Genomic DNA, 53864 nt, shown 5'->3' with positions numbered 1-53864 from the left:
GGCTCCGGCGCCCACCGCTCCCCAGGCCCGCCGCGCCGACGTGACCCGCGAGGTGGCCCAGGCGGCGGGCGTGCAGCCCCAGACGACCGAGACCGACGCCGTGAGCGCCCGGATGCACCACTACAGTCCCAAGCTCGCCGCCCGCCGGGAAGCGCTGAAGAAGTACGGCGTGACCGGCGAGCAGGTAGACGCCCGCCTGACCGAACTCGCCCCCTGGCGCGAGAGCGACGAGAATGCCGAGGCCGCCATGCGGAACCTCGAGGACTGGGGCGCGGCCCTCAAGGCCCAGCGCGAGCAGGCCGCTCAGCAGCCCCAGGAAGCAGCCCCCGTGCAGACCGCCGAGGCGGAAGTGCTCGCCAGCAGCGCCCAGCGTCAGGCCCTCGCACAGTGCGCTGCCCGCACCGGGGCGACCACCAGTGACGACCGGGCGGTGCTGTGGGGCTACCTGACCAGCAGCGACCGGCCCGTGGGCACCAAGGACCTCACCGACGAGCAGGCCCAGGGCCTCCTCGACATGTTCAGCGGCTGGGACAACCACGAGGCCGCTGCCGTCTTCGTCGAAGCCCAGAAGAAGATTCTGCCCTTCTGACCTGCCCGCCCGCTCCGCCGGGGCGGGCCTTCCCCTTCCGTCCCCCCGCCACCGAGGTTCCAGATGAAACAGACCCAGCACTACCCCGTCCGCGCCCACCGCACCGAGACCAAGTACAACCCCAAAGACGACCTGATCAGCCTGCTCGATGTCCAGGTGCCCGCCGAGGCGCTGGAGTTCCTGCGTGCTGCCCACGAGGCCCAGGGCAGCAAGGACGTGACCTTCACCGTGCAGGTCACGGACCGCGAGGACGGCGAGTTCCGGAAGCTGGCCTTCACCTCCAAGGGCAGCAAGATGAAGGACTTCGTGCCGGTCGCCTCGCTGGAGAAGTGGCACAACTCGCACGACAACCTCACCGAGCTGTTCGACCACGTCACCTACGAACTGGCCCTGATCGTGCAGGTGCGCGAGATGCAGGACGGCCCCGGCCTCTTCGAGGAACCTCAGCCCGAGCCAGTGGCGGCGGGCGTGCTGAACGCGCCGAAGGAAGTGCTCGCGCTGCCCGCGCCGGAGGTCGTGGAAGCCGAGTTTCAGGACTGGGAGACCACGGCCCGTGAGTTGCTGGCCGTCTGTGGTCCCGAGGTGCTGGCGGACCTGCTGGCGGCCCTGAACCTGCCTGCGCTGCCCGCAGCGGCGACCGACGTGGAGCAGGAGGAGGCACGCAGGAGGCTGCTCCCGGTCCTGCACGTCCTGAACGGGACGGACCTGCTGAAGCAGGTGCAGGACCGAGTCAAGGTGGTTACCACGTTCCTGGCCCGCTGCTCGATGGCGCAGCTCTCGGCCTTGCTGGAGGAGGCGGGGTACGACGCCAGCTCCTGGGATGACCCCAAGAGCACCGACGAGGAAGACGCCGCCGAGTGGCGACAGCTCATCGCGCGGCACTGGGATGAGCTTCAAGGCACTGAGGCGCTGGCGGACGTGTGGGCACAGGTGACGGGAGGCGAGGGCCATGCGCCCGCCGCGGACTGAGGCGGGGGGGCTGCGGCCCCCTCCCTCTCACATCCCGCCGGAGTTCACGCCCGACCTGCGGGTGTTCTGGATTGACCAACTGCGCGGACTGACCGATCACCACCGGGCGGTGATGCTGACGGCCCTCGCCAACCGTTACGGCGAAGCCGCGGCGGCCGAGGTCCGGCAGGCGGTGCCCGCATGACGGCCGCCAAGACCATCAAGTTCCCGGCGCCCACGGTGCCCCAGGAACAGCAGCCCGCCAAGCCCGCGTCGTTCACGCGCCTGGACAACGCCACCGACCTCGAAGTGCTCGCGGACCTGCCCAACGCGCTGCTCAAGCCCGCGCTGTGTCTGCTCAAGCACCGCCACATGCGCCCGGTCCACTGGGGCGAGGTGGCGACCTTCAGCCGCCGGGGAGCCACCCAGACCCGTGAGGCGCTGAGCCGCCTCGCCGACCTGGGGCTGGCCGCCCAGCAGGGGGACCTGTGGAGTTGGGCCGACTCGCCCGCCGCCCGGAAACCCGTTCGGGAATCCGCTCGGAAACCCGTTCGGAAATCCGAATTTTCGACCCTCGCCGAGGCCGTCCAGCACGGCGAATCTCCGACCCCTAAAGAAGGAACAGAAGGAAAGAAGAAAGAAGACACCACCAACACCTACGTCTCTGACCTGTATGGCGCGGCCACGCCGGGGACGGGTGTTGTTGCTGGGGGGAGCATCGCAGAGACGGCACCGCAAGCGCCTAACGGCGCGGCCCCTGGCGGGGCCAGGGCTGAGACGCCTTCCCCTTCACAGGAACAAACCGCTCACCAGCACGAGGAAACCGAAGACGTGACTGACTCTGAAACTGTTCCGCCCGCCGCCGCGCCGCTTGGCTACCGCGCCGCTCAGGACGCGCTCAGCAACGCCGGAGCCTGGGACGTGTGGGCGAACTGGCTGCGCGGCAATCCGGCCCTCAGCCGCAACCGCGCCGCCCAGGATGCGCAGATCGCCCAGTTCGCCGAGTGGGTGCGCGGGGGCCTCATCGAGGAACTGCGCCAGCACGCCCGCGAGATCGTCGTGGCGGGCAGTTTCGCGCACCCGTACCTCGCCCTGGAAGCCCGCATGGACCGCGCGAAGGTCGTGCAGGACGCGAAACAGCAGAACGTCGACGAGACCCGCCGCGCGTTCGGCGAGCCGACCTGCACCCCCGGCGAGCGCCGCCGCGCTCCGGATGGGCAGACCTGGACGGTGGAGGAGGTCGCCTACGGCCTGGTGATCTTCGAGGAGGCCGCCGCGCCGCTGGACGTGCCCGACGCTGTAGTTGCGGAGTGGGCGGTGGTGTCGTGACCGGCAGCCGCAAGACGTTCCGGGTGGCGCTGCCGCACAACGGCCCGGTGTTCTGGGTACGGGCCGAGAACGAGCGCATCGCCGCCGATCAGGTCGCGCACATCCTGGCCGGGCGCTTCCACTACGCCCGCCCCAATCCGAAGCGCGAGGGCGAGTGGCACGTCGAGAAGCATGAGCGGGGCGAGAACTGGGGCACCCGGCACCGCTTCCTGATGACCGAGGTGCAGCCCAAGGCCAAGGCGGGTGAGGGGCAGTGACCACCGACCTGCCCCCCCGCGTCCCGCCCCACAGCACCGAGGCCGAGGTCAGCGTGCTGGGCAGCCTGCTGCTGGACAACGACGCCTTCCTGGCCGACGCCGTGGCCGAGCTGACACCCGGCATGTTCTACCGGGAGGCGCACCGCAAGGCCTTCGCCGCGATGCAGGCCCTGCGCGACTCCGGCGAGCCGGTGGACCTCACCACCCTGACCACCGAACTCGCGCGGGTCGGCCACCTCGACGACGTGGGCGGCGTGACCTACCTGATCGGCCTGGGCGACCAGACGCCCACCGCCGCCTACGCCGAGCACTACGCCCGGATCGTGCAGGAGAAGTGGACCCTGCGGCAGATTATCGCCGAATCCGGGCAGCTCATGCGGGCCGCCTACGAGCAGCAAATCCCGCTCGAAGACCTGCTGACCCAGGCCGGGCAGATCGGCAGCAGCTTGGACGTGCAGGCGAACAAGGGGGCCTTCAGCATCGCCGACGTGGTGGGCGAAGTCGCCCGCGACGTGGCGAGCGGCACCGGCGAGCGCCCCCTCTCCACCGGCTTCTCCGACCTCGACGACCAGCTCAGCGGCGGGCTGTACCCGGCCACCCTCAACGTGCTGGCGGCCCGGCCCTCGATGGGGAAGAGCGCCCTGGCGCTGAACGTCGCCGAGAACGTGGCGGGGCAACTGGCGACCTCCGGCGCGGACGGGCAGGTCGCGGTGATCTCGCTGGAGATGCGCCGTCACCAGCTCGTTGTGCGCCTGCTCTCCGCCGCCTCACGCATCCCGGCGGGCACGGTGCAGGCGGCCATGTACGGGCGGCAGGGCCTCACGCCCGGCCAGAAGTTGCGCTTCGATCAGGCGGCCGGGCGGCTGGGGGGCCTCCCCATGACCTTCCTCGACGACGCGGCGCACGACAGCAGCCTGAAGGCGCTGCCCGCCAAGCTGCGGCGGCTGCACAAGGAAGCCCCGCTGCGCCTGGTCGTCATCGACTACCTGCAACTGATGACCGCCGGGGGCGAAAACCGCGTGCAGGAGGTCAGCACCATCAGCCGCACCCTCAAGCAGCTCGCCCGCGAGTTCGGCTGCCCCTTCCTGGTGCTCTCGCAGCTCTCCCGCGCGGTCGAGCAGCGGCCCAACCACCGGCCCATGCTCTCCGACCTGCGCGAATCGGGCGCTGTGGAACAGGACGCCGACACCGTCATGTTCATCTACCGCGACGAGTACTACGACAAGGAGACGACCGAGCGGGGCATCGCCGAGATCATCGTGGGCAAGCAGCGCGAGGGCGCGGTGGGCACGGTGCGCCTCCAGTTCATGGGCGACTACGTGCGGTTTGGGAACCTTTCACGAGGCCCGGAGTGCGGATGAGGCAAGCCGATATAGACGGTTTCCGGGGCCTTCAGGTGGGCGTCCTGTCATTGCGGCGGAACTGGTGGGGGGTCTCCACACAGCATGAAGCCATCCGGTTGCACATGGCATCCAGGCCCCGGCAAGGAAGGTCGGGTGCCCGAGCACGCACTCAAAAGCAAAGCCAAAAGGGCCAGCGGCAGCAAACGCTTCATGGCTGCATCGTAGGGGTCCCGCAAGGATCGCGGCGCACAAAGTTGCGTGGTTGGGTGGTCGGGCGGGGGATGACTCACCTGATTGAGGTGGCTGCGTGACCGGCCAGCAGCTCGAAGTCCGCGCCCCCACCCTGGAACAGCGGATGGCCGCCTGGGGCGAGTCCTACCGCGCCTCCCAGCGCAGCCTGAGCGACCGCGCCCGCGAAGCCTACGCCCTCTACCTGCGCTGGACCGCCGCCGGTCACTCGGGCGACTTCAGCACCACCCTGGCCAAGCACGCGGGCCTCTCGCGCACGACCGCGTGGCGTGCGTGGAGAGCCGGGTACGCCCTGCACCTCGGCAGCACCGCCACCACCGATCAGGGCGACCTCGTGGACGCGGCCCGCGCCCTCGACAACGGCGCCACGCTCGCCGAGGTCAACACCGCCCTCCAGCAGCACACCATCCGTGACCTGGCCCAGCAGCTCGACACGGGCAGCGTGGGCCGCCGCATGACCGCCGATGCTGCCCAGCTTCGCCAGCAGGTACAGCAGCGCCTCGGCGCCCTGGGCCTGGAACACCTGCCCCCCGCCGAGCGCGACGAGCTGGTGTTCCGGGCCTTCCTGACGGTTTCAGATGAAACGCTCGCCGGGATCGTGCAGGCGTACCGGAAGACGACGGAAGGGAGCGAGGCGTGAAGCAGTGCCGCTGCTGCGGGTTTCATGATGGTCGCCACTGGAACAGGTGCCAGCACTGGCGGCCTCCCGCTAAGTACCGCTGGCTCACTGAGGGTCAGACCTACCGCTACAGCGCCGCAATCGGTAAGGGCGACGATACCCGGCGCGGCACCACCTGCACTGTGGTGACCGTCCCGCGTGCTGGGGCGAAGCCCGCCAACGTGTTGGTGCGCTGGTTGGACGGTCACACGGCCATCGTGCCCAGCGGCGTGCTGCGCAAGGTGGCCCTGTGACCCGCCGCGCTCCCCGAGTCAGCAAGCAGGACGGCGAGCCCCTTGAATCCACCATCCAGGCCCAGATCGTGCAGGCTCTCAAGGGCCAGGGCTTCACGGTCTGGGAACTGTTCAAGGGCAGCAGCCGGGGCGGGCAGGTCTGGGCCACCAAGGGCATCCCCGACCTGTACGTCTTCGCCGGGGGCCGCGCCGTCTGGCTGGAGGTCAAGCGGCCCAAGACCGGCAAGCTCAGCGCCGCCCAACACGAGCGCCACCAGGAGCTGACCGTCTGCGGCCTCCCCGTCCACGTCGTCACCAGCCGGGAAGAAGCCCTCGCCGCCCTGGGCGTCCGGGTGGGTTATGCCCCGTGACCATCACTCCCCCTACCGCCACGTCCGCAAGCGCCTGTGGCAGCGCTACCGGGTCCGCATCACCGAGCACGAGTACGCCCGCCTCTGCCACGCCCTTGCCACCGGCCGCCACCCCTGCCGCCTCGTCCTCGGCTGGGCCGACGAGACCCGCGTGCTGATCGAGCTGCGCTACGCCCGCCGCCCCATCCTCGCCGTCTGGGACCAACGCGCCCGCGTCATCGTCACGGCTCTGCCCCTCACCGCCTACCACCGCCGTCAGATCGCGGTCGGCCCCCTCGCCTAGCCTGCGCCCCCGGAGGTTTCCCCCGTGTCCTACAAGCCCAAGGACCCCCACAACCAGCCCGCCGCCCGCGCCGCGCGGGCTTTTCTGCGGGGCAACCCCGGCAAGACCTTCACCAGCCCCGACGCTGCCATCCGCGCCGGGGTGCCGGAAGAAGAATGGCTCGCCATGCTCGAAGGCGAGAACGTCCGCTTCTGGACCCGCAACGGTCGCCGCGCCCGCCGGAGCAGCACGCGTCACCCCGTCCGGGTGTCAGAGGAGGCGGCAGATTGACCTTGGTGAAGAAGCGCGACTTGTTCCAAAGTGGAATTGACCCCGAAGGCCGCAAAGGTGCCCGCGTGACCGCCCAGGACATCGCGGCCCTGGAGCGCCGCGCCGCCGAGTTGCCCCGCGTCCCCGGTGTGGGCCGCGCCCGCGTCGTCGCCCTCTCCCGCGCCGCCTACGCCCTGCGCCTCGACTTCCTGCGCCACGGGCTGACCGGCGACTTCACCACCTGGCTCAGCGAGAAAAGCGGCCTCGCCCGTACCACCTGCTACCGCTACTGGAAGGCGGGCCGGGCACTGGCCGCCGGGAGCAAGCCCACCCGCAATCAGTCCGGCCTGCTGGCCGAGCAGCGCGAGCGCGAGACCACCCCCGTCCCTGACCTCGACTGGGATGACGACGAATGACCCGCCGCGCCGCCCTCCCCGTCCGCGTGCAGCGCTTCCGCGAGCAGCAGCGCCGCCCCGGCCGCCCCACCGAACTCACGCCCGAGGTCAGCTTCATGATCTGCGAGCTGGTCCGGCTGGGCTGCACTTACGAGGTGGCAGCGGTGGCGGCCGGGGTTGCTGGCAGCACCTTCCGCAGTTGGAAACAGCGCGGGCGCGAGGAACCCGGCAGCATCTACGCCGATTTTCTGGCGGACCTCGAAGAAGCTGAAGCCCAGGGCGAGGTCACGCACCTCCACACCATCAGCAAGGCGGGGCCGGACGGGGCGAAGTGGATCCTCGCGGCCCGCCACCCCGAACGCTACGGGCAGTCCACCAAGGTCAACGTCCTCGTGCGGCAGGAACTCGACACTGCCCTCGACGCCCTGGAAGCCGAGCTGAGTCCGGAGGAGTTTGAGAAGGTCCTCGCCGCCCTCGCCAAGCACGCGGGGGGCTGACCGTGCCCCGACGACACGCGCGGGCCTCGGTGTTCGCGGTGGCAGCCGAACGTGCCCAGGCCCGCGGCGTCAACCTCAGCGAGGTCACCGAACGGACCCAGCGGGAAACGCGCTCCGCCCGATCAGGCGACTTCGCCGCCGCTGCCGCCGAAGCTTTCGTCCCGCACCCCGGCCCCCAGCAGCAGTTCTTCGACGACCGCACCACCTTCGAGGTTCTGTACGGCGGCGCGGCCGGGGGTGGCAAGTCCCACGCGCTGATGGGCCTCGCGCTGACCCGGTCGGCCATCCCAGGGCACGAAGCCGTGCTCTTCCGCAAGACCTACAAGCAGATTGAGGGCGCGGACGGCCTGCTCTCCAAGGCGCTCGCCATGTACCTGCCCATCGGCATGAAGTACCGCGCCGACGAGTACAAGTTCACGGCCCCCACCGGGGCGAACGTCGTGCTGCGCCACCTCGCCGACCGCACCGCCTACCTCGACTACCAGGGGCAGGCCTTCCAGTTCGCGGGCTTCGACGAGCTGACCCAGTACACCGAAGAGGAATACCTCTACCTGATCTCCCGCCTCCGCAGCACCATCCCCGGCGTGGTGCCGATCATGCGGGCCAGCGCCAACCCCGGCGGCCCCGGTCACGAGTGGGTGCTGAAACGCTGGGCCGCCTGGCTGGACCCGAAGCACCCCAACCCCGCCCTGCCCGGTGAGGTCCGCTGGTACCTGCGCGGCGCGGACGGTGTGGAGCAGGAAGTGCCGGAGGGCACGCCCCTCGCCCGCTCGCGCAGCTTCATCCCTGCCCGCCTCAGCGACAACCCCAGCCTCACCCACGACGACGAGTACCTCGCCAACCTCAACAGCCTGCCCGAGCTGGAGCGCCTGCGCCTGCTGAACGGCGACTGGACGGCCACGCTGGGCGAGGGCATGTACTTCAAGCGGTCCATGTTCCGGGTGCTCACCGCCGCCATGTACGCGGAGCAGCTCGCCGCCGACCCCATCGTCACCCGCGTGCGGATGTGGGACCGGGCCGCAACCGAACCCGGCGAGGGGAACACGGACCCCGACTGGACGACGGGCACCCTGATCGGCAAGACCCGCTCCGGCCGCCTGATCGTCGAAGAGGTCATCCGCTTCCGGAAGGGGCCGCACTTCGTCGAGCACAAGATCAAGCAGACCTGCGCCGCCGACGTGATCCGCTATGGCACCGACCCCCGCAAGGGCGGCGTGATCACCGTGCTGACCCAGGACCCCGGACAGGCCGGGAAGTACGAGCGCATGAGCTACGCCCGGCAACTCGGCGGCCATGACGTGCGCTGGCTGCTGGAGCGGACCATCGGGGACAAGGAAACCCGCGCCCGGCCTGCCGCGGCTGAGGCCCAGTCTGGGAAGATCGACGTGGTGGAAGCGGAGTGGAACCGCGAGTGGTTCACCGAGTTGGAGGCGTTCCCGCTGGGCACCCACGACGACCAGGTGGACGGGCTGAGCATCGGCGTCATCTGCCTGAACGACAAGATGCCTGCGCGGAGCACGGGGTGGGTGGCGTAGGATTCGGCATGGCTTACCTGGTAATCACCGATGAGCGGGGTGAGAAGCACGAGTACCGTGATGTCCCGAATGACTTCGTCGCGGAGGCTATGGAAGCTATCGATAAGCGCGAGGGGACACACCTGCACTTGGCATACACCTACCCAGATGGCACGACACGTCACTCAGAGGTCGCCTGGGTGATGTTCAAAGTCGTCGATTTCGGCTACGACTGAGAAGAGGTTGTCGTAGCGTGAGGCATGAAAAAGCTGCTGCTCGCGCTGGCCCTTCTGCTTACCTCTCAGGCTGCCGCTGCTCGTTGGGAATACGCCATCCTCGTCTACGGCAACAACTTCGCTGAGTGGCAGTCTCCCTCCGGATACATCACCACCGACGACTTGAAGAAGACGATGGCGAAGATGAAATGCAAGCTGCCCAAGGGCTCGGCCAACTTTATTGACTTCCTCAACTGCGCGGGAGCGTCGGGCTGGGAGCTGGTACAGGTGGATGTCGAGAACAGCCAATGGATCTTCAAGCGCAGCAGATAACCTAACTTCGAGGAGAACCCCGCCCCGTGCGGGGTTTTCCCATTCCTGCCGGGTGTCACGCGCCCCAGCATCCTTGACTCACTGCCCGGTGCAGAGCGCCAGGTGCGCGACCAAGGAGACCCCCATGCCTGAGAAGACCGTGACCATCTTCGTCAACGACGACGGAACCGTCGACCTCTCCCGCTTTGCCAGCGACCCCGACCTGAACAAGGTCAAGGGCGTGATCGACGGGCTGCGCGGGGAAGCGGCCACCAACCGCAAGACGGCCACCGAGACCGCCGCGAAGCTGGAACAGGCTCAGGCCCGCATCACCGCCCTCGAAGGCAGCAGCAACCTCACCGAGGCCGAGCGCACCGAACTCCGCACCCTGCGCGAGTTCCGCGAGGCCGCCGGAGTCACCAGCGCCGACGACCTCAAGCGGCTGCGCGAGGATGCCACCTTCGGCCAGTCTCGCCGGGTGGACGACCGCCTGGGCGACCTGGCCCGCAGCCTCGGCGCAGACGCGGCGGCCCTCAAGCAGCTCTCTGGCATCCGCGATCTGGAGACCAAGGTGGAGCGCGAGAAGGTCATCGTCAACGACGCCGAGACCACCCGCGAAACCCCGATGGTCAAGGTGAACGGGGTCTGGGAACCGCTTCGCGGGTACGTCGAGCGCGAGTACGCCCCGTTCAAGAGCGTGCTGTGGCCCGAGGGCGAGAAGAAGCAGGACGCCACCACCTCCCTGCCGGGCGTGCCGGGTGCGCGTGGAACCGGGCAGGGCAAGCCGACCGAACAGCCCCAGGACGAACCCGACTTCTTCGCCGCCATGTTCGACACCGGCGGCGCCGCCAGGAGCTAATCCATGCCGAGACCCACCCTCGACGTCATCACCGCCCGCAGCGGGCAGGCTCGCCGCGCCCTCGTGCGCCGGTACCAGCAGCTCTCCCCGCTGATGCAGGTGCTGCCCTTCGACAACAGCGTCGTGCCCTCCCTCAGCGGCGGCGGCGGGCGCAGCCTCATCTACGGCTACGAGCGCGACAAGCAGCCCCGCGGTGCCCAATTCCGCGACTGGTACCAGGACTACCCCGCCGACTACCAGGAAACCGAACCCGTGGTCACGTACCTGCGCCCCCTGGGCGGAGCGTTCGAGATTGACCGCGTGTTCGTCCAGGCGGACGGCAGCATCAGCCCCAACACCCCCGGCTTGGGCAGCTTCGTCAACGAGAACGTTGACGCGCTGGCCCGTGCCACCGTAGGCCTGTTCGCCAACACCTCGGTCAACGGGGACAAGGTCGCCAACCCCCTCGCCTTCGACGGGCTGAGCAAGATCCTCGACGGCACCACCAGCGAGTTCAGCGGCACCGCCCTGAACGTCGGCGAGGGGGCGACCGTCGACGACTACACCAAGGCTGTCACGGCGATGAAGAAGTTCATCAACCGCATCAAGGCGCGGGGCCTTCAGCCCGTCATCTTCGGCAACGAGGAGAGCGCCCTGCGGCTGGAGATGGCCGCCATCAAGCTGGGCTACACCGACCGCAAGCCGGACGCCTTCGGCCAGGACATCGTGAACTTCGCCGGTGCGCCGATTCTCGACCTGGGCGCCCGCGTGGGCACCACGGGCGACGATGCGGCCGACAGCGTCATCCCCGTGACCCCGGACGGCCTGACCGACATCTACATCGTCGGCCTGGGCCTGAGCGGCTTCCACGGCGTGACCCTGACCGGCGACAGCGGCGTGACGTACTACTCCAACCTGGGCGACACCAAGCCCGGCGTCACCAAGCGCGTCGAGTGCGAGATGGTCGGCACCGTGGCCCTCAAGGACACCAAGGCCGCCTACGTCCTGCGCGACGTGCGCGTGCAGCCGCAGGTCTGATCATGGGCAAGGCGACCGAACTGGCGCGGCAGCGTGAGCGGGAGGCCTACGAGGCCACCCGCCTCGCGCAGCTCGCGCCCACCGACCCCATCCGGCGGGCGAAGGTGCTGGACGGGGTGCCCGCCCCGCAGGACGGCGGGGCACCGAACGGCACAGCGGGAAAAGCAGGTGGGGCGGACGGCGAACCCATCCAGGGCGGGGCGTCTGAGGGCACCCCCACCCCGGAGCACATCCCCGAGGTGCAGCCCACCACCGCCCAGGACTCCCGCCCCGCCAAGCAGGACGACGCGCCCGGTCTGAGCAACTCCGAGGCTGAGGCCGCTGCGGTGGCCCAGCCCGACGAGAAGCCCAAGACCAGCACCAAGAGCACCACCCGCAAGACGACCACCCGGAAGGCCACGAAGTGACCCAGCCCGCCGCCCCTGCCATGACCGAAGGCGACGCCCTGCAACACCTGCGGGACGCCCTCGGCAGCAACTACGAGGGGGCCACCGACGACGGCACCCTGCGCCGTGCCCTCCGGGTGGATGCGCAGGGGGACCGGCTCCGGCCCTGGGCGACGGCGGCGCGGCTGATCAAGTTCAACACCGAGTACGAGGTGGGCGGCGACCTGGCGGCCCGTATCGACCGCAAGCTGGCCGAGCTGGACCAGACCCAGCGCGGGGCCGACGCGACTGCTGCCCGCCTCACCCACTCGCCCGCGCCCGGCGGCGTGACGTGGGGGGACCTCTAGGCCCGCACTCAGCCGCCGTTTCTGCCGCCCTCCGGGGCGGTTTTCTTCTGCCGGGTGTCAGCCCGCGGGCGACTCTGAGGGCATGGAACCCCAGGCGCTCGCCGTTCACCCCCACTGCCTGACGCCGCCGGGCACGCCCGTCACCATCCGGCACGACCCCCGCACCTTCACTGTGCTGGCGGGCTTCGTGGCCTACCAGGACGGCAAGCGGCGCAACTGCTACGTTCTGCGCGACCTCGAGGCGGGCGAGCTGCACGCGGCGCTGAACGGCTGGCTCACCCCGGTGGGATGGCTGAGTGAGCGGCTGGCGCAGCTTCAGGGCGCCGCGCAGGAACAGGCGGACCTGCGCGAGGCCCTGCGCCGGGTCTACGGGGAGGTCTGATGGACGCGGGCCAACTGGTGCAGCTTTCGCGGATGCAGGCGAGGCTGGCCGACGTGCGCACCCGCATGGACCGGGAGACAGCCCTGCGCTCGCTGTACGCCGACCGCTTCGACAGTGCGCTGCTGGGAGAGACGGCGCACCACTTCCAGCCGGAGACGCTGGAGATGGCCTTGCAGGGGGAAAACCCCTTCCGCGAGGCCATAGGGCGGCTGGTTACGCCCGTGCGGGCCGGTGGGGCGCAGTGGACGGGGGACGACACCTGGACAGACGACCGCAAGGCGTACCTGAAGGCGCTGGCTGGCGTGTTCGGGAAGGTCGTGACCAGCCTCGCGCTGACCGGCAAGGCCGCCGTGCTGCCCTGGAAGAGCGAGGACGGGCGGGTGCGGGTCACTGCCCTGCGCGGCTACCTCCACCCCGTCTACAGCCGCACCGACCCCGACGAGGTGGAGCGGGTGCTGTGGGTCACTACCTCGGACGGCGGCGCGACCGGCACGCGCTACACGGTCTGGGTCTTCGAGCCCGGCAAGGTCACCATCCACCGCGACCTCGACGACCCCACCGCCTACGCCCTGGGCCGGGGAGAGGAGCGGGGGCTGCCCTACGCGGCCGGACGGCTGCCCCTCGCCTTCATCACCTTCGACCAGGACGGGGACGGCGATCCCTACGGTCCGGCGGACGTGTGCTACTCGGCCTTCCGGCGCTGGCTGCACCGCCTGGTGCAGGAGAACGTCACCTACCACAGTGGCGCGTACAAGCAGAAGGTCATCTACGGTAACAACGGCCCGGTCCCGGCCCTCGGCCCCTTCAAGTTGCTGGAACTGGACGGCGAGGCCAAGTACGAGGAGCACGGCGCGGACACTGCCCTCATCCAGCAGATGACCACCTCGCGCGAGGCGGCTGGGCGCAGTGTCTGGGCCTCGGCGGGCGCTCCGGAGGCCCTCAGCGGGGCGGGCGAGTCGGGCGAGGCGCGTGCCATCGCCGGGCAGATGCACGAGCAGACCTGTGACGATCTGGGCGACCTCGGCGCCGCTCTGCTGACCGACGCGGCGGCGCTGCTCGCGGGAATGGGGGTCATCCCGAAGCCCATCGAGTTCACCTGCCGCCCCCTCTTCGTGGCGAAGCGGTCTGCCGAGCAGGCGAACGTGGGCGCCCTGTACCGCGACAAGGGCATCACGCGGGGCGAGCTGCTGCTGCGCCTTCAGGACCTCGGCATGACGATCAGCGCCGACGAGCTGAAGCGGGCGGCGGCCGAGTCGGGCGACTTCGCGCGGGCAGTGGCGCTGCTGAACGCGGGGGCACCTACCTACGTGGCCCTTGACCTCCTGCGCCAGGCCGGGGTCACGACGATCACCGAGGAAGACGTGGCGGCGCAGCGGGCGCTTGACCTCGCGGACGCGAGCGGGGAACCGGAAGACGGCGAGGGGGATGACGACCCCGACGACCTGACCGACCCCACCGACCCGGTGACCTAGCGTGAGCGACCTGCGGCTGACTGAACTGCTGCGGGTGCTGGACCTGGCCGCCCTGCGCGAGCGTCGTCGCCTCGACGACATGCGCAGGGCGGTGGTGCGCCAATACCGTGGCATCTCCTTGGAGGAAGCGGCTGGGCAGCTTCGCGCGGCCCTGGATGCCCCCAACCCGGCCAGCGCCCGCGCCCGCACGGAGCTGACCCTCAAGGCGCTGGACATCGCGGTGCGGGAACTGGGCCTGCCCCCGGAGCGGGCCGAGCAGATCGTGCGCAGGGCGGTGCGCGACCGGGTGCAGACGCACGACGAGCTGCTGCGCCTCCAGAACCCGGCGCTGAGCTTCAATGACCCCGCCGAGGTGCAGGCCCGCGCGGTGGGGACGGCCCGGCGAGACATGAACCGCTACTGGGAGAAGGAACAGCGCCGCTTCCGCAACGACGTGGCCCGCACCATCCGCGAGGCCATCCGTAAGGGGCTGGACCCGGACAAGGCGGCCACCCTGCTGGAGAAACGGTTAGGCGTCTCGCGCTCGCGGGCGGTCCTGATCGCCACCGACCAGATGCTCACCGCAGCGGCCAACGCGGACCGGCAGCGGCAGCGCGACATGGGCGTGAAGGAGTACGTGTGGCGCACGGTGGGGGACAAGAAGGTCCGGCGGGAGCACCAACTCCGGAACGGGCGGCGCTACGCCTGGGCCACCGGGGGCGAGTATCCAGGGCGGGCCATCCGCTGCCGATGCCGGGCGCTGCCGATCATTGTCCGACTGCCCGCCCCACCCGAGGTTGACCGGGCAGCCTGAGCCGGGTGTCAGCCCTCTTTGCACACTGACCCTGTGCCCGCCGACACCCGTCCCTTCCTCACCCTCCGCACGCCGGGAGGGTCGTGCCGCTGCCAGCGCCCCAAGGTCCGGCCGCTCGCCCTAGGCATCACCGGGCAGGCGGGCGCCGTGGCGCAGGACCAGCCGACGCACACCATCCCGGTGCCGGTGGCGATGACCACCCCGCCCGCTGACCTTGCGGACAACGTGGTGGTCACGGTAGATGTGGAGCCGGGCAAGCTCACGGCCTTCCGGGTGCTGCGCAACGGCATCGACAAGGGCGCGGGAGTCTGGAAGCTGTACGTGCGGACGGAGGACGGATACACGCCGCCCGTGCAGCCGGGCGCACCTGTCTCTGATGAGGGGTACGAGCCATGACCCGCCCCGGTGCCACCCTCCGCATCCCGGCCTGGGTCAAGCGCCTGGGCAGCCTGCCCGAGCAGGTCACTCAGGAGGCCCTGGCCGAGTCGCGCGATTTCCTGCGCGACAAGGCCCGCGAGAACGCCAGCAAGGGCGGGGCGCGGGGCCTGCGCGTCCGCTCCGGGCGGCTGCTGCGGTCCATCCGCACCTACCTGAAGGCCAAGCCGAATGGGGGAGAGCTGAGCCTGGGCATGGTGTTCTACGGCTGGGTCCACGACACCGGCATGACCATCCGGGCGAAGGGGGGCGGCTACCTGCACTTCCGCACCCCGTCGGGAAGCTGGGCGAAGGTCCGCCAGGTCGTCCTGCCCGAGCGGCGCTGGGCACGGGACGCGCTCGACGAGACCCGTAAGCAGTTCCCCCGCTACCTCTATCGGGCGCTGGAACGCGCCACGAGGCCGGGATGAGCACGGTGCAGCGGTTTATCGACCTGCTCACCGCTGAGCTTCAGCGCTCCATGCCGGGCTACACGGTCGAGGCGCGGGAGCCGGTGGAGGGCGAGCTGCGGGCCAGTTCCACCGTGAAACAGGTCTTCATCACCACCGAGGGCATTGAACCGGGGGAGGAGGTTGCGGATTTTGGCGCGAGTACGCAGGTGATGGTCCCCGTGATGGTGGCCTGCGTCATGCAGCGCCCGGGCACGGTGCCCCTGGCCGCTGCGGTCCTGCGCCGCCGTCAGGCGATGGTGCAGGCCGTCCAGCGCACCATGCGCGACTTTGCCGAGACGGGGGAGCCGACGCTTCTCCGCTTCATTCAAGAACAGCCCCAGCTCATCGAGGGCTACCTCGTGAGTATCACGGGCGTGGAGGTCCATTACGACCTGCTCGCCGAGGAGGAGTTATGACGGGAGAGAAGAAGTACATCCTGCGCGACGGCGAGGAGCCGGGCATCTACCAGGGCATCGGGGACGTGCGGGTCGGTGTGCCCTTCCGCGTCTACAGCGAGGAACAGGAGCGGCTGGTCAAGGAAGACAAGCGCTTCAAGCAGTACACCGCCCCGGCGGAGGGTGTCACCGACGAGGGCACCGTGAAGGGCAGGACCGCCAAGGCTGGCAACGGCGGCAAGGAGTAAGCCATGCAGGGAAACACCGGCAAGATCGGCCTCGCGCTGATGAACGACACCACTACCCTCCCCGCCGCGCCCGCCATCACCCTGCGCGCCAAGCAGTACGCCGACCCGATGCCCCAGTACACCGAGACTGAGGAGGATGTGGCGACCGGCACGCGCTTCGGGCGGCAGAAGTTCATTCAGGGCGTGCAGGCGGGGAACAAGACCATCGTCGCGGCAGCCACGCTGCGCGACCTCCCGCTGCTGCTTCAGGCGCTGCTGGGGGCGCCGGACGGCACGGGGCTCATCACCCCCCGCCCCACCGATTACGGCGCCCTGATGCCCGGTCAGCCGGTCGCGGTGTGGCAAGCGCACCCGCTGATGGACAGCCTCTTCCCGGCCGCACAGATCGGCGGGCTGACCATCAACATCCCGAACCGCAACAACGCCGAGGTGAGCGTCACCCTGAACACGGCGCGGGTGAACGAGCTGACCCCGCCGCTCCCCGCCTTCCCGCCCCTGGTCAGCACGGGCGTCATGCAGATGCTGCACTGGTACCTGAAGATCGACGACGTGGTGTACAAGCCCGAGTCGGGCAGCATCGTCATCGAGCAGGGCATGGAAGCCGAGGACGGGGCGCAGGGGCTCGACGACGCGGGCAAGATGTACGTGCTGGGATGGAGCGCCAACGGCCCCCTCACGGCGCGGGTCGAGTTCCAACTCAGCGAGGCGGGGGCGGGCAGCGCGGCGGCACTGCGGGCGCTGCTCGCGGCGGCGCGGCCCAACGCGGCGACCGGCGAGCGCGTGCAGAAGGAAGTCGAGACGGGCTTCAAGATCGGCGACAAGGACGTGAAGTTCACCTTCCCGACGGCGCAGCTCATCGCCAACAACATCCCCAACGGCCTGGGCCGCTTGGTCGTGGGGATGCAGGCGGAGGGCGTGGGCCTGGGCGTTCCCCCAGTGCTGGTGAACGTGCCCGTGCCCGCCGCCTGACCTGTCTGATTCAGACACGGCCCCCGCCTCGCGCGGGGGTTTTCGCCGCCGGGTGTCACCACTCCCCAGAGACTGCGGGCATGACGGAAAAGAAGACGCACCCCTTGGAAAAGTTCGCGGGCGCCACGAAACGCATCACCCTCCCCATGTCGGGCATCGAGGTCGTCGTGCGCCGGGCCGACGTGGACGCCATCACCAACGACGCGATGAAGACCACGTTCCAGACGGGGGTGCTGCGCGAGGTCGCGGCCGAGTGGGCGAAGGAAGCCGCCGAGGAGACCCGCCCCGAGGGCAGCCAGCCCCGCCCCCAGCCGCAACTGTCCCCCGATCAACTGCTGGTGATTCAGGCGGAGGCCACCCGCGCCGTGCTGCGCAACACAGTCATCCTGCCGACGCTTGACGAGCTGATGGAGCTGTACGGCGGTGGAGAGCAGTTCGCGGATCTGGGATTCGGCCCGGACTATCAGCCGCTGATGGATGCCGTGAACGAGCTGAACCCGACCACCCGCGACGAGAAGGGCAACCTGACCCAGGCAGGTGATGCCCAGCGGGACCAGGCCAAAAGTGTGGCTGCACCTGAACGCGGTGACGCTGCACAGTCTGGCGACGGCGTATAAGGGCCGCCCCAGCGACTTCCTGACCCTGCGCCGGGCCATGCCAGAGGACCGGACCACCCTCGATCAGGCGGTCTACCTGTGGGCACAGGCGGAAGCGGCGATGGACCACTGGCACGCCCAGCAGCAGCGAAGCTAATCTTCACACTTCGGGCTGGGCGGGCAGACCTGCGCGACATGAGAGTGGGCGAGTGGTACGCGTAGGGGGTATGAAAAAACTTCTGATTTTGCCTGTTCTGGCCCTCGGCCTCGCTTCTTGCGCCCCGCTTCAAGGCCAGAAACCGATGATCTACCAGGGGAAGGCGAGTGACGTGTTGGCGGCCATCACCCAGATCGCCCCGACCGTTCAGGCCTCGCGCAACCACAACTTCTACAGCGTGATCGAGGCGACCCCAACGCAGGTGACCCTACAGGCTGATGCGCGGCCCGGCTTCGTTGCCCTCGGCGCGAATGTGCCCATCCGCGTGACCTTCACCGCCCTGGAAAGCGGCACCACCACGGTCGTGACGCATGCCGTCCGGACGGAAGTGCAGCCCAACCTGTACAGTCCACCCATCGCCAACATCTACGCGGAACTGGGCAAGCGCTTCACGATGGTCCCCTAACCCGCCCCTGCTTGCCGCGCCGCCCCCACCGGGGCGGCCTTCTTCTGCCGGGTGTCACCCACTCCGCGAGCCTGTCCCCATGTCGCTGGCCGAACAGATCAAGCTCCAAATCGTCAGCGTCGTCTCCGGCCAGCAGCAGGTCACCGCCCTCACCGCGCAGGTGGACCGTCTTACCCAGAGCACCGAGCGGCTGGACGGGGTCTACCGGGACGTGAACGGGCGGCTCCGCAACGCGCAGGGCCAGTTTGTTGCCGCAGGCGGCGCGGCGGGCGGCATGGCCGGAGGGTTCGGAGCTGCCGCCGCTGGTGCTGGGCGGCTGAACCTCGGCCTGCTCAACCTCAACGCCGGAATTCAGATCGTGCAACAGGTCGCGGGGGCGGTGCAGGGCCTCGTGAACCAGATGGGCGAATACGCCCGGCAAGCCGACGCGGTGACGGTCTCCCAGCGGTCGTGGGACACGGTCCTGGAGCGGTTCAACGTGGACGCGGGCGAGGCGCAGGGCGTGATTGACGACCTCGTGGACCGCACCGGGGCCAGCGAGATGGCGCTGAAGGGCGCGGCGGCCCAGTACATCAAGATGGGCGGCACGCTGGAGGATTTCCAGAAGGGGGCGCTGGCGGCGGCCTCCAGTTGGAGCGACCTCACCGTCAAGAGCATCACCCTCGACGAGTCCATCAGCAACGTCACCCTGGGGCTGGCGATGGGCCGCTCGGAAATGATGGAGTCCAGCGGCATCGTCGTGAACGCCTCCCAGGCCTGGGAGAAGTACGCCGACTCGGTGGGCAAGAGCGTGGACGACCTCTCGGACGCGGAAAAGGCCCACGCCTACGCGCTGGCCGTCTACAAGGAAGAGCAGATCGGCATCGAAACCCTGGCCGACAAGCAAACCGATCTGACCCGTGCGACCACCGAGAACACCCGCGCCCGCGAGGAGATGGGCCGCACCATCGGCGCGGTCGTGCTGCCTGCCTACACGCAGATGGTGCGTGGCGGGACCGACCTGTACCGCACAGTCACCGAACTGACCCGCGCTTACCAGCAGGGCGGCGCGGCCACCGACGAGCTGGCTCGCAAGAACCCGGCCCTCACCGCTGCGCTGGAACGCCTCAAGCCCGCTGCCGACCAGATGCGGGCGGGGCTGCTGAGCGCCTGGGAGGGGATTCAGGGCGCCTATCAGCGCGTGCTGGTGCCCATCTTCGAGCGAATCCGCCCCCTGGCTGAGCAGGCTTTTACTTACGTGCCGGGCATCGTCGAGAGCGCGGGCAAGCTGATCGGCGAGACGTTCCAGCTGATCTCCGACCTCTGGGAAAACGTCCTGCACCCCGTCTGGGACGCTATCGCTCCCGTCGTGTCTGCCGCGTTCGCAGGCGTGGCGGCTGCCCTGGACGGGGCGCTGAAGTTCGTCACCGGAATCTTCTCGGCCATCCGTGCCCTGATCGCAGGGGACTGGAAGGGCGCGTGGGAGGCAGCCAAAGACGCGGTTGGAACGGCTCTGCTGGGGCTGGAGACGCTGCTGTCGGGCGTGCTGACCAACCTCAACAGCGTGATTGACCGGGCCGCCCGCAGCCTCGCAGATAAGGCGAAGACGATGGGCGAGGGCCTGCGCGACGGCATGATCTCGGGCCTCGCCAACCTGTCGGTGCGGCTGGCGACCACCATCAGCGAGGCGGTCGAGAACGCCACCCGCAACCTGCCCGACTGGGCCAAGCGCATCCTGGGCATCGGCAACCTACAGGGCTATCTGGAGGGCGTCATCGAAGCGGCGGGCGGAGCGGGGGAGGATGCCTCTGACCGGACCGACGCTCGGACCCAGGCCGACGTGGCGAACAACGGACGCGACCTGCCTCCCAACAGCTTCGCCGCGTCTGTGTTCCGCGAGGCCCTGGAGCAGCGCGGCCTCCGCACTGCCGACGAGATCGTGAACTACTGCGCCCAGTGGGTGCGCGACACCCTCGGGGACGCCGCGCCGGGGATGCGCTCGCAGATTGACAAGCTGTTCCAGAGCAACCCCGGCAAGAACGGCCCCAACGCCGTCAGCGCCTACCAGAACTTCCGGGCGGCGGGCCTGACCCGCCAGTACACCAGCCTCGCGGACCTGAAGCCGGGGGACACGGTGTTCTACGCCGACGGCGGGCAGAACCACGTCGGCGTGTACGTCGGGGACGGCCTCGTGCGCGGCAACAACCGGGTGACGTTCCAGCAGAACGGCGGCAAGCTGGACGCCAAGGGCAACCCGGTCCCCGGTTCCACCGCCAACCCGGTCGGCAACGTGGGCATCAACCAACTGGGGCACGTCACGGCCATCGTGCGGGCCGACGACCTCGTGGCCTACATCACGGGCCGCGCTCCGGTCACGGACACGCCCAAAGCGGGCACCCCCACCAACACCCGCCCCACCGGAGGCACCACGCCGCCCCCCGCCGAGACGCCCAGCGCGGCCGACATCGCCAAGGCTCAGGCCGCGAAGATCGACGACACGCTCGCTCGCGTGCGCCTGGAGGTGGTCAGTAAGTCGGCGGGCATCTCCCTGCTGGCCCGTATCCGCGACGAGGCGCAGGCCGTCGCCAGGAAGCAGGGCACCGGCTGGCAGGAATACGCGAAGACCGCCGAGCGTGCCCAGCAAGCCATCGACGGGCTGAAAAAGGGCAATCCAGCGCTCAAGGAAGCCAAGGACCTGCTCTCGGCGCTCTCGACCCAGTACGAGTACGCCGGGAAGTCCGGTCTGCCCGCCTACATCAACGGCCTGCGGGCCTTCATCCGTGAGCAGGAAAAGGTCGTCGCCAGCAGCAAAAAGGACAGCAAGGAACAGCTCGACGCGATGGCGAACGTCAGCCGCGCCCGGCAGATGCTCGAAGACGCCACCAAGCCCAAGGGCAAGGAGACGGTCACGGTGTCGCAGGCCGACATGGACCTCTACCGCAAGCAAGCCGAACAGGTGGTCCTGTGGCAGCGGGAACTTGACAAGACCCCCAACTCCGACCGCGCCCGCGTCCTGCAAAACCAGATCGCCGCCTACAACGCCCAGGGCGAGGCCGCCCGCAACGTGCTCGCCATCGTGTCCGGTGCGGCCCAGCGCCGTGAGCAACTGGAGAACGAGGCCGAAGACCGCGCCAAGCGAGGGGCAGAGGGCCGCGCCGCTGCTGAGAAGGCCCTGGCCGAGAAACGGTGGGAATTGGCCCGCGATACCGCCCAGGGCGTGATCGACGGCTATCAGGACGAGCTGGACGCGGCAGGTGACAACGCCGAGGCCCGGCTGGAGGTTGAGCTTCGCCTCGGCAAGGACGTGCTCGCCGCCCGCAACACGCAGGCCACCGCCAATGCCGAGCTGGAAAAGCAGCGCCTCCGCGAGGAACGCAACCGCCTGATGAATGCCGAGGGCGTGACCAAAGAGCAGCGGGTCAAGCTGTGGCAGGAATACGGCAAGCTCATCGCCGCCGAGGACACCAAGCTCCAGGCCACCCTGGGCCGCAATGCCGCCGCCAGCACCCGCGCTGAGGAAGAAGCCCGCACCGCCGCCACCGAGGCCAAAGAAGAGGAGGCCCGCAAGGACCGCGCCCGCCAGCAGGCCACCTACCGCGTGCGGCAGGCCATCCGCCAGCAGAACATCTCCCTCGCCGAGGGCGAGCTGGAGAAGCTGCGCGACCTGCGGCAGAGCGAGCTAGACGCCATCGACCGCAGCAACCGCTCCGCCGTGGAAAAGGCCCGCGCCCGCCTGGAGGTGGAGCGCCGCTACGCCACCGACGAACGCCAGTTGATGACGGACCTCGCGGCACTCCGCAAGAAGGACGCCGATGCCCGCGCCAACAGCGGCCCCAAGCAGGAGCAGGCCGGGGCACTCCGGCTGTCCCAGCAGCGCTACGACGCGGACATGCGGGCGGTAGAGGGGCTGGACCGCGTGGCCCAGGCGGAGGCGAAGGTCACCGAGGAACAGAGTCGCCAGACCCAGACACTGGACGGGCTGGTCGAGAAATACCGCGATCTGGGCGCCGCCCTCCAGAAGAAAGCGGAGGCTGGAACCCTCACCGACGAGGACTACACCGACTATCTAGAGGAACTGGGCGACCTGTGGACCGCTGCCGGTCAAGCCGGACTGAAGGCCAACCCTCAACTTGTCGCCGCGCACCAGGCGGCCAAGACCTTGGGGCAGACGGCCCGGACCACCTCGGAGGCCGTGGCGTCGCTGAACCTGGAACTGGAGATGCAGGAGGAGTCCGCCCAGGGCGTCGTGAAGATGGCGCAGGACCTGATGGCGGCGGGGCGACCCGTGGAAGCCATGCAGTTGCTCAACGGGGCGCTGGACGACCTGCGGGAGCAAGCCGCGCAGGGGCTGCCCATCAGCATCAAGGCGGTGGGGATGCTCACTGACACGATGGGCAAGTTCAACTCCGAGCTGGAGGAGTTCGACCCCCAGGCGTTCCGCGAGTGGCAGGAGACGCTCGCCAGCTTCGGTGCGGTGGACCGCCAGCAGGCGGCCATCGACGCCGAGGGGGTGGCCGCCAGCCTTCAGCAGGGGCAGACCGCGCAGATCAGCACCCTGTTCAAGGGTGGCCCCGCCGAGGTCGCCCGCTTCCTCTTAGGCACCGACGGGCAGGGCTTCGCCGAGACCTTCTGGTTCGACTTCACCGAGGCCAGTCAGCAGGACTTCCGCCAGCGCCTCGCCGGGCTGGATACCGAGCAGCTCGCCTCGCTGGGCACCGACATGCTCCAGCGGCTGCTGGACGGCATGGGCGACGACGAGGCCTGGGATGAGCTGCGCGGCCGGGTGCAGGCCGGGATGGGCCGGGCGCTAGAGATCAACACCACCGGCAGCATCTGGACCGAGGTGGGACAGATCGCGGAACAGGTGGAGGCGTTGGACCGTACCTCCGCCACTTTCGCGGACACCCTCGACAACGTCGTCATTCCTCGACTGGAGGCGTTGCTGGCGCTGACCAGCGACCCCGAGCAACGGGCCGGGATTCAGGCCACCATCGAGGGGCTGCGGCAGGAAGGGGCCGAGGCCCGCACGCTCGCCGGGGAACTCGCGGCAGCCCGTGCCGAGGCGCAACAGATCGAGAACATGGACGCGGGGCTGGCCCCCCTCGCCCAGGGCCTCCAGACGGTGCTCGACGGGCTGGACGCGGGCACGCTTTCCAGCGGCGCGGCGCGTGAGGCGCTGGCCGGGCTGCGCGAACAGGCGCAGGAACTGGGCGGCGAGATTGCGGGCAACCTCATCGCGGTGATCGACGGCCTGGCCGACCGGCTGGACCGACTGGGCGACACCGAGGCGGGCGAGGCCTTCGACAAGCTGCTGGGCGCGGCGGCAGGCAACTTCCAGAGCGTGCTGGACCGCATCGAGAACGGCTCGCTCTCCGGCGACGCGGCGCGGGATGCCCTGGCTGCGCTGCGCGAGGAACTGGAAGCCCTGGGCGGGCCAGAGGCGGCGCGGATGGTTACGGCCATCGACGTGATCACCGGGCGGCTGGACACGCTGGGGGAGGCCTCGCGCGAGTTGGCCGAAGCGATGGGCGAGCAGGAGCGCCCCTTCGCGGGCACCCTCAAGCGGCTGGAAAAATTACGCGGCGAGGTTGGGGTCGATCAGGTGGCGCTCGAAGCGCTCATCAAGTCCTTCGGGCGGCTGCAAGAGGCGGCTGAAAAGGGCCAGAAACTCGACTTCCAGATTGCCCAGGCCCGGCGCCAGATCGAGCAGTCGGGCGGCCTCCGGGGGCAGGGGGCGCTGCGCGACGCCCTGACCCAGAAGCTGGAGCTGGCCCGGCAGAAGCTCGCGCAGATCACCACCAGGGAAGGCCCGGCCTACGCCGCCGCCCTGGGCGAGGTGCAGGCGGCTGAGGACGCGCTGACCGAGGCGAAAGTCGCGCAGATCAACGTGTTCGGCGATTACGCGCAGCGGCTGATCCCTGGCCTCGTGGCGGCCATGCAGGTGCTGGCCGGGGTGGGGGAGGAGGTCGCGCAGGGCTGGGGCGAGTCGCTGGGCAGCATGGTGAGCGACCTCGTGGGATTCGCCTCGGCGCTGGCGCGGGGGGACTACATCGGGGCGGCAATCCAGGCCTTCACCAGCATCTTCACCGGCTTCGCGCGGCAGGCGGCCGAGGTCCGTGCGGAGGTCAAACGCACCCAGGAGTACGCCAACCAGTTCCGGTTCTCGGACAGCGGCTACGGCACCCGGCAGGTCACGCACACCCAGACCGGGTTCCTGTGGTGGAAGAAGAACGTCTACAAGGAAGAGATCGACGAGCTGGGCAAGCAGCTCGCGCTCTCCTTCGAGGGCGCGGTCGTAGGCGGCGTGCAGGGGGGGCTGGCGGAGGCCGTGGAGAAGGGCGACAGCTCTATCCTCGAAAAGGCCATCACCACCAAGCTGAAGGACGCGGCGCTCAGTGGGCTGACGGAGGCTTTCCTGAACAGCGCAGGCGTGGCCGCGCTGATGGGGCCACTGGTGCAGGGGCTCATCGCGGCGTTCAAGTCGGGCAACCGCGACCTGATTCAGAGCGCCCTGGCCGAGTTCAAAACGGGGCTCGCCGGGCTGAAACCCGAGCTGGACGCCCTCGTCGAGGCGGGGCAGGCCGTGAGCGAGGTGCTGAGCACGCCCACCGGGGGGGCCGGGCCATCCCCGGAAGTGCTGCGCGACCTCGCCCAGCGGCGCCTGAACACCGAGGAGACGCTGCTCAAGCTCCTCCAGACCCAGAGGCTCATCAGCACCGAGGAATACGAGCGCCGCAAGCTCGACCTCGCGCTCAACCGGATTCGCGCCCAGATGAAGGCGGAACTGGACGCCGCCGGACTCACCGAGGAACAGATCGCCGCCATTCAGGCCGAGTACGAGGCCCAGCTCGCGCTGACCCAGGCCGAGTACGACGCCCAGGTGCGCGAGCGTGCCCTGGCCCGTGAGCGCGACGTGGCGAGCCGCCGCCTGAACAATGCCGAGCTGGCCCTGCGCCTGGAGGAACAGGTGGCTCTGGCGGGTGTCCAGAGCGACGAGGAGCGCTTCCGGATTCAGGAGGCCTTCGAGCGCCGCCGCCTGGAATTGACCCTGCGCCGTCTGGAAGCCGAACACGCCGCCGCCCTCGCCGCCGAGGGGCTGACCCAGGATCAGATCGACGTGCTGACCGAAGAACATGCCCTCAAGCGGCAGGAAGCGCAGCAGGCCCTCGACCTGATGGTGGCCGAGCATCAGCGCCAGCTCGCGGAACGTGCCGCCGAAGAGCAGCGCCGCCTCGCCGAGCAGCAGGAACAGACCCGCCAGTCGTGGCGGCAGAGCCTGATGGGGGGCGTGGACGCCCTGCTGCGCGGGGACAGCCCGCTGGAGGCGCTGTACTCCGGCATCCGCGACCGCATCGCCCAGGCCATCAAGGACGGGGCAGCGGTCAAGGGCCTGCTCGCCCGCCTCGACCCCTTCTTCGATCAGCTTGGGGACGCCATCACGCGGGGACTGGACCCGACCTCGATCATCGAGCAGATCGGGCGGATGGTGCCGGGCCTCGCCGTCGAAATGCAGACCACTCTCGGGCCGCTGCTCGCCGCGCTGAACCGCGCCATTCCCGACCTGACGGGGGCCGTGCGCGACAACACGCGGGCCGTGAAGGGAATCCAGTACACCCAGACCACTGTGGTGCAGGCCGCGCCTACCCTGCGGCTGGATGACCCGCTGCGGGCCGCGTTCGTGAGGTTCGGCGGATGAGGTACTGGGTGACGTTCAGCCGTCCGGGAGCCACGCTCCCCTTCGCCAGCGTTTTCCAGCGGGCGGGGGGCCTCTACGGGGAAGGAGAGATTGCCCCGCTGGGCGGCAAGTTGGAAGTGCTGCCGGGCGGCTTCTCCGGCACGGGCAGCCTCAACCTCAGCGGCATCCCGCGCTCGCCCGGCCAGCGCCTCGCCCCGCGCGACTGGGTGCGCGTGTACCTCGCGGACGGGAATCCCGACCCGATCTACCTGGGAGAGGTCACCAACGAGCCACGCATCAAAGACCGTCAGGTCGCGCTGGCGCTGGCCGGGCTCAAGGAGCGCGTGGGCCGTGCCCGCTGGAAGAGCGACGTGGGGCCGGACGGGACCGTTCTGCCCTGGGAGGCCCGCTTCCGCCCCTACTTTCAGGGTGTGCTGGCCCGCGCAGTGCTGCCTCCCGGCGTGACGGTGGGCGAGCTGCCCGACCTTGACGTGACCCTGCGGGCGCTGACGCTCTCGGAACTCGTGGCCGACGCTTTCGGGCAGGGGCTCGCTGCTACCCAGGGCGGCACCTGGGGTGTGGACGCGCGGGCGCGGGTGGGCGTGCATGTGCTCACCGACGACCTCGCGCACCGCTTCCCACGTATCGACTCTGACCGGCCCCCCGGCGAGACGGGCGAGTACGCCAACTGCATCCGCTTCGGCTACACCAAACCCAGCGGGGCGCCCGCCTTTTTCGAGTACAAGTACACGCCGGACGTGTTGCTGCTGGGGGAGTCGTGGCTGATGGACACCCTCCCCAGCAGCGTGACGACCACGCTGGTCAACCCCTACGCGGGGGAGACCGAGACCGTGACGCTGGGGCTGCGGCACCCGGACGGCCCGAACCTCGTGGCCCTCCAGACGGCGCAGCACCCCGCCTACACGCCCGCCTGGGCCGGGCGGCTAGTGGACGGGCTGAACCTCGACACCACGGCGCTGTACGGCGAGACACTGCCGCTGCTCGCGGTGGGGCAGGAGGCCATCACCCTCCCGGCGGGGAGCATGGGGGACCAGTACAGCCTCAACGTGACCGGGGCGACGGCGGGGGTGACGGTCGTCGCGACGGTGAACGGGGCGCTCGCCCCCGCCAGGCCCGCCACGCCCACCGGGGGGGCCTTCGTGCACACCACGACCGGGCAGACCTACCTGTTTCCCGGCAACGCCACGGTGCAGGTGAGCTACGACACGGCGGACTACAATGCCCGGCTGAACGCGGGGCAGGGGCACCCGCACGGGTTTGGCCTGCTGACCGACGCCCCGGTGCCGGACGGCCCGGCCATTCGGGGCACGGTGGCGAGTGCGGCGGTCCCGGCCGTGCGCGGGGTGGTGCCGGGGCAGCTCGTCGCCACCCCCCAGGGCCACCGCTACACCCAGCGGCCGTGGCAGGCCCCGACCTCGGTGCGGGTGGGGTTCCTGATCGTCCGCAAGTGGCACGCGGGCGACACCGTGACCACCGGCGCCAGCGTCACGGCCGTCGAGGCCGTGGACCTGTCCGTCTCGCCCCCCGCGACCGTGGCGCTGACCCGCCAGGACGATGACCCCGACACCGGGCGGCGGGTGTGGGCGCTGCCCCATGCGGCCAAACTCTCCGACCTGATCCTCACGGGCAGCGTGGCCGACATGGGCTGGATCGGCGTCAACCTCAGCGACGAGGCGGGGCTGCTCGCCTACGCCATCGGGCGGCTGCAACCGCTGCTCAGCCCGGTGCGGTCCTGGGTGGGGCGTTACCCGGACCTGCGGCGGCTGGAAGTGTCGGGCGTGGCGGGTTTCGACGACGAGGACGGGGAGACGGTGCTTCAGGTGACGCGGGGCGTCTACGACCTCACGGCGGGGCGCAGCTTTATCGAGGCGGGCACGCCGCAGGCGCTGAACGGCACACAGGCGCTGCGGCGGGCCTTCGAGGGCATTGAGCGGGTGCAGCGGCTTCAGAACAGGCCGGGGGGAGAGGGATGATCGAGCGGATACTGGGAGACCGGGAGGGGCGCGAGCTGATCGCGCTGCACCGTCAGACGCGGGAACAGGTGCTGGCGGTCAAGCGGGAGGGCCTGCCGGACCTCGTGCCCATCGGCGGGGTGGAGGAAGTGCCGGGCACCGGGCAGAAGGTCTTCATCGGCGAGCGGCGCCCCAGGGCGGGGCAGCTTGTGGTCACACTGGGCACCTGGGGCCGCACGCACGACGACGCCTTCGCGCTCCAGCGCGAGCTGGTGGGCCTGGCCGATCAGATCGGCACCTACACCCGCACGCCGGGCGGGACGCTGGAAATCGCGGGGGTGAGCAGCGTGCGGCGCAGCTTCCAGGGGTCCCCGCAGTCGGGCGGCGAGGTGGAACTGACGCTGGAGTGCACCTCGCCTTACTTCTGGACCGACGTGGCTCCTCGCCCGCTCGTGGTCGGAGCGCCCCAGGCGGTGCGAATTGGGGGGCAGGCTCCCACCGGGCTGCGGGTGAGCCTCACGGCGGGAGGGGCGGCTGTCACCAACCCCAGCATCCTCAGTGACGCCGGGCTGACGATCTGGCGCAGCACGGTCCCGGCAGGGCAGACGCTCACGCTGGACAGCCGCCGGGGGTGGTCCGCGACCCTGAACGGGGCGGACGTGTCGCTGTACGTGACCGGGCCGCTGCCGCATCTGGAACCGGGCACGCGCTCCCTGACACTGACGGCGCCCGGTGCGGCGGCCGAAGTCGCCTGGAGGGAAGGAGACCTATGACGGCCACGCTGCCAGTCCTGAACTACAAGCACGCCCGCGACGGGGACGACTCCGACCTGACCTTCGAGATCACGGCCGACGGGCCGCACGGGGCCATCGGGCAGGATGGGGTGAGCGCCCGCGTGGGCTTCCCAGTCGGGCGCATCAACGAGGCGGGGTGGGCCGTCAGCGAGGACGGCTCGCCCTACCGCCTCAACTCCACCGAGGTCGCGGGCATCACCTACCGCCTGACGGTCAAACGGGGGCGGACCGCTGTCAGCAGCGTGACCTTCACGCCGGGTGCGGTGGCGGGCGAGATCGACGTGGTGGCCCTGCTGCGGGCTGGGCAAGCGCAACTCGCCACGCCGGAGATGCTGGGGTCGCTGACCGGGCTGCTCACCGAGGGGCAGACGCTGCTGCCCGAGCTGCGGCAGACCCAGGCCGAGGCCCTGAAAATCGCCGGGGTAGACCCGGAATTTCGGTCCTTGACCGCTGCCCTCGCCGCTCCCACCTATGCCCAATGGACGGCCAGGGGCCAGCCCGAGTACATCATCGGGTCGCTGGTCCAGAACGGCGCCGTGCAGATCGTGGCCTATCCGACTGGCGCCATCTACGGGCGAGGTGAACAGGTGGCCCCCGCATGGGTGCCCGTAGGGGAGCCGACGGTCACCGCCACGACCCTGCGCAACCGGGGGCCGGTGTACGCCCCCGACGTGCTGAGGGGCATCGCCACCCCCACCGAACGCGCCTACCGGCTCAACGAGGCCCTGGCGCTGCACCGGGACCGCCGGGAGATGTACCTCCCCGCCGAGGCCGGTCCCTACACGATCAGCCACGACACCCCCGCCAGCGGCAACGCGGGCCTGCGGCTGTGGCCGGGGCAGGTGTTCCGGGGCGACGGCCCGGCCACTGTGGTCCGCAACGCCGTGAAAAACCAGCAGTACGGCCACATGTTCCGGCTGGCCGACGTGGTGGGGCCGCATGAGCACGCCCAGCTCCTCAATTTCACGCTCGATCAGAACAGCGACCAGCACCTGATCGGCACGGTGGGCATCGACGTGTCCGGCTCGCACTATGCCCGCGTCTCCGGCCTCGTGTTCCGCAACATCCCCCTGGCCGGGCTGTTCTCGGACTCCCCCGAGGACGACCCCACCATCGGCCTCATCATGGAAAACCTCCAGGGGTTCGACTCTTGGGGGACTTTCTGCACCTTCTTCGGCGCGGGCGAGGACTTCCAGATCATCGGGGCGCACCGCTATGAGCGGTTCCGGGACGACGCGGTGGCCTTCCAGGAGTCGGCACGCGGCTACCAGCGTGGGCACACCCTCAGCGGCACGCTGGTCGGGCGGGACGCCACGCGGCGCGAGGCGGTGTACGAGATGCGGGAGGGCGTTCGGGTCCTCGTCGGGTACTCCCTCCCCCACCTGCTGACCCTCTACGGCGTCGAGGACATCAACCTCTCGGGGGGCACGCTGGACGCCGCCGACATCGTGGCCGGGGCGCTCGCCATCGCGGGCAGCCGGACGCACGCGGCCTCCCTGCGCTATGGGGCAGGTCGCCCGGCCCGCAACATCACCCTGGGGACCGTCACCGCGAGACGCACCGGGGTGGGCGTGGCGAGCATCCAGGGCCACAACACCTACCGCCGGGACGCCATCAGCATCAACGACGGGGACGATATCCGCATCCTCGGGGGCATGCTGGCGGACAACGCGGACGCGGGGCTGTACGCCGTGGACACGGTGGGGCTGGAGCTCGGCCCCCTCACCAGCCGGGGCAACGGGGCGGGGGGCCTCCACCTCGACAACACGCGGGCGACTCTGGTGGGAGGCGACTACGGCGGCAACGGCACGCAGGCCGGGGTGCTCGCCACCCGGAACAGCGTGGTGGAGCTGCGCGGCGTGCGGGCGGGCGGGCAGCGGTTCGGGGTGTATGCCGCCTCGGGGAGCCGGATCAGCGGGCACGACCTGCGGGCCATCGGGACGACCACCCCGGTCATGCAGGACGGCGGCACCGCGCACCTCACCGGGGTCCGGACCACCGAGGGGCCGCTCAAGACGCGGGGAAAGGTCTACGTCGACAGCGTCAATTCCTTCGGGCAGCCGGAGCACGGCCTGGGGCAGCAGCCGGGGATGCTGCGGGCGATGATCATGGGCACGGCGGGGGGCGACTATGCGGGCCAGGCCTATGCACGGCTCGCCTCCAACTCCGACCTGATCGTGGTGGGGGTGACGCCCGCTCCGCCTGCCGGGGTGACAGTCACCGTGGCGTGGGAGGCGGACGCGTGATGCTGACTCTGACCTTGGCCGCGTGTGGAGCAGGCTTTGCCGCCGCCAGTCTGCTCCACACGCGGGGGCGCTCCCGATTCTGGTGGGCGCTCCTCGTGGTCAACGTGGTGATGGTGGGGGCAGCGTGGCACCACCTCTCGCCGCTGCTGAAGACCCTCGACGAGCTGTTGCGGCTGGTGCCGTAGCCCCCGCGCGGGGGCGGGGGTCTTCCTTTGCCCCTTCCTGCCGGGTGTCACCCCCACAGGCAGCCTGAGGGGCATGGAGGCCCCATGTCCCCCCTGACCCTGGCGCTGCTGCTCAGCGCCCAACAACCCACCACCTACTGCCCCGTCATCGTCTACCGGGACTACCACTTCGGTGCGGTCTACAAGGCCGTCCCCCGCCTGCCCACGACCTGCAAAGGCGCGGCCCGCGTCCGCAAGTCCAGCACGATCAACGTCAAGCGCAACGGTGCGCCGTACCAGCCCGTCAAGCCCGAGATCGGCGCCTGGGACGTGACCCGCACCAAGACCAACATCCCGCCCCGCGAGCTGTGGACCCTGACGACCTGGCGCTGGGAGTACTGGGACGGGAGCCGCTGGCGGGGGGCGCTGTGAGGGCGCCGCGTCCCATGCCGCCCCTGTTCTGGGATGGGGTGGCCTTCGCGCTGCGCTGGACGCTCGCCGTGGCGCACCTCGTCTTCGTCGCCTGTGTGTTCCCCCGGCCCGACCTGCCGGAGCTGCTGCCCATCACCTTCCGGCCCTTCGCCGAGGTCATGGACTGGTACCTGTGGGGCACCTGGAACCTCGTGGCCGCGCTGCTGTTGATCTTCGTGCCGACGCGCGTGCCGCTGGGGTTAATCAGCACGGCCTTCTCGGCCTATTGCAGCTTCGTGGTGGCGGCTGTCTACGCCTCGGGCGCGGGCCTGGTGCCGTCCACCCTCTTCTACTTCTCGCTTGGCAGTGTGGGCGTGATGCTGTTCGGGCGCTCGCTGTGGGCCTACATGACGCAGGTGCGGTGGTTCCGGCGGCGCGTGATGAGCCGGGGCCGGAGTGGGCATGGCTCAGCCCGGCAGTGACGTGTTCGGGCAGGCGGCGGTGTGGCTGGGTGGAGGGGGAGTCATCACGCTGCTGGGGGTCTTCCTGCGGGGAGTCCTCACCGGGGCCGCCGGGCAGGAGAAGGAACTTCGCACGGACCTCGCCGCCCGCCTCGCCCTGGTCGAGGAACGCCTCGACCTCGTGGAGAAGCGACTGACCATCATGACCCGCGAGCGCGATGCGTGGCGGCACCTCGCCCTGCAAGCCCGGTTAGAAGCCGAGCGGCTGGGCTACGACCGGACCAAGTGGCCTGACGACCCGAAGGGGGAGTGATGCGGATGCGGCGATTCCATCTGGTACGCGAGGAAGACGTGAGTGGGTCCAGCGGCTGCGGGGTCGTCGCCGAGGGCGTCGAGTTTCACGACGGAACGGCGGCGATGCGCTGGCGGGTGCCGCCCTGCTCGACCGCCCTCTATACCTCGACCGCCGACGTGGTGACCATCCACGGACACGAGGGCCGCACCGTCCTGCAATTCCTCGACCCCCCCTACATCCCTGGGCTGGACGGCCCGACTGGAGCGCCATGACCTTCGTCTGCAATCCCGTGCTGGAGACGGACACCATCCGCTACAGCATTCAGCCCGGCTGTGCCTTTCTCGACCCCGGCTACTACCCCGGCACCAAGCAGGCCCACAGCGGCATCGACCTCAACGACGTGCGCGGCGGGGACTCCGACCTCGGCAACCGGGTCCGGGCCGTCGCGGATGGTGTGGTCGTCGCGGCGGGGACGTTCCCGAAGTGGGGCGGCATCGTGCTGATCCATCACCCCGACCTCGGCGTGTGGACCCAGTACGGGCACGTCTACGGCATCACGGTCCAGGTCGGGCAGACCGTCCGCATGGGCGACATCATCGGTCAGATCGGAAAAATGGAGGGAAACCGGGGCTGGGCGCACCTGCATTTCGAGGTCAGGCGCTCGCTGCTGCCGCCGGACTTCTGGGCCTCGAATCGGTACAACACCCGCAGGCAGGCCACCGACTACATCCGCGAGCACTACCACGACCCCGAGGACTGGCTGGCCGAGCACGGGGCGCTGCGGACGCTGGCCGAGGTGGAGGTCGCGCGGGGGGAGCGGCGCGGCGGCGGGGTGGTCGTCGATCAACCCAGCCGGGCGGTGCCGCTGAACTGGTACCAGCTTCACGACGAGGCCATGCAGCCCCTGGAGGGCGAGTGGGTGTCGGTCGTCGAGAACACAAAGACGCGCGAGCGGCGCGTGGTGAAGGTCGGAGACAAGAAGCTCCGGGAAGCGGGGTTGATCTGATGGACATGCTGCAACTGATTGCCACAGTCGCGGCGCTCGCCGGACTGGTGCTGGCGCTGACCCAACTGCTGAAGGTGCACCTGGGTCGGAAGAACGCTAAGGGCGAGCGCGAGACGCTGAAGGGGCGCCGGGTGGTGGTGCTCTCGGTGCTGATCGGCGCCGGGCTGGGGGCGCTGCTGGCGGCCGGGGGGCTGGCCGACCTCGCAGACCTCGTGGCGTTCCCACCTGCGTGGTCGGGGGCGGTGCTGGGTCTGCTGTCCGGGCTGGTGGCCTCAGGGGGCAAGGACGCCATCACCGGCATCCAGATCAACGGCGCGAAGGCCAGGGCCAAGGCAGAGGCGAGGTATAACCCGGCCCCCATGCCCGACAGCACGGCTGAGTGGGTGGATGCCACCCTGAACGACTTGACGGGGCACTGACCCCTCGGCACCTGCCCCCCGCTTCCGGCTTCGGCTGGGGCGGGGGGCGGCCCTTTGAACCTAGTGGGATGTAACCCAACGGTGGCCGACGCTAAATTTACTTAAGCACTTTCTGGCCTTGAGGTATTGTCGGAGAGTGAAACAAGTAGCCCTTCTAACGCTTGGTATGTTTGGCCTGCTCACGGCTTGTGCCTCAGCTCCACAACCTGTAAAAACAGAAATACCATTTCAATTCGCCGGCTCGTGGGAGGGGACTTACGCGCGCGAACTGGCGAGTGGGGCGGGGACGCTCACACTGCAGCACGCAGGAAACAGAGTGACCGGTGAGATGAGACTGCGTGATAATGCCCGCCTCCCCATTGATGGCCAAGTCGTCGACGGACGCTTCACCGCAACGGGGACTACGACGTTTAGTGAGAGCACGACCACTTGCGCTTTCAATTTAAGGGCTGTAGGGGACCAGCAAACCGACACCCTCTTTGTGTTCGTCAAGTTCGTGGCTCCGTGTGATGAGTTCACGCTGCAGAACAGCTCTCAACTAAGTGGAATCTTCTTCCGGACAACGCGCAACTAAATCCATAAAGTTAGGCTAATGCCCCACCTTCGCCATGCGGCGGGGTGGGGCCTTTTTTGACTACCCTGCCCCTATGCACCCTGCTTCTCTGACTGCGCCCGAGATCGCCGACCTGCTCGCGCAGGCCTATGCAGAGGACCAGGGTTACGGGCACGACGGCCCCAGCGCTGAGGAGCGCACGGCCCTCGCGGACCGGCTCGGCTGCGACGAGACCCTCCGCGCCGAGGTGTGGGAGCTGCTGCGCGAACAGGTGGCCGACGAGGACGCCGCCGCCTACTGGCTCGACGTCGAGTTCGTCGAGCCGTGTCCGGGGGACGCGGGCCATGCCTGAGCGCCCCCCGCCCGCCGTGTTCTGGTTCGCCCTGGCCTGCGCCGCCGCCGGGCTCACGCTCAATTGGCTGGGCTACCGCGAGCCCGAGACGCTGGTGCTGGGGGTGATCGTGGCCGTGCCGGTGCTGGGGGCGTTCGCGTGGGCGGTGTGGGGACAGTAACCTCCGCCCATGACTGTAGAGTTCCGCCCAGGTCGCCCCCTTCCCCCCGAAGACAGCAGCACGCAGGAGCGTCAGCTCTATCATGCCCAGCGCAAAAGCGGCGAGCTGGCCACCATGACCCGCGAGGGCGGCGTTTGGCAGTGGCGCCTGTTGCACGGTGAGGGAGAGGACGGCTACGCGCGCGGCGGCTGGCGCGAGATGAGGGGATGGCTGGAGCAGTAGTTGTCCACAGGCTGTGGACGGAGCTGGGGATAAGGGGGCGGGACCAAAGGGGTCGCTAGTCCCGGGCGGAAAGGTAGGCGCGAGATGCAGGAAAAAAGCAGCAGCGGTTGCAGCAGCGCCACCGTTCTCCATTCCTCTCCATTCCTCTCTACTGTCCGATGTAAGTCGAGAAACCACGTGCTAGAGGACTCCAACGGATTCCAGGGGATTCCAATGGACTGGGCCGCATGGGATTGACACGGTAGGGGTCAGGGGTTCAAATCCCCTCGGTTCTACCAGATGGCCCCCGCTCCGGCGGGGGCTTTTCCTTTGGTGGGCGCGAAGAAAAAGCCCCAGGCACACGTGCCGGGGGCCTTCACGTCGAGGCGGCTTATTCCTTGACGCCCCCGGCCACCGTTCCGCCCACGAAGTAGCGCTGGAAGCCGTAGAACAGGCCCACGATGGGCAGCGCCCCCAGGGTCGCGGCGGCGGCGAACACGCCCCACTGGGTCGAGAACTGGCCCTGGGTGAAGCTCAGCAGCATCACGCCGACGGTCCACTTCTCCACGCCGGTCAGCAGCACGTTCGCCAGGATGAACTCGGCGTAGGTGCCGATGAACTGGTTCAGGAAGATGAAGGCCAGCATCCCGCCTGAGAGCGGCAGCACCACCCGAATAAAGCTCTGCCAGCGGGTCGCGCCGTCCACCATCGCCGCTTCCTCCAGCGACTCGGGCAGGCTCTCCACATACCCCTTGAAAATCCAGGTGTTGAAGGCGATCGCCCCGCCCGAATAGGCCAGGATCAGCCCGGTGAAGGTGTTCGTCAGGCCCAGCGTCACCATCAGCGCGTAGACGGCGACGAGCGCCAAGAAGACCGGGAACATCTGGATGAAGATGTAAAAGAGCAGCATCTGGAAGCGGCCCGGAAAGCGCAGCCGCGCCATCGCATACCCGGAGGTGGTCGAGAGCAGAATCGCCAGCACCCCGGTCAGGCCAGACACCAGCAGCGTGTTGCGCACCGAGAGCACGAAGCGGCTCTCGTTGTCCGGCCCCGTGAACTGCGCCGGGGTCATGAAGACCACCAGCAGCGCGAGCGCCCCGACAAGCAGGTACAGCGCCCATGACCGGGCACGGCTCAGGCCCTCGCTGTCGCGGCCCAGGCGCCCGGCGAGCGCCAACAGCAACACCGCCGCCAGGGCCGCCCCGACCATTCCCGCCAGCAGCAGTTGCCAGCCCGGAATGGTGATGCCGTTGAACAGCCGCGCGAAGTTTTCCAGACTCAGCACGTCCAGGTTGGGCAGCAGGCCCGAGCGGTAGAGGATATTGGGATTCTCGAAGTCGGGGAACGCGAAGAGGCTGTTGCGCGGGTCGAAGGCCGCCAGCAGCACGTAGAACAGGGGATAGATCGCCACGAGGACGACCAGAATCAGGAACAGGTGCGTGAGCTGATCGCCCAGCACTGCGAGGTAACTGATCCGGCGCCCGGTGCGGGCCTGCCCCCACCGCTGCCCGATCAGGCTGGTGAGCGCCAGGACGCCGCTCGCCGCCAGCAAGAACAGCAGGAAGCGCACCCAGCCGTTTTCCACGAAGTAGATGGAAAAGCTGCGCTGGCGTCCTTCCATGCTCTGCACGAGGTAATAGGCCAGCACACCGAAGCCGACGAGCAGCGCGGCCAGCGCCAGCCAGGGCAGGGCGCGGCGCAGAAAGCCAGGCTCCTTATGGACGTAGCCGCCGGGCGGCAGATTCTGGTCACGGGGCGCCGTGGTCATCGCCGGGCCTCCTCAAAGACCCCAGCCGCCTTGAAGTTCACCAGACTGATGGCGAGGGTCAGGAAAAAGACGATCAGCGCGATGGCGCTGGCCAGGGCGTAGTTTTGCCCCCCGCTGGCCGCGAAGGCCGTGTTATAGCCCCACGACAGCAGAATGTCGGTGCTTTGGGCGGTGGCGTCACGGCCTTCTTGCGTCGGCCCGCCCTGGGTGAGCAGATAGATGATGCCGAAATTGTTGAAGTTGAAGGCGAATCCCGACAGAAGAATCGGCGTGAACGAGTTGCGCAGCAGCGGCAGCGTAATGTTCTGGATCTGCTGCCAGCGGCTCGCACCGTCGATGCTGGCCGCCTCGTAGAGGTCGTCGTTGATGGTCGCCAGCGCACTGATGGTGGCCGTCATCATGTAGGGAAAGCCCAGCCACAGGTTCACGAGCAGCACGCTGATCTTGGCCCACAGCGGGTCACCCAGCCAGGGAATCGCCGCGATGCCCAGCAAGCCCAGCGTCTTGTTCACGATCCCGAACTGCTGGTTGAGCAGCGCCTTCCACATTTGCACGCTGATCACCGCCGGAATCGCCCACGGCAAAAAGAGCAGCGTGCGGTAGACGTTGCGGCCCTTGAGGCGCTTGTTGTAGAGCAGGATGCCCAGGATCAGTCCGGCGATGGCATTGATCACCACTGTGGAAAAGGCGAACACCACCGTCCACACGAAGACCGGCCACAGCGCACTGCTCGCCCGTGCGAAGATCTCGCGGAAGTTGGCGAGCCCCACAAACTCGTAGCGGTTGAGGCGCGTCACACTGACGGGCTGGAAGGTCTCGGGCACGGGGGCGGCCAGGGTGACGCTGCGGCCCTCCACGGAAGCGATCTGCGCCCGCACGGGTGTGGAGGCGTCCTCGTCGTACAGCACCGCCGTGTCGCCCACGCAATTGGGGGTGGTGCAGCGCAGGAACTCGGCCAACGAGTCCCCCTCGGGAATCTCGGCCAGCGTCAGGGTGCGGCGATCCGGCGAGAGCACCGCTTCGGTCCGCACGCCCGTGTCGGGGTTGCCGCTGTTTTGCCCGCTGTAGTTGGTAAAGGCGTAGTTCACCGTCAGCACGATGGGCAGCACCGTGAAGGCCGACAGGAACACCAGCGACGGCACGAGGTAATACCAGCTCAGCATCCAGGGAAAGAGCCGCGCGACCACCGGCATCCCCAGCAGCAGCGCCCCCAGGGTATAGACCAGAATCAGGTAGGGGGGCGCTTCCGGGAAGAAGCGGGCGGTCAGGCCCGAGAGCAGCCAGCCGACCAGCACGGCACCGCCCAGCAGCACGGCCAGAATCAGGATCGCCAACAAAAAACCGCGCACGCCGTCCGGGGGAGCGGCGCTGCGCGGGCGGGCAGAAGAAGCGGTCAGGGTCATAGGGGTAGGAGGCCTCCTCACAAACAGGGGTAGGACGGGTCAGGACCGCAGGCGGCGCAGCAGGTTGGTGGTTCCCACCATACTCCTCCACGCGAGCGGCGGACGAGCCCGCTGCCCGTCCGCCGAAGTCCAGCAAAAGAGGAGAGACCCGGTGCGGCTGGCCTCTCCTCCTGTGGGATTACTTGATGTTCTTGTTGATCTCCTGCACGGCCCGGTCAAGAATCTGGCTGTAGTTCTGGTTGGGCTTCTGCACGCTCTGGCCGATGGCGTTGGTCCAGGGACCCCAGACGGCACCCATCTCCACGACGTTCGGCATCGGGGTGCCCATGCTGATGGTCTTGCCGAAGCCGACGACCACCGGGTCGCTCTTGAGCTTGGTGCGGGCCGAGAGACTCACCGGGATGCGGCCGCCCGCCTTGTTGAAGGACACCTGCGCGTCGCTCTTGACGATCTCACGGGCGAACTGCGCCGCCACCGCCTTGTTCTTGCTGTAGGCGTTGAGCATCACGCCCTGCACGCCCACGAAGGGGCTCCACTTGCCGCTCGCGCCGGGAGGGGTGGGGAAGGGGGCGATGCCGAAGTTGATGCCTGCCTTCTTGATGTCGCCCATGTTCCAGGGACCCGTGACGATCATGGCCGCCCGGCCGTCCAAGAAGGCGCTCTTGACGGCGTCACCCGTCACCCCCTCGGGAACGAGGTTGTACTTGTAACGCAGGTCGTTCAGGAACGCGCTGGCCTTGTCGGCACCCGCGTTGGCCAGACCCACGTCCTTGGTGTTCAGCGTGCCGCTCGTGTTTCTGAACACGTAGCCGCCGTAGGCGCTGATGATGCCGTAGTTGCTGTACGCCTCGCCGATGTCCGTCAGGAAGCCGAAACGGCCGCTGCCGGTGTTCTTCTGGGCGACGCTGAGGAACTGCGACCAGGTCGTGGGAGCGTTGGGAACCAGCTTCTTGTTGTAAACGAGCGCCACGGACTCGGCGGACATGGGCAGACCCATCAGCTTGCCCTTGTAGGTCATGGCCGAGAGAGCGGTCCGGTCAAAGTCGCTGCGGCTCGTCACGTAGCGGTCCATGGAGTCGATCACGCCCGCCGCCGCGAGCTGCCCGAGGCGGTCTTGCGGCAGGGTCAGCACGAGGTCCGGCCCCTGACCCTTGGGAGCGCTCTGGATGAGCTTGTCCGGAATCTGGTCAAAGGGGACGCTGACGATCTGGATGTTGTGGCCGGTCTTCTTCTTGAAGGCGTCGGCCTGGCCGCGCAGCCAGGTCAGCTCGGGGCCACCAAAGTGGGTCCAGACCGTCAGGTTGGCCGCGCTGGCGCTCCCCAACAGGGCAAGGGACAGAACCGTCAAAGCTTTCTTCATGGCAACTCCTTGGGGAAGCGAGAGGATGAAACCGCTTCCAGCGAGGGAACAGACATTGGGGACCACCTGGGCGCTGCGCTCACTTCCGGGTGAGCCTGAACTGCCGCGTCTTTGCCTGCACTTGCTCCGGTGGCTGAGGCCCAGTATAGGCAACAAGGCCTAACTTGACAAGGGTAGACTCAAGGTGATCTTTTCACGTCCCTGTCATGGAAAGTCCGCTTTTTTGCACTGAATTCAACGTGTGATGGAACTGTGGCGGAGCAGGAGGGGTCTTTGTCCTGACCGAGCGGTCAGTCGTGGTGTAGAGTGCCCCCATGACCGCCGCTCCGACCCGCCCACGCGGCCCGCTCTCGCCCAAGCTGACCCTGTTTCTGACCATCTTCGTCGCCATGCTGGGCCTGAGCGTGCTGTTTCCCATCATCGCGCCGCTGGGGCGGGAACTCGGCCTTTCGGTGACGCAGATCGGCTGGTTCTCGACCGCCTACAGCCTCGCGCAGTTCGTCTTCTCGCCGATTTGGGGCAGCCGCAGCGAGCGGGTGGGACGCAAGCCGGTGCTGATCCTGGGCTTGATCGGGTTCTCGCTGAGCTTCGGGCTGTTCGGGGTGCTGGCGGTGCTGGGGGCGCAGGGAGTCCTCGCCGGGGGCCTCTTGTTCGCCCTGCTGGTCGCCTCCCGCGTGGTGGGCGGCGTGCTGTCGAGCGCGACCCTGCCCACCGCGCAGGCGATGATGGCCGACCTCAGCAGCGAGAAGGACCGCGCCGCCGCGATGGGCCTGATCGGCGCGGCCTTTGGGCTGGGGGTGGTGTTCGGGCCTGCGCTGGGAGCCGCCCTCTCGGGCTTCGGGCTGACTGCCCCCATCTTCTTCAGCGCGGGGCTGGGGCTGGTCACGGCATTCGCCGCGTGGCGCACCCTCCCCGAGACGCGCCGGGCGGATGCGGCGCCTGCCCCCGCCGGGGAACGCCGCGCCCTGCTGGGACGGCCGGGCATCCTCCTCTTTCTGGCCGTGAGTGCCCTGTACACCCTGGCGAGCGTGGGCATGGAGCAGACCATCGCCTTTTACGTGCAGGACACCCTGCGCCTGACCCCGGAAGGCACGGCGCGGACGGTGGGGCTGATGCTGGCGGTCTTCGGGTTGCTGGCGGCGGCGGTGCAGGGCGGGGCGATGCGGCCGCTCAGCCGCAAGTTCGCGCCGGGACCGCTGATCTCGCTGGGGCTGCTGGTGATGGGCGCGGGCATGTTCCTGCTGCCGCTGGGGCAGAGCTTCTGGCCCATCACGGCGGCGCTGGCGGTGATCGGGGTGGGCAGCGCGGTCCTCGGCCCCAGCCTCAGCGCGGCCCTCTCGCTGAGTGCGGGGGCGGGGCAGCAGGGCGCGGTGGCGGGCCTGAACAGCAGCGCCCTGGCCCTGGGCCGGATGACGGGACCCCTGATCGGCACCGGGATGTACCAGGGCGTCGGCCACGCGGCCCCCTATTTCCTGAGCGGCGGCATTCTCCTCGCCCTGCTCCTCTGGACCCTGATTGCCCGGCCCCAGGTCCGCCCGGCCCAGGAGGCCAAAGTCTGATTCTTCCTGCCGGGACAGAGTGCGGACCGTCCCCCGCTCTATGCTGCCCGCCATGACGGCTCCGCGCCCCACCTACAATCCGGCCCGTGCGCTGGCCGTTCGCGTCCTGCTGCGCGTGCTGGCGGGCGAGACGTTCGCCGCGCCCGCGCTGGACAGTGCGCTGGCCGCTGCCCGGCTGCCCGCCCGCGACGCGGGCCTCGCCACCCACATCGTCTACGGCACCCTGCGCCACGCGCCCACCCTGGGGGCGGCCCTCACCCCCCTGCTGCGCGGCGAGACGCACCCCAAGACGCGGGCACTGCTGCTGGCGGGGGCCTTCGAGAAGCTCGTGCTGGGGACGCCTCCCCACGCGGTCGTCAGCGAGTACGTGGGACTGGCACGGGGGGCGCGGCTGGCCCCCTCCGGCCTGGTCAACGCGGTACTGCGGCGGGTGGAACTTCCACCCGTCACCGAGGAGACGCGTTTCGCCCTGCCCGGCTGGCTGACCGAACTCCTCCGGTCGGCCTACGGCGAGCGGGCCGACGCGGTGATGGCCGACCTGCTCACGCCGCAGCCGCTGTGGCTGAGTCTCTCGGAAGCCGGGGTGCAGGCGCTGGAAGCCGAGGGCAGCGCCGTGGAGCCGGGGCCGAATGGGGTGGACCGGGTGACGTTGGCGCGGCCCCTGCGCGAGAATGCCGCCTACCGCCGGGGGCAGGCGCAACCCATCAACCCGGCCAGCCTCGCGGTCGTGGACGCGCTGGGGGAGGTGGCGGGGGCACGGGTGCTGGACCTCGCCGGGGGAGCGGGGATCAAGGCGGCTATGCTTGCCGCGCGGGGGGCACAGGTCACCAGCGTGGACGTGGCGGAGCGCAAGCACGCCGCCGCCCGGCAGAATCTGGCGCGGCTGGGGCTGAGTGCCGACTTCGTGACGCATGACCTGAGCGAGCCGCTGGACCTGGCGCCCGCGCCCCTCGTGCTGCTGGACGCGCCCTGCACGGGGACGGGGACCCTCCGCGCCCACCCGGAGATCAAGCTGCGGCTGACCCCGGAGGCGGTGGGGGAGATGGCGACCCTCCAGCGCCGGATGCTGCCGAACGCCGCCGCGCTGGTCGAGCCGGGCGGGCTGTTGGTCTACAGCGTGTGCAGCGTGGCGCCGCAGGAGGGGGCGAAAGTCGTGGCTGACTTTCTTGCCACCCACCCGGAGTTCTCGCCGGAGCCGCTGCCCGGCCTGGACCTGCCCACCGTTCCGGCCGGAGACGGCGTGCTGACCGTCATGGAAGACGGCATAGACGGCTTTTTTATCGCCCGGCTGCGGCGGAAGCCCTAGGCATCGCCCCCAACGGCAAGGGAGGCGAGTGCCAACGCGCTCGCCTCCCTGTGGGTGAGTCCCGGTCTTACAGCCCCAGCGCCGCGTCCAGCGCGACCTCGATCATTCCGTTGAAGGTGGTCTGACGCTCCTCGGCGGTCGTCTCCTCCCGCGTGACGAGGTGGTCGGAGACGGTCAGGATGGTCAGTGCCCGGACCCCGTGCTTGGCGGCGAGGGTGTACAGTCCGGCAGCCTCCATCTCGACGCCCAGCACCCCGAACTCGGCCCAGAGTTTGTACTGGTCGAAATCGTCGTGGTAGAAGGTGTCCGAGGACATGATGTTGCCGACGTGGGTGGTGAAGCCCCGCTCCTGCGCAATTTGGTAGGCCCGCAGCAGCAGCCCGAAGTCGGCGATGGGCGCGAAGGTCTTGGCCCCGAAACGGATGTTGTTGATGTTCGAGTCGGTGCAGGCCGCCTGCGCGAGGATCAGGTCGCGCACATGCACGTCCGCCTGATAGGACCCGCAGGTGCCCACCCGGATCAGGTTCTTGCAGCCGTAGCCGGTGATCAGCTCGCTGACATAGATCATCGAGGAGGCGATGCCCATGCCGGTGCCCTGCACGCTGACGCGCTGGCCCTTGTAGGTGCCGGTGTAGCCGTGCATGCCGCGCACGGTGTTGTGCAGTTCGGGATTCTCGAAAAACGTCTCCGCGATGTGCTGGGCGCGGAGGGGGTCGCCGGGCAGCAGCACGGTCTCGGCGATCTGGCCTTCTTTGGCGTTCAGGTGAACCGTCATCGGGGACAGGGTAACAGAGGAACCTAGCCCTCCACCCATTCGGCGGCCAGCCACTCGGCATGGGGAACGCCGCTGGCGAGGATGCCTTCCTGCACCGCCCGCACGTCGTAGGGCACGGTTCGGAAGGTCACCTGACCGGCTGAACCCAACAGCAGGTAACTGGCTTGGGCAAGATTGACGTAGCGGTCGCCCCTCCGCTCGTAAGGCAGGCCGACGCTTCCCGGATTGAGGAGCGTCCAGCCGTCCAGCGTTCGCAGCAGGGGTTTGTGGGTGTGGCCCCCGACCCAGATGGGGTGCTGTCCAGAGGTGGCCCGCAACGCTTCTAGCCGCGCCTCTGGGGTCTGTGCGCCCAGCGTCTCGTCGTCGCGCTCGGGGCTGCCGTGAAATCCCAGGAGGCCGGGCAGTTCGACCAAAGGAAGGCAGGAGACCACGAGGCTGCGGTCGATTGGCGTGAGTTGCGCGTATCCCCAGGCGTCGATCTCGTGCAGCTTCTCCTCGTCCGGGAAGCCGCGTGGGGAGAAGGGCTGGAGGGGCTCCAGCAGCAGACGGTCGGCGTTGCCACGCACCACGGGGCAGCCCAGCGCGGCGACCTCGGCCAGACATTCACGCGGCCAGACGCCGCCGAGGGCCACGTCTCCCAGGCACAGGTAAGCGTCGGCCCCCTGCGCCCGCATGTCGGCCAGAGCGGCGTGGAGGGCCGGAAGGTTGCCGTGGATATCTCCGAAGACGGCGAGGCGCATGGGTCAAGATAGCCAGCCTCACGGCAAGAGGGCCGGGACTCCCACGCTCCGACCCCCTCCCCCCACCCTCACACCATCTGCAACGGGCTGCTCAGCGCCGCCGCTTCGGGGTTGAAGCGGGGCAGCTCGGGGAGGTCCTGGCCGTCTTCCCCGATCAGGCGGCCATACAGCATGTGCGGGGTGGCGTGCTCGATGCGGGCGCGGTAGAGGCCCGCTCCCGTCGCCCCGAGCGCCTTGGGCACCACGGTGGGGTGGTTGCCGCGCGTGTGGCCCTCCAGAAAGCCCGTGTCGTGGGCGTCGCCACGCAGCAGCAGTTCTTGAACCGTGCCCACCTTCTCGGCGTTCTTGCGGGCACTCCATTCCTTCTGCCGCACGATCAGGCGCTGGAGCCGCTCGGTCTTCAGTTCGCGCGGGAGGTCGGCAAAGTGCTTGTAGCTCGGCGTGCCGGGGCGGGGCGAGTAGATGAACATGTAGGCGGAGTCGTAGCCCACCTCGTCGTAGAGACTGAGGGTCTCCTGGAAGTCCTCCTCTGTCTCGCCGGGAAAGCCCACGATGATGTCGGTCGCCAGCACCACGTTTGGCAAATGCTTCTTGATTTCCGCGATGTGCGAGAGGTACTTCTCGCGGGTGTATTCACGGGCCATCCGGCGCAGCACGCGGTTGGAACCGCTCTGCACGGGCAAGTGCACGAACTCGCACACGGCGGGCGTCTCGGCCATCGCGGCGGCCACGTCTTCCGTGAAGTTCATGGGGTGGCTGGTGGTGAACTTGACCCGGCGCACGCCCGAGCGCCCCACCAGCCGCAGCAGGTCGGCAAAGGAGGGGTATCCGGCGAGCTTTGCGCCCTGGTCCACCCCGTAGGCGTTCACGTTCTGGCCCAGCAGCGTGACCTCCTGCACCCCGGCGGCGAGTTGCAGGTCGAGTTCGCGCAGGATGTCGTCGGGGTGACGGCTGACCTGCGGGCCGCGTGTGGTGGGCACGATGCAGTAGGTGCAGTGGTGGTCGCAGCCGCGCATGATGGTGAGGTGCGCTTGCAGCTTGCCCGTGGGGGGCGGGGGGACGTGCCCGTGCAATTCGTCCTTGAATTGCAGGCCCCAGAAACGTTCGCTACTCTCCAGCGCCTTCCCGATGTCGAGCAGGCTGCCCGGCCCCAGCAACACGTCCACCTCGAACTTGCGGGCGATCTGCTGGCCTTCTTCGAGCTGCGCGAGGCAGCCCATCATGCCCACCACCAGGGGCCGCTGCGCCTTTTGCTTGCGCAGGTCGCCCAGCAGCGAGCGGACCTTGTCCACGGGCTTGCCGCGCACCGCGCAGGTGTTCACAAGGACGAAATCGGCCTCGTCCACGCTCTGGACCATGTCCGCGCCGAACGAGACGAGTTGCGACTCGACCAGATGGGTGTCGTACTCGTTCATCTGGCAGCCGTAGGTGATCAGGTGTGCCTTCACGTTCATTCTCCTCGGCCTGACGGAGGGATTCCGGGGCCTTCTGTGTACGCCACGCTGCGCTGAGCGCGGGCCGGGCGCGAGTCTAGCAGGGCCGGGTGCGCCCGCGCCTCAGGGCTGCTCCGGCTCCTTCAGCGGGTACGTCGTGCGCTCGGCCACCCGCATGCGGCCCTCGGCGGGGGCGTAGGTGGCGTCGATCAGGCCGGAGCGGTGCTGGCGGAACCAGTCGCGCAGGGCGGAGGACTTGGCGAAGACCCGCGCCCGCAGCACCTCTTCGGCCTGGGCGCCCTGCCCCGCGAGGATCATGTTGGCGTAGTAGCCGCCCAGCCGCGCCTTCAGGTTGGTCAGGTCAGCGTTCTTGCCCAGCCCGGCCAGCAGGTCGCCCAGGTTGCGGGCCGCCTCCTGCGCGGGGACATAGGTGTAGGCGTGGGTGCGGTCGGCCAGCCGGACCCCGTCCCAGGCCAGCACAGTCAGCAGCGCGGGACTGACGGCATACGGCCAGTCGTAGTAAGCGAGGCGGTCGCTGGCGAACAGGAGTTCCTTCGTGCCGTCGCGGTTCAGGTCCACGAAACGCAGGCCGTAATTCCCCCCGTCGATGATGGCGAGGTTCTCCACCCGGCCCGCGTCCTGGGTAAAGGCGTAGTACGCCGAGCAGCAGTGCGCCCCGCCGGAGAAGGTGCTTAGCACCAGCTCGGGCAGGCCACCGGGCCGGAGGGGCTGTAGCTCGGCCGCCACGTTCCAGCCGCTGACGGTCAGCACCGTGCGGTTGCCATTTCTGACCACCGCCCGCGCTTCCCCCTCGATGTTCCCCTCCGCGCGGGGCGTCACCGTCACGGTCAGGGTGCCCCACCGCAGGACCTCCGCGTGGGCGGGGGAGAGCAGCGTGAGCCATCCGGCCAGCGCGAGGCACCTCTTCATGCCTCACCCTACTGCGGCGGGGTCAGGGGCTCTGGGGAGAGGCGGGCGTGGCCCCGGCCTCCTGCCGGTCCAGCGTGAGGTTGTAGGTGAGCAGTTCCCGGCCCAGCAGCACGGTGCGGAGGGTCCCGCTCAGCTTGCCCCCCCCCAACTCGGCCCGCAGGGTGCCGCGCAGGGCGTCGCCGCCCTCGTAGAGGTTGACCTCGAGGCTGCCGCCCGCCGTGCCCACCCGCTGAAAGGTGCCGCTCACGGCATACGCTTTGCGGCTTTCCAGGTTGGTCAGCACGCCCGTGGCGCGGCCCTCGCGCTCCTGCACGCTCAGCAGCAGGCGGTAGGGCACCCGGCCCGTCAGCCCGGTGCCGGTACCCTCGTACACGCCGTTCATCGCCCGCTCCAGCGCCGTACTCGCGGCGATATTCGCCCCCAGTGCACAGCCGGGAAGCAACAGGGGGACGGCCAGCAGCGGCAGGAGGAGGGAGGCACGCATACCGGCGAGCTTAGGCCGCCCTCATGAAGGGGAACTGATGGAGAGCCATCAAAAAAGCTCCCGCGAGGGGAGCCTTTCTCGGGTGCCGGGTGGCCTCAGGCGACCTTGACGCCCTGGCTCTTCAGCAGGCGGCGGGCGGTCTGGGTGGGCTGGGCGCCGACCGAGATCCAGTAGGCGGCCCGCTCCGCGTTGACCTTGAGGTAGGTCTCGCTGGTCTTGCGGGGGTCGTAGTGGCCCAGGTTCTCGATGTAGCCGCCGTCACGGGGGCGGCGGGAGTCGGTCACCACGATGCGGTAGTGGGGGTTGTGGGCAGAGCCGAAACGGGACAGGCGAATCTTGACCATGACAAAAAACCTCGGGTTGGAGTAGTGAGGGTGGGGCGCCCGCCTAGGTCGCGGGATTCATGCGCCCGCAGCAGCCAACCGGAAGCGCACCGAAGGAGAGTAGCAGAGGCCGGGGGGCTGTGGGAAGGGGGTCAGAAGGGTGGCGGTACAGGCCGACGCGACGCCCCCGACACCTCGTTGAGCTGGAAGGCCATTCGGCCGGGGCCGAAGATGGGGCTGCCGCCCACCGTGCCCAGGGCCGTGCCCGCGCCCACCCGCGCCCCGACCTCGACGGCAGCGTCCTGAAGGCCAAAATACGCGGTGACCTTCGCCCCGTGGTCGAGCAGGACCACCCAGCCCAGGCTGGCGTAGTAGGTCGTGGCGATCACGTTGCCCGGCAGCGAGGCGACGGCCTGGGTGCCCTCGGCGGCTTCCAGCACGCTCCACTGCGCCCCGTTCGACCCGTAGGGCTGGCTGACCCGGCCTCCCGGCAGCGGGAAGCCCAGCGGGCCGGGCGAGGCGGGCAGCGGCGCGAGCGCCTGGGTGGTGGCCGCCACCGCCTGCTGGGTCTGCCCCTGACGCTCGCGCAGGGCGGCCTGTTCCTGGGCAACCCGCTGTTCGCGTTCGCGCTGAGCGGCCAGGGCTGCCTCGCGCTCGGCCTGCTCGCGGGCGTTCTGCTCGGCCTCGCGGGCGCGGGCCTCGGCCTGAGAGCGGGCGATGGCGTCGGCCTGCTGGCGGGCGCGGGCGGCGGCTTCGGCCCGCGTGCGGGCTTCGGCGGCAGCCCTGGCCTGGGCCTCGGCGCGGGCCTTGGCTTCCGCTTCGGCTCTGGCTCTGGTGCGGGCTTCCGCTTCCGCTCTGGCACGGGCCTCCGCAGCAGCCTTCGCCTGAGCTTCGGCCCTGGCTTTCGCCTCGGCCCTGGCACGGGCGCGGGCGGCGGCCTCCGCACGTGCTCTGGCTTCGGCCTCGGCTTTGGCACGGGCGGCGGCTTCGGCACGGGCCTTGGCCTCCGCACGGGCGCGGGCTTCGGCTCTGGCTTTGGCCCTCGCCTCGGCCTCCGCTCGGGCTTTCGCCTCCGCCTCGGCGCGTTCGCGGGCAATCCGGGCCTGCCGCTCCTGCTCGGCGCGGATGCGGGCGAGGCGCTCGGCCTCCCGCCGGGCGCGTTCCCGTTCCTCGCGGATGCGGCGCAGCTCAGCCTCGCGGCGGCGGCGTTCCTCCTCCAACCTCCGCAGGCGTTCGGCCTCCAGCCGGGCCTTTTCCTTCACGACCGCGCCCACGAGTTCGTCAATCGTGCGGGCGGTTTCGGCCTGTTCCGCGCGGGTGCGGGCGGCCAGGGTGCGCTGGCCCTGCTCGTCGCGGCGCAGCTCGGCCAGCAGGCGCCCCGTCTCGGCGCGGCTCTCCCGCAGCTCCTCCAGCCGGGCGAGCTGGCGGGCTTGCAGGCCCTCCAGGGTGGCCTTTTGCGCGGCCTGCCGCTCGCGCTGCGTCTCCAGCGTGCGGACCTCGCCGCGCAGGTCTTCGAGCACCGCGACATGCTGCTCGCCCGAGAGGTTCGCGTAGCGCAGCCGAATCAGCAGGTCCGACAGACTGCCCGATTGCGACAGCAGCCGCAGGTACTGCCCGCTGCGCTCGCGGTAGAGGGCCTGAAGCAACTCGCGCAAGTCGGCCTGGAGACGGGTCACGCGGGCCTGGGTGACTGCCCCCGCTGCCGTCGTCTCGGCCAGCGCCCGCTCGGCCCCCTGCACCTGCCGGGCGAGGTCGGCCGTCTCGTTTTCCAGCTCGGCCACCCGCCCGGACAGGGTCTCCAGCCGCTCCAGCGTCTCACGGCCCTGCGCGGAGAGGCGGGCGATGTTGCGGCGCAGGTCTGCCAGTTCGCGGCCCTGCTGGGCGCCCAGCCGCCGCTGCTGCGAGAGTTCGCGCTGAAGCTGCTGGAGCCGCTCGCTGGTCTCCTGCGCCCCGGCCAGCAGCGCCGCCGACAGCAGGACGAGGACGGGCCAGCCCGGGTTTCTCTTCACTCCAGCTCCCGCAGGTAGCGCCGGGTGGCAAACAGGCTCCCGGCCAGCCCGGTCAGGATGCCCAGCATCGCCACCGCGCCCAGCAGAGGCAGCAGCGTGTCGAGGTCGCGCACGACCGGAAAGACGGGCGCGAAGGTCGCCACCCGCTCGGCCAGGGCGAGGTAGCCGGGTGCGAGCACCGCCAGCGCGAGCGCCGAGGACAGGGTGCCCAGCAGCACGCCTTCAATCACGTGCGGGGTGCGGATAAAGCCGCGTGTGGCCCCCAGCAGCCGCATCACGCTGATTTCCTTGCGGCGGGCGTACATGGCGACCCGCACGGCGTTGAGGATGCTCAGCAGCGTGCCCGCGAACAGCAGCGCGACCAGGCCGTACCCCGCCGCCCGCACGGTGGTCAGCGTCCGCACCGCCTGGTCCACGTACCCGGCCCCGTATTCCACGTCCTCCACGCCGGGGAGCTTCGAGACTGCCTCGGCCACCGGGCGCGAGTCCTCGACCCGGCCCACCCGCACCCGCAGTGTGTCGGGGAAGGGGTTGCCGACCAGACCCGTCGCCTCGGCGGTGGAGGGGTAGTCGCGGGTCATCTCCGCGAGGACCTCCTCGCTGGACACCAGCCGGGCCTCGCGCACGCCGGGGAGAGTCTGAATCTGCCCCAGCAGCGCCGCCCCATCCGCACCGCCCTCCAGAAAGGCCGCGACCTCCACCTGCGATTCCAGCCCCTCCAGGGTGCGGTTCACGTTCAGCGTGAGCAGCAGCACCCCGCCCAGCATCAGCAGGGTCAGGGTCATGGTGGTCAGCGTGCCCAGCGTGGCGGTGAGGTTGCCGCGCATGGCGAGGAGGGCCTGACGGAAGTGGTAGGTCATGGGCGGCCCCCAGCGCGGGTGGGGGTGGGGACGGGGCGGGGGCGGCTCGGCGGGTAGGGGCCGCCGTCGAGAAGTCGAGAGGTCGAGAGGTCGAGGGTGTTCGCCGCCTCGACTTCTCGACTCCTCGACCGGGCGCGGGCGCGGAGCGCCCTCACAGCGCGTATCCCCCCGCCAGATCGTCACGCACCAGTCGCCCCTGACGCAGCGTCAGGGTGCGGTGGCGGAAGGTCTCCACGAGGTCGCGGGCGTGGGTGGCGAGGACCACCGTGGTGCCGCGCAGGTTGACGTGTTGCAGCACCCGCAGCACCTCGCGGGCGTGGTCGGGGTCGAGGTTCCCGGTCGGCTCGTCGGCCAGCAGCAGCGGCGGGTCGGCCACGATGGCGCGGGCGATGGCGACCCGCTGCTGCTCGCCCTGCGAGAGCTGCACTGGGCGGGCGTCCGCCCGGGCCTCCAGCCCCACCGTCCGCAGCGCCGTGCCCACGCGGGCAGGCCACTCGCGGGCCGGAACCCCCGTCACGCGCAGGGTAAAGGCCACGTTGTCGTAGGCGCTGAGGTGCTCGAGCAGCAGGTTGTCCTGAAAGACGGTCCCGATGCGGCGGCGCAGCAGCGCGGTGCGGCGGCCCCGGTAGCGCGAGAGCGGTTCGCCCGCGACCTGCACCTCGCCCCGGCTGGGCAGCGCCCGCTTGAGCACCAGATTCATGAAGCTGCTCTTGCCCGCGCCGGAGTGCCCCACGAGGTACACGAATTCGCCCTTGTGAATCCGGACATTCAGGTCGTCGAGGGCCAGCGCCCCGCTCGCCGGGTACGCGAGGCTCACGTTGCGAAAGACGATCACGCGCCGGAGCCTCCGGGGACGCGGCCACGGGAAAAGGGGGGCAGGTGGGTCATGCTCGTGGCCCAGCATAGCCCAGCCCTTCATGGAGGGGGAGTCCGGTGGGGGCGGGTGAAACGCCTCCCACAGTCTCTTAACCGGTTCGCCCTATCCTGCGAGGCGTGAACCGGAAACGCATGATGCTGGTGGCGGGGTCCCTCGCCGCGACCGCCGCCGTCGGCTACGCGCAGCTCGGCGGCTACACCCAGGCCGACCTCACCCGCTCGGAGACGGGCCGGGCCTTCCTCCAGGTACTGGGCGAACTTCAGCGCTCGTACCTCTACCCCATTGACCAGGAAAAGGTGCTGCGCGGCGCGATCAACGGGGCGCTCGGCAGCCTCGACGACGAGTTCACCTACTACTCCGAACCCGCCGACACCGCCATCGACACCCAGAACCTTCAGGGCGAGTTCGGCGGCATCGGCGTGACGCTGGTGGCCGCCAACCCCGACGGCACGGGCGGCAAGATCGACAACGTGTACAAGGGCGGGGCCGCCGCTGAGGGCGGCGTGCAGATCGGGGACGTGTTCGTCAAGATCGGGGACACGGACGTGATGACCTCCAAGCTCGACGAGATCGTGCGCTTGGTGCGCGGTCCCAAGGGCAGCACGGTCAACGTGACCTTTGCCCGGAACGGCAAGCCCTACACCGTGAAGATGGAGCGCCGCCAGGTCACCATCGTGAGCGTCGAGCAGACGGTGCTGCCGGGCGATATCGGCTACATCGCGCTGAACACCTTCTACAACGAGAAGGCCAGCGAGCAGTTCCGCGCGGCGGTCGCCTCCATGAAGCAGAGGGGCGTGCAGAAGCTGATTCTGGACCTGCGCGACAACGGCGGCGGCCTGCTGAACGCGGGCGTGGACGTGGCCGACCAGTTCCTGGGGTCGGGCAACATCGTGAGCCTCAAGGACCGCACGGGCCGCGCTCAGGTGTATGGCCGCGCCGCCAACCGCCCCACCGACTATGCGGGCAAGCTCGTCGTGCTGGTCAACAAGAACAGCGCCAGCGCGAGCGAGGTCGTGGCGGGTGCCCTGCAGGACCTCAAGCGGGCGACCATCATCGGGGAGCAGACCTTCGGCAAGGGCGTGGCGCAGATTCCGGTGGACACGGTGGACGGCGGCAAGGTCGCCATCGTGAACAGCGCGTGGCTGACCCCCCAGGGCCGCGAGATCCACAAGAAGGGCATCACGCCCGACGTGGCCGTCACCGACACCCGCTACACCACCCCCTTCAACTTCAGCGGCAGCGGCCTGACGCCGAACGCCAAGGTCACCCTGACCGTAGAGGGCAAGCCCGTGACGGTCACCGCCGACAAGGACGGCAAGTTCACCTACACCGCCGAAGTCAAGCGTCCGGTGCGCTCGACCACCCAGGGCGAGGCGACGGTGGACCTCGCCGGGGACGCGATCCTGCGGCGGGCGGTGGAGACGCTGAAGTAAGCCGTTAGCGGTCAGCTTTCAGCCATCAGCAGGATCAGAGGGCCTCAGCTTCGGCTGGGGCTTTTTTTGTTGTTTGCTGGCGGCTGTCCGCTGGAAGCTGGCCGCCCCTCAATCCCACTCCCACTCCCGCCAGTCGCTGGGTTTCGCCTCGCGGCTGGCCGCTTTCTTCTCCTGCGGGGCCGGATACCAGGGATAGGCGGCGGCAAGGGCCGTGTGCAGCCGCTCCATCAGGCGGGCGCGGAGTTCGGCTTCCTCGCGGGGGGTAACCTTTTCGATTTCCCGCATCAGGCGCGAGAGGGTGTCTTCCAGCCCTGGCAGGTACGGCTCACGGGCCTTTCTCACTGCGCCCTTCCTGAGCGGCTCGGGGTGGATGATGGGCAGGTAACTCTCGGCGGCGGCGTCCAGCAGGGCGGCCCGTTTCGCCGCCCGTTCCTCGCGGGCACGTTCGGCGCGGGCACGGGCGTCGGCGGCGCGGGCCTGGCCGACGAGGAAGGCTTCCTCGCGCTCGGCGTCCAGCACCCGTTCCTCGCGGTAGAGCTTGACGGGCGGGAGGCGGCGGCGGCCCATCTTCAGGCCGTTGGGGCGGGTGTCGTCGTGCTCGCCCAGGAACTTGCGAATCAGGCCCGGCGTCCAGCCGCGTTCCTTGAGGTCCTGGGTCGCCAGGAAGCCGGGCGGCGTCAGGGGCTTCTCGCGGGTGGGGCGGGGCTGTTTTTTGGTCATGGTTGGGGACTCATGGCTGGGGCAGGCCGCGCCACTCCCCGCGCAGCAGGTCCATCTGCACGCTGTCGTAGCGCTCGCCCTCCCACAGCCGCGCCTGCCGCACGCGGGCGCACTCACGGAAGCCGAGCCGCTGCCCGAGGCGCAGCATCCGCTCGTTGCCGCTCCAAGTGGTCACGGTCAGGACGTGCGCGTCGGTCCAGTCCAGCGTGTCCTGCACCCACAGGCTCAACGCCCGCGTGCCCACGCCGCCTCCCCAGTACGCCGGGTCGTAGATCAGGATGCCGAGGTCCCACCAGCCGCCGCCCTCCGGCTCCTCCTCCGAGCGGTTGACCATCCCGACCACCACGCCGTCCACGTCGATGACCTGCTCGTCGGCGTCGGGGCCGTGTGCTGCCAGGTATTCGGCATACGCCTCCATCGTGCGGGTGGTGCCCGCCGCCGGGAAATAGGGCGCGTCCCAGCGCCGCCACTCGGCCCCCGGGTCGGTGAGCCAGCGGGTCAGGGTGGGGAGGTCGTCTGCTCGGCGGTCGCGCAGCGTGACCGGGAGGGAAGGCAGGGCAGGGGTCACGGCGCGGAGTATAGGCTCCGGCCCCGTCAGACGTCAGGCCGCCGGGCCAGGCGCGTGTAGGTGTGTCCCGCGAGGTTCTGACGGCCCACCGCCACGAAGCCGCTGCGGGCGTACAGGCGCGCCGCCGGATTGCCGTCCTCCACCAGCAGGGTCAGGGGGAGGACGAGTGCCCGTGCCCGTTCCGCACAGGCCTCAATCAGTGCCCGACCCACGCCCCGCCCCCGCGCGGCGG

The 53864-nt window shown here is 69.5% G+C and carries 63 protein-coding genes (2 of these 63 running past the window's edge); 48 read left to right on the top strand and 15 right to left on the bottom strand.

What is annotated here, in order from left to right; genetic code table 11:
* The 45 genes from bet to L1280_RS13730 all read left to right on the top strand — a co-directional run.
* Positions 1–589, top strand: partial view of a phage recombination protein Bet gene (bet, locus tag L1280_RS13950; RefSeq protein WP_253582898.1) — the final stretch only. It extends 593 nt beyond the left edge of the window; 589 of the gene's 1182 nt are visible here — the last part of the coding sequence; the start codon falls outside the window, past its left edge; the stop codon is at positions 587–589.
* 63 nt (positions 590–652) lie between these two features.
* On the top strand, positions 653–1558 hold the full coding sequence (locus L1280_RS13945) for a hypothetical protein (protein ID WP_253582897.1): 906 nt from the start codon (positions 653–655) through the stop codon (positions 1556–1558).
* The gene (locus tag L1280_RS13940) at positions 1539–1742 is read left to right on the top strand and encodes a hypothetical protein (protein WP_253582896.1); all 204 of its coding nucleotides are present in this window, start codon (positions 1539–1541) and stop codon (positions 1740–1742) included. Before L1280_RS13945 ends, L1280_RS13940 begins: the two co-directional genes overlap by 20 nt.
* A complete protein-coding gene (locus tag L1280_RS13935; protein ID WP_253582895.1) occupies positions 1739–2866 on the top strand; it encodes a hypothetical protein in 1128 nt (375 codons plus the stop codon). The genes L1280_RS13940 and L1280_RS13935 overlap by 4 nt, the downstream gene beginning before the upstream one ends.
* Complete coding sequence (locus L1280_RS13930; RefSeq protein ID WP_253582894.1) at positions 2863–3123, top strand: hypothetical protein; 261 nt, start codon at positions 2863–2865, stop codon at positions 3121–3123. The genes L1280_RS13935 and L1280_RS13930 overlap by 4 nt, the downstream gene beginning before the upstream one ends.
* A complete protein-coding gene (gene dnaB / locus L1280_RS13925) occupies positions 3120–4484 on the top strand; it encodes a replicative DNA helicase (protein ID WP_253582893.1) in 1365 nt (454 codons plus the stop codon). The genes L1280_RS13930 and dnaB overlap by 4 nt, the downstream gene beginning before the upstream one ends.
* 289 nt (positions 4485–4773) lie before the next feature.
* Complete coding sequence (locus L1280_RS13920; RefSeq protein WP_253582892.1) at positions 4774–5355, top strand: hypothetical protein; 582 nt, start codon at positions 4774–4776, stop codon at positions 5353–5355.
* Positions 5352–5627, top strand: a complete 276-nt coding sequence (locus tag L1280_RS13915) for a hypothetical protein (protein ID WP_253582891.1) — start codon at positions 5352–5354, stop codon at positions 5625–5627. The genes L1280_RS13920 and L1280_RS13915 overlap by 4 nt, the downstream gene beginning before the upstream one ends.
* The gene (locus L1280_RS13910) at positions 5624–5977 is read left to right on the top strand and encodes a VRR-NUC domain-containing protein (RefSeq protein ID WP_253582890.1); all 354 of its coding nucleotides are present in this window, start codon (positions 5624–5626) and stop codon (positions 5975–5977) included. The genes L1280_RS13915 and L1280_RS13910 overlap by 4 nt, the downstream gene beginning before the upstream one ends.
* Entirely contained in the window at positions 5967–6260 is a 294-nt protein-coding gene (locus tag L1280_RS13905; protein WP_253582889.1) for a hypothetical protein, read from the top strand. Before L1280_RS13910 ends, L1280_RS13905 begins: the two co-directional genes overlap by 11 nt.
* A gap of 24 nt (positions 6261–6284) precedes the next feature.
* Positions 6285–6530, top strand: a complete 246-nt coding sequence (locus tag L1280_RS13900) for a hypothetical protein (RefSeq protein WP_253582888.1) — start codon at positions 6285–6287, stop codon at positions 6528–6530.
* Complete coding sequence (locus L1280_RS13895; RefSeq protein ID WP_253582887.1) at positions 6527–6925, top strand: hypothetical protein; 399 nt, start codon at positions 6527–6529, stop codon at positions 6923–6925. The genes L1280_RS13900 and L1280_RS13895 overlap by 4 nt, the downstream gene beginning before the upstream one ends.
* On the top strand, positions 6922–7401 hold the full coding sequence (locus tag L1280_RS13890) for a hypothetical protein (protein WP_253582886.1): 480 nt from the start codon (positions 6922–6924) through the stop codon (positions 7399–7401). Before L1280_RS13895 ends, L1280_RS13890 begins: the two co-directional genes overlap by 4 nt.
* A gap of 2 nt (positions 7402–7403) precedes the next feature.
* Complete coding sequence (terL, locus tag L1280_RS13885; protein WP_253582885.1) at positions 7404–8936, top strand: phage terminase large subunit; 1533 nt, start codon at positions 7404–7406, stop codon at positions 8934–8936.
* Between the two features lie 8 nt (positions 8937–8944).
* A complete protein-coding gene (locus tag L1280_RS13880) occupies positions 8945–9151 on the top strand; it encodes a hypothetical protein (RefSeq protein ID WP_253582884.1) in 207 nt (68 codons plus the stop codon).
* Between the two features lie 24 nt (positions 9152–9175).
* Positions 9176–9463 (top strand): hypothetical protein, encoded by a 288-nt coding sequence (locus tag L1280_RS13875; protein WP_253582883.1) that lies wholly within the window; start codon positions 9176–9178, stop codon positions 9461–9463.
* A gap of 124 nt (positions 9464–9587) precedes the next feature.
* Entirely contained in the window at positions 9588–10301 is a 714-nt protein-coding gene (locus L1280_RS13870; protein WP_253582882.1) for a hypothetical protein, read from the top strand.
* 3 nt (positions 10302–10304) lie between these two features.
* On the top strand, positions 10305–11318 hold the full coding sequence (locus L1280_RS13865; protein WP_253582881.1) for a major capsid protein: 1014 nt from the start codon (positions 10305–10307) through the stop codon (positions 11316–11318).
* Between the two features lie 2 nt (positions 11319–11320).
* A complete protein-coding gene (locus tag L1280_RS13860; protein WP_253582880.1) occupies positions 11321–11725 on the top strand; it encodes a hypothetical protein in 405 nt (134 codons plus the stop codon).
* Positions 11722–12051, top strand: coding sequence for a hypothetical protein (locus L1280_RS13855; RefSeq protein ID WP_253582879.1), 330 nt, complete (start codon positions 11722–11724; stop codon positions 12049–12051). The genes L1280_RS13860 and L1280_RS13855 overlap by 4 nt, the downstream gene beginning before the upstream one ends.
* Positions 12052–12133: 82 nt before the next feature.
* On the top strand, positions 12134–12433 hold the full coding sequence (locus tag L1280_RS13850) for a hypothetical protein (protein ID WP_253582878.1): 300 nt from the start codon (positions 12134–12136) through the stop codon (positions 12431–12433).
* Positions 12433–13905 carry a hypothetical protein gene (locus L1280_RS13845; RefSeq protein ID WP_253582877.1) on the top strand — a complete coding sequence of 491 codons (1473 nt, stop codon included), beginning with the start codon at positions 12433–12435 and terminating at the stop codon, positions 13903–13905. Before L1280_RS13850 ends, L1280_RS13845 begins: the two co-directional genes overlap by 1 nt.
* Position 13906: 1 nt before the next feature.
* Complete coding sequence (locus tag L1280_RS13840; RefSeq protein WP_253582876.1) at positions 13907–14698, top strand: minor capsid protein; 792 nt, start codon at positions 13907–13909, stop codon at positions 14696–14698.
* Positions 14699–14731: 33 nt separating this feature from the next.
* Positions 14732–15094 (top strand): hypothetical protein, encoded by a 363-nt coding sequence (locus tag L1280_RS13835; RefSeq protein ID WP_253582875.1) that lies wholly within the window; start codon positions 14732–14734, stop codon positions 15092–15094.
* Entirely contained in the window at positions 15091–15543 is a 453-nt protein-coding gene (locus L1280_RS13830; protein WP_253582874.1) for a hypothetical protein, read from the top strand. Before L1280_RS13835 ends, L1280_RS13830 begins: the two co-directional genes overlap by 4 nt.
* Positions 15540–15980: a hypothetical protein gene (locus tag L1280_RS13825; RefSeq protein ID WP_253582873.1), complete on the top strand. Its 441-nt coding sequence runs from the start codon at positions 15540–15542 to the stop codon at positions 15978–15980. The genes L1280_RS13830 and L1280_RS13825 overlap by 4 nt, the downstream gene beginning before the upstream one ends.
* The gene (locus L1280_RS13820) at positions 15977–16207 is read left to right on the top strand and encodes a hypothetical protein (RefSeq protein ID WP_253582872.1); all 231 of its coding nucleotides are present in this window, start codon (positions 15977–15979) and stop codon (positions 16205–16207) included. Before L1280_RS13825 ends, L1280_RS13820 begins: the two co-directional genes overlap by 4 nt.
* 3 nt (positions 16208–16210) lie before the next feature.
* Positions 16211–17176 (top strand): hypothetical protein, encoded by a 966-nt coding sequence (locus tag L1280_RS13815; RefSeq protein WP_253582871.1) that lies wholly within the window; start codon positions 16211–16213, stop codon positions 17174–17176.
* Between the two features lie 80 nt (positions 17177–17256).
* Positions 17257–17793 (top strand): hypothetical protein, encoded by a 537-nt coding sequence (locus L1280_RS13810; RefSeq protein WP_253582870.1) that lies wholly within the window; start codon positions 17257–17259, stop codon positions 17791–17793.
* The gene (locus tag L1280_RS13805; protein ID WP_253582869.1) at positions 17762–17929 is read left to right on the top strand and encodes a hypothetical protein; all 168 of its coding nucleotides are present in this window, start codon (positions 17762–17764) and stop codon (positions 17927–17929) included. The genes L1280_RS13810 and L1280_RS13805 overlap by 32 nt, the downstream gene beginning before the upstream one ends.
* A gap of 70 nt (positions 17930–17999) precedes the next feature.
* On the top strand, positions 18000–18395 hold the full coding sequence (locus L1280_RS13800) for a hypothetical protein (protein ID WP_253582868.1): 396 nt from the start codon (positions 18000–18002) through the stop codon (positions 18393–18395).
* Positions 18396–18474: 79 nt separating this feature from the next.
* A complete protein-coding gene (locus L1280_RS13795) occupies positions 18475–26070 on the top strand; it encodes a hypothetical protein (RefSeq protein WP_253582867.1) in 7596 nt (2531 codons plus the stop codon).
* Between the two features lie 8 nt (positions 26071–26078).
* Positions 26079–28043: a hypothetical protein gene (locus tag L1280_RS13790; RefSeq protein WP_253582866.1), complete on the top strand. Its 1965-nt coding sequence runs from the start codon at positions 26079–26081 to the stop codon at positions 28041–28043.
* Complete coding sequence (locus L1280_RS13785) at positions 28040–28795, top strand: phage tail family protein (protein ID WP_253582865.1); 756 nt, start codon at positions 28040–28042, stop codon at positions 28793–28795. The genes L1280_RS13790 and L1280_RS13785 overlap by 4 nt, the downstream gene beginning before the upstream one ends.
* On the top strand, positions 28792–31062 hold the full coding sequence (locus L1280_RS13780) for a hypothetical protein (protein WP_253582864.1): 2271 nt from the start codon (positions 28792–28794) through the stop codon (positions 31060–31062). The genes L1280_RS13785 and L1280_RS13780 overlap by 4 nt, the downstream gene beginning before the upstream one ends.
* Positions 31059–31247, top strand: coding sequence for a hypothetical protein (locus L1280_RS13775; protein ID WP_253582863.1), 189 nt, complete (start codon positions 31059–31061; stop codon positions 31245–31247). The genes L1280_RS13780 and L1280_RS13775 overlap by 4 nt, the downstream gene beginning before the upstream one ends.
* An 84-nt stretch (positions 31248–31331) precedes the next feature.
* On the top strand, positions 31332–31658 hold the full coding sequence (locus L1280_RS13770; RefSeq protein ID WP_253582862.1) for a hypothetical protein: 327 nt from the start codon (positions 31332–31334) through the stop codon (positions 31656–31658).
* Positions 31659–31672: 14 nt separating this feature from the next.
* Positions 31673–32119 carry a hypothetical protein gene (locus L1280_RS13765; RefSeq protein ID WP_253582861.1) on the top strand — a complete coding sequence of 149 codons (447 nt, stop codon included), beginning with the start codon at positions 31673–31675 and terminating at the stop codon, positions 32117–32119.
* Positions 32100–32411, top strand: coding sequence for a hypothetical protein (locus L1280_RS13760; RefSeq protein ID WP_253582860.1), 312 nt, complete (start codon positions 32100–32102; stop codon positions 32409–32411). The genes L1280_RS13765 and L1280_RS13760 overlap by 20 nt, the downstream gene beginning before the upstream one ends.
* 5 nt (positions 32412–32416) lie before the next feature.
* The gene (locus L1280_RS13755; RefSeq protein WP_253582859.1) at positions 32417–32665 is read left to right on the top strand and encodes a hypothetical protein; all 249 of its coding nucleotides are present in this window, start codon (positions 32417–32419) and stop codon (positions 32663–32665) included.
* Positions 32662–33399, top strand: a complete 738-nt coding sequence (locus L1280_RS13750; RefSeq protein WP_253582858.1) for a M23 family metallopeptidase — start codon at positions 32662–32664, stop codon at positions 33397–33399. The genes L1280_RS13755 and L1280_RS13750 overlap by 4 nt, the downstream gene beginning before the upstream one ends.
* 5 nt (positions 33400–33404) lie before the next feature.
* Complete coding sequence (locus tag L1280_RS13745) at positions 33405–33818, top strand: hypothetical protein (protein ID WP_253582857.1); 414 nt, start codon at positions 33405–33407, stop codon at positions 33816–33818.
* 647 nt (positions 33819–34465) lie between these two features.
* Positions 34466–34723, top strand: coding sequence for a hypothetical protein (locus L1280_RS13740; protein ID WP_253582856.1), 258 nt, complete (start codon positions 34466–34468; stop codon positions 34721–34723).
* The gene (locus L1280_RS13735) at positions 34716–34883 is read left to right on the top strand and encodes a hypothetical protein (protein ID WP_253582855.1); all 168 of its coding nucleotides are present in this window, start codon (positions 34716–34718) and stop codon (positions 34881–34883) included. The genes L1280_RS13740 and L1280_RS13735 overlap by 8 nt, the downstream gene beginning before the upstream one ends.
* Before the next feature lie 9 nt (positions 34884–34892).
* Positions 34893–35105 carry a hypothetical protein gene (locus L1280_RS13730; protein ID WP_253582854.1) on the top strand — a complete coding sequence of 71 codons (213 nt, stop codon included), beginning with the start codon at positions 34893–34895 and terminating at the stop codon, positions 35103–35105.
* Positions 35106–35475: 370 nt separating this feature from the next.
* On the opposite strand, the gene L1280_RS13725 is transcribed toward L1280_RS13730, so the two are convergent.
* The 3 genes from L1280_RS13725 to L1280_RS13715 form a co-directional block, all read right to left on the bottom strand.
* Positions 35476–36852 carry a sugar ABC transporter permease gene (locus tag L1280_RS13725; protein WP_253582853.1) on the bottom strand — a complete coding sequence of 459 codons (1377 nt, stop codon included), beginning with the start codon at positions 36850–36852 and terminating at the stop codon, positions 35476–35478.
* Positions 36849–38255 (bottom strand): ABC transporter permease subunit, encoded by a 1407-nt coding sequence (locus tag L1280_RS13720; RefSeq protein ID WP_253582852.1) that lies wholly within the window; start codon positions 38253–38255, stop codon positions 36849–36851. The genes L1280_RS13725 and L1280_RS13720 overlap by 4 nt, the downstream gene beginning before the upstream one ends.
* Positions 38256–38433: 178 nt before the next feature.
* Positions 38434–39615, bottom strand: a complete 1182-nt coding sequence (locus L1280_RS13715) for a maltose ABC transporter substrate-binding protein (protein WP_253582851.1) — start codon at positions 39613–39615, stop codon at positions 38434–38436.
* 314 nt (positions 39616–39929) lie between these two features.
* Between L1280_RS13715 and L1280_RS13710 the strand changes: the two genes are divergently transcribed.
* Both L1280_RS13710 and L1280_RS13705 read left to right on the top strand, forming a co-directional pair.
* On the top strand, positions 39930–41174 hold the full coding sequence (locus tag L1280_RS13710; protein ID WP_253582850.1) for an MFS transporter: 1245 nt from the start codon (positions 39930–39932) through the stop codon (positions 41172–41174).
* 52 nt (positions 41175–41226) lie between these two features.
* Positions 41227–42480, top strand: coding sequence for an RsmB/NOP family class I SAM-dependent RNA methyltransferase (locus L1280_RS13705; protein ID WP_253582849.1), 1254 nt, complete (start codon positions 41227–41229; stop codon positions 42478–42480).
* Between the two features lie 67 nt (positions 42481–42547).
* Here L1280_RS13705 and deoD read toward each other — a convergent pair whose 3' ends face one another.
* From deoD to ftsE, 9 genes are all read right to left on the bottom strand, one after another.
* On the bottom strand, positions 42548–43255 hold the full coding sequence (deoD, locus tag L1280_RS13700; protein WP_253582848.1) for a purine-nucleoside phosphorylase: 708 nt from the start codon (positions 43253–43255) through the stop codon (positions 42548–42550).
* Between the two features lie 23 nt (positions 43256–43278).
* A complete protein-coding gene (locus tag L1280_RS13695; RefSeq protein ID WP_253582847.1) occupies positions 43279–43995 on the bottom strand; it encodes a metallophosphoesterase in 717 nt (238 codons plus the stop codon).
* 68 nt (positions 43996–44063) lie between these two features.
* Positions 44064–45443, bottom strand: coding sequence for a tRNA (N6-isopentenyl adenosine(37)-C2)-methylthiotransferase MiaB (miaB, locus tag L1280_RS13690; RefSeq protein WP_253582846.1), 1380 nt, complete (start codon positions 45441–45443; stop codon positions 44064–44066).
* Positions 45444–45551: 108 nt separating this feature from the next.
* A complete protein-coding gene (locus L1280_RS13685) occupies positions 45552–46358 on the bottom strand; it encodes a hypothetical protein (protein ID WP_253582845.1) in 807 nt (268 codons plus the stop codon).
* A gap of 22 nt (positions 46359–46380) precedes the next feature.
* Entirely contained in the window at positions 46381–46842 is a 462-nt protein-coding gene (locus L1280_RS13680) for a hypothetical protein (protein ID WP_253582844.1), read from the bottom strand.
* Positions 46843–46937: 95 nt separating this feature from the next.
* Complete coding sequence (gene rpsP, locus L1280_RS13675; RefSeq protein ID WP_152867947.1) at positions 46938–47186, bottom strand: 30S ribosomal protein S16; 249 nt, start codon at positions 47184–47186, stop codon at positions 46938–46940.
* A 131-nt stretch (positions 47187–47317) separates the two neighbouring features.
* Positions 47318–49174 (bottom strand): peptidoglycan DD-metalloendopeptidase family protein, encoded by a 1857-nt coding sequence (locus tag L1280_RS13670; protein ID WP_253582843.1) that lies wholly within the window; start codon positions 49172–49174, stop codon positions 47318–47320.
* Positions 49171–50034, bottom strand: a complete 864-nt coding sequence (locus tag L1280_RS13665; protein ID WP_253582842.1) for an ABC transporter permease — start codon at positions 50032–50034, stop codon at positions 49171–49173. The genes L1280_RS13670 and L1280_RS13665 overlap by 4 nt, the downstream gene beginning before the upstream one ends.
* Before the next feature lie 151 nt (positions 50035–50185).
* Positions 50186–50869, bottom strand: a complete 684-nt coding sequence (ftsE, locus tag L1280_RS13660) for a cell division ATP-binding protein FtsE (protein WP_253582841.1) — start codon at positions 50867–50869, stop codon at positions 50186–50188.
* 158 nt (positions 50870–51027) lie between these two features.
* Here ftsE and L1280_RS13655 point away from each other — a divergent pair, with 158 nt between their 5' ends.
* Positions 51028–52344, top strand: a complete 1317-nt coding sequence (locus L1280_RS13655) for a S41 family peptidase (RefSeq protein WP_253582840.1) — start codon at positions 51028–51030, stop codon at positions 52342–52344.
* A 108-nt stretch (positions 52345–52452) separates the two neighbouring features.
* Here the strand turns inward: L1280_RS13655 and L1280_RS13650 are convergent, their stop codons facing one another.
* The 3 genes in view from L1280_RS13650 to L1280_RS13640 are tightly spaced (at most 26 nt apart) and all read right to left on the bottom strand, a layout consistent with a single transcriptional unit that may run on beyond the window.
* The gene (locus L1280_RS13650; protein ID WP_253582839.1) at positions 52453–53064 is read right to left on the bottom strand and encodes a hypothetical protein; all 612 of its coding nucleotides are present in this window, start codon (positions 53062–53064) and stop codon (positions 52453–52455) included.
* A 10-nt stretch (positions 53065–53074) separates the two neighbouring features.
* Entirely contained in the window at positions 53075–53632 is a 558-nt protein-coding gene (locus L1280_RS13645) for a GNAT family N-acetyltransferase (RefSeq protein WP_253582838.1), read from the bottom strand.
* A gap of 26 nt (positions 53633–53658) precedes the next feature.
* Positions 53659–53864, bottom strand: partial view of a GNAT family N-acetyltransferase gene (locus L1280_RS13640; protein WP_253582837.1) — the 3' end only. The gene runs 358 nt beyond the window's last position; the window shows 206 of its 564 coding nt (coding positions 359–564); the start codon falls outside the window, past its right edge; it ends in the stop codon at positions 53659–53661.

Origin of the sequence: Deinococcus sp. HSC-46F16, assembly GCF_024171495.1 — a bacterium.
Classification (GTDB): Bacteria; Deinococcota; Deinococci; order Deinococcales; family Deinococcaceae; genus Deinococcus.
The sequence above is the reverse complement of the archived record's forward strand: the minus strand, read 5'-3'. Positions and strand labels throughout refer to the sequence as shown.

Excerpts from the sequence above, each read along its gene's own strand:
- L1280_RS13715 (WP_253582851.1), bottom strand. The coding sequence starts at position 39,615 with ATGAAGAAAGCTTTGACGGTTCTGTCCCTTGCCCTGTTGGGGAGCGCC.
- L1280_RS13860 (WP_253582880.1), top strand. The coding sequence starts at position 11,321 with ATGGGCAAGGCGACCGAACTGGCGCGGCAGCGTGAGCGGGAGGCCTAC.
- L1280_RS13810 (WP_253582870.1), top strand. The coding sequence starts at position 17,257 with ATGACGGAAAAGAAGACGCACCCCTTGGAAAAGTTCGCGGGCGCCACG.
- L1280_RS13795 (WP_253582867.1), top strand. The coding sequence starts at position 18,475 with ATGTCGCTGGCCGAACAGATCAAGCTCCAAATCGTCAGCGTCGTCTCC.
- L1280_RS13770 (WP_253582862.1), top strand. The coding sequence starts at position 31,332 with ATGTCCCCCCTGACCCTGGCGCTGCTGCTCAGCGCCCAACAACCCACC.
- L1280_RS13890 (WP_253582886.1), top strand. The coding sequence starts at position 6,922 with ATGACCCGCCGCGCCGCCCTCCCCGTCCGCGTGCAGCGCTTCCGCGAG.
- L1280_RS13825 (WP_253582873.1), top strand. The coding sequence starts at position 15,540 with ATGAGCACGGTGCAGCGGTTTATCGACCTGCTCACCGCTGAGCTTCAG.
- L1280_RS13945 (WP_253582897.1), top strand. The coding sequence starts at position 653 with ATGAAACAGACCCAGCACTACCCCGTCCGCGCCCACCGCACCGAGACC.
- L1280_RS13765 (WP_253582861.1), top strand. The coding sequence starts at position 31,673 with ATGCCGCCCCTGTTCTGGGATGGGGTGGCCTTCGCGCTGCGCTGGACG.
- L1280_RS13865 (WP_253582881.1), top strand. The coding sequence starts at position 10,305 with ATGCCGAGACCCACCCTCGACGTCATCACCGCCCGCAGCGGGCAGGCT.
- L1280_RS13820 (WP_253582872.1), top strand. The coding sequence starts at position 15,977 with ATGACGGGAGAGAAGAAGTACATCCTGCGCGACGGCGAGGAGCCGGGC.
- L1280_RS13875 (WP_253582883.1), top strand. The coding sequence starts at position 9,176 with ATGAAAAAGCTGCTGCTCGCGCTGGCCCTTCTGCTTACCTCTCAGGCT.
- L1280_RS13845 (WP_253582877.1), top strand. The coding sequence starts at position 12,433 with ATGGACGCGGGCCAACTGGTGCAGCTTTCGCGGATGCAGGCGAGGCTG.
- L1280_RS13725 (WP_253582853.1), bottom strand. The coding sequence starts at position 36,852 with ATGACCACGGCGCCCCGTGACCAGAATCTGCCGCCCGGCGGCTACGTC.
- L1280_RS13870 (WP_253582882.1), top strand. The coding sequence starts at position 9,588 with ATGCCTGAGAAGACCGTGACCATCTTCGTCAACGACGACGGAACCGTC.
- L1280_RS13750 (WP_253582858.1), top strand. The coding sequence starts at position 32,662 with ATGACCTTCGTCTGCAATCCCGTGCTGGAGACGGACACCATCCGCTAC.
- L1280_RS13755 (WP_253582859.1), top strand. The coding sequence starts at position 32,417 with ATGCGGCGATTCCATCTGGTACGCGAGGAAGACGTGAGTGGGTCCAGC.
- L1280_RS13720 (WP_253582852.1), bottom strand. The coding sequence starts at position 38,255 with ATGACCCTGACCGCTTCTTCTGCCCGCCCGCGCAGCGCCGCTCCCCCG.
- L1280_RS13650 (WP_253582839.1), bottom strand. The coding sequence starts at position 53,064 with ATGACCAAAAAACAGCCCCGCCCCACCCGCGAGAAGCCCCTGACGCCG.
- L1280_RS13800 (WP_253582868.1), top strand. The coding sequence starts at position 18,000 with ATGAAAAAACTTCTGATTTTGCCTGTTCTGGCCCTCGGCCTCGCTTCT.
- L1280_RS13815 (WP_253582871.1), top strand. The coding sequence starts at position 16,211 with ATGCAGGGAAACACCGGCAAGATCGGCCTCGCGCTGATGAACGACACC.
- L1280_RS13745 (WP_253582857.1), top strand. The coding sequence starts at position 33,405 with ATGCTGCAACTGATTGCCACAGTCGCGGCGCTCGCCGGACTGGTGCTG.
- L1280_RS13695 (WP_253582847.1), bottom strand. The coding sequence starts at position 43,995 with ATGCGCCTCGCCGTCTTCGGAGATATCCACGGCAACCTTCCGGCCCTC.
- L1280_RS13935 (WP_253582895.1), top strand. The coding sequence starts at position 1,739 with ATGACGGCCGCCAAGACCATCAAGTTCCCGGCGCCCACGGTGCCCCAG.
- deoD (WP_253582848.1), bottom strand. The coding sequence starts at position 43,255 with ATGACGGTTCACCTGAACGCCAAAGAAGGCCAGATCGCCGAGACCGTG.
- L1280_RS13850 (WP_253582878.1), top strand. The coding sequence starts at position 12,134 with ATGGAACCCCAGGCGCTCGCCGTTCACCCCCACTGCCTGACGCCGCCG.
- L1280_RS13705 (WP_253582849.1), top strand. The coding sequence starts at position 41,227 with ATGACGGCTCCGCGCCCCACCTACAATCCGGCCCGTGCGCTGGCCGTT.
- rpsP (WP_152867947.1), bottom strand. The coding sequence starts at position 47,186 with ATGGTCAAGATTCGCCTGTCCCGTTTCGGCTCTGCCCACAACCCCCAC.
- L1280_RS13680 (WP_253582844.1), bottom strand. The coding sequence starts at position 46,842 with ATGCGTGCCTCCCTCCTCCTGCCGCTGCTGGCCGTCCCCCTGTTGCTT.
- L1280_RS13710 (WP_253582850.1), top strand. The coding sequence starts at position 39,930 with ATGACCGCCGCTCCGACCCGCCCACGCGGCCCGCTCTCGCCCAAGCTG.
- L1280_RS13785 (WP_253582865.1), top strand. The coding sequence starts at position 28,040 with ATGATCGAGCGGATACTGGGAGACCGGGAGGGGCGCGAGCTGATCGCG.
- L1280_RS13665 (WP_253582842.1), bottom strand. The coding sequence starts at position 50,034 with ATGACCTACCACTTCCGTCAGGCCCTCCTCGCCATGCGCGGCAACCTC.
- L1280_RS13880 (WP_253582884.1), top strand. The coding sequence starts at position 8,945 with ATGGCTTACCTGGTAATCACCGATGAGCGGGGTGAGAAGCACGAGTAC.
- L1280_RS13740 (WP_253582856.1), top strand. The coding sequence starts at position 34,466 with ATGCACCCTGCTTCTCTGACTGCGCCCGAGATCGCCGACCTGCTCGCG.
- L1280_RS13780 (WP_253582864.1), top strand. The coding sequence starts at position 28,792 with ATGACGGCCACGCTGCCAGTCCTGAACTACAAGCACGCCCGCGACGGG.
- L1280_RS13735 (WP_253582855.1), top strand. The coding sequence starts at position 34,716 with ATGCCTGAGCGCCCCCCGCCCGCCGTGTTCTGGTTCGCCCTGGCCTGC.
- L1280_RS13730 (WP_253582854.1), top strand. The coding sequence starts at position 34,893 with ATGACTGTAGAGTTCCGCCCAGGTCGCCCCCTTCCCCCCGAAGACAGC.
- L1280_RS13940 (WP_253582896.1), top strand. The coding sequence starts at position 1,539 with ATGCGCCCGCCGCGGACTGAGGCGGGGGGGCTGCGGCCCCCTCCCTCT.
- L1280_RS13905 (WP_253582889.1), top strand. The coding sequence starts at position 5,967 with ATGCCCCGTGACCATCACTCCCCCTACCGCCACGTCCGCAAGCGCCTG.
- L1280_RS13685 (WP_253582845.1), bottom strand. The coding sequence starts at position 46,358 with ATGAAGAGGTGCCTCGCGCTGGCCGGATGGCTCACGCTGCTCTCCCCC.
- L1280_RS13760 (WP_253582860.1), top strand. The coding sequence starts at position 32,100 with ATGGCTCAGCCCGGCAGTGACGTGTTCGGGCAGGCGGCGGTGTGGCTG.
- L1280_RS13830 (WP_253582874.1), top strand. The coding sequence starts at position 15,091 with ATGACCCGCCCCGGTGCCACCCTCCGCATCCCGGCCTGGGTCAAGCGC.